This window comes from Sulfurihydrogenibium azorense Az-Fu1 (assembly GCF_000021545.1).
GTDB lineage: Bacteria > Aquificota > Aquificia > Aquificales > Hydrogenothermaceae > Sulfurihydrogenibium > Sulfurihydrogenibium azorense.
This window is the reverse complement of record NC_012438.1, coordinates 685239-742909: the sequence shown is the minus strand read 5'-3', so window position 1 is coordinate 742909 and position 57671 is coordinate 685239. Positions and strand designations below refer to the sequence as shown.

58 protein-coding genes and 6 tRNA genes (1 of these 64 only partly in view) are annotated in these 57671 nt (G+C 32.5%); 19 read left to right on the top strand and 45 right to left on the bottom strand.

The annotated features are described in order from the left end of the window. Together SULAZ_RS03985 and SULAZ_RS03980 are read right to left on the bottom strand one after the other, a co-directional pair. Window positions 1-53, bottom strand: the beginning of a protein-coding gene (locus tag SULAZ_RS03985) for a UDP-N-acetylmuramoyl-L-alanyl-D-glutamate--2,6-diaminopimelate ligase (RefSeq protein WP_012674888.1). 1420 nt of this gene lie to the left of the window's left edge; the window shows 53 of its 1473 coding nt (coding positions 1-53); its start codon is at window positions 51-53; the stop codon falls past the left edge of the window. Next, entirely contained in the window at window positions 54-974 is a 921-nt protein-coding gene (locus SULAZ_RS03980; RefSeq protein ID WP_012674463.1) for a histone deacetylase family protein, read from the bottom strand. Window positions 975-1110: 136 nt separating this feature from the next. Between SULAZ_RS03980 and SULAZ_RS03975 the strand changes: the two genes are divergently transcribed. The 4 genes from SULAZ_RS03975 to pyrE all read left to right on the top strand — a co-directional run bounded on the left by SULAZ_RS03975 (window position 1111) and on the right by pyrE (window position 4506). Next, window positions 1111-1743, top strand: a complete 633-nt coding sequence (locus SULAZ_RS03975; RefSeq protein WP_012673488.1) for an IS200/IS605 family accessory protein TnpB-related protein — start codon at window positions 1111-1113, stop codon at window positions 1741-1743. A gap of 79 nt (window positions 1744-1822) precedes the next feature. Next, entirely contained in the window at window positions 1823-3154 is a 1332-nt protein-coding gene (gene der, locus SULAZ_RS03970; protein WP_012674900.1) for a ribosome biogenesis GTPase Der, read from the top strand. A gap of 52 nt (window positions 3155-3206) precedes the next feature. Next, complete coding sequence (locus SULAZ_RS03965; RefSeq protein WP_228357491.1) at window positions 3207-3953, top strand: nitrilase-related carbon-nitrogen hydrolase; 747 nt, start codon at window positions 3207-3209, stop codon at window positions 3951-3953. A gap of 1 nt (window position 3954) precedes the next feature. Continuing rightward, window positions 3955-4506: an orotate phosphoribosyltransferase gene (gene pyrE / locus SULAZ_RS03960; RefSeq protein ID WP_012673873.1), complete on the top strand. Its 552-nt coding sequence runs from the start codon at window positions 3955-3957 to the stop codon at window positions 4504-4506. Here the strand turns inward: pyrE and ccsA are convergent. The 15 genes from ccsA to SULAZ_RS03885 all read right to left on the bottom strand — a co-directional run bounded on the left by ccsA (window position 4496) and on the right by SULAZ_RS03885 (window position 18877). After that, window positions 4496-5296 carry a cytochrome c biogenesis protein CcsA gene (gene ccsA / locus SULAZ_RS03955; protein ID WP_012673765.1) on the bottom strand — a complete coding sequence of 267 codons (801 nt, stop codon included), beginning with the start codon at window positions 5294-5296 and terminating at the stop codon, window positions 4496-4498. The genes pyrE and ccsA overlap by 11 nt on opposite strands. Before the next feature lie 124 nt (window positions 5297-5420). Continuing rightward, window positions 5421-6872, bottom strand: a complete 1452-nt coding sequence (gene gltA / locus SULAZ_RS03950) for an NADPH-dependent glutamate synthase (protein WP_012673550.1) — start codon at window positions 6870-6872, stop codon at window positions 5421-5423. Between the two features lie 12 nt (window positions 6873-6884). Next, complete coding sequence (argF, locus tag SULAZ_RS03945; RefSeq protein ID WP_012674443.1) at window positions 6885-7796, bottom strand: ornithine carbamoyltransferase; 912 nt, start codon at window positions 7794-7796, stop codon at window positions 6885-6887. A 43-nt stretch (window positions 7797-7839) separates the two neighbouring features. After that, window positions 7840-8745 carry an aspartate carbamoyltransferase catalytic subunit gene (locus tag SULAZ_RS03940; RefSeq protein ID WP_012674077.1) on the bottom strand — a complete coding sequence of 302 codons (906 nt, stop codon included), beginning with the start codon at window positions 8743-8745 and terminating at the stop codon, window positions 7840-7842. A 3-nt stretch (window positions 8746-8748) separates the two neighbouring features. After that, window positions 8749-9306 (bottom strand): DedA family protein, encoded by a 558-nt coding sequence (locus SULAZ_RS03935; RefSeq protein ID WP_012674302.1) that lies wholly within the window; start codon window positions 9304-9306, stop codon window positions 8749-8751. A 21-nt stretch (window positions 9307-9327) separates the two neighbouring features. Beyond that, a tRNA-Arg gene (locus SULAZ_RS03930) sits at window positions 9328-9401 on the bottom strand. A 1-nt stretch (window position 9402) separates the two neighbouring features. Further along, the gene (locus tag SULAZ_RS03925; RefSeq protein ID WP_041675816.1) at window positions 9403-10707 is read right to left on the bottom strand and encodes a M16 family metallopeptidase; all 1305 of its coding nucleotides are present in this window, start codon (window positions 10705-10707) and stop codon (window positions 9403-9405) included. Further along, on the bottom strand, window positions 10700-11581 hold the full coding sequence (locus SULAZ_RS03920; RefSeq protein WP_012673489.1) for a Tim44 domain-containing protein: 882 nt from the start codon (window positions 11579-11581) through the stop codon (window positions 10700-10702). Before SULAZ_RS03920 ends, SULAZ_RS03925 begins: the two co-directional genes overlap by 8 nt. Window positions 11582-11631: 50 nt before the next feature. Further along, entirely contained in the window at window positions 11632-12930 is a 1299-nt protein-coding gene (locus tag SULAZ_RS03915; protein ID WP_012675109.1) for an arsenic transporter, read from the bottom strand. 4 nt (window positions 12931-12934) lie between these two features. Further along, window positions 12935-13357, bottom strand: coding sequence for an arsenate reductase ArsC (locus SULAZ_RS03910; RefSeq protein ID WP_012674138.1), 423 nt, complete (start codon window positions 13355-13357; stop codon window positions 12935-12937). Next, window positions 13350-13667 carry an ArsR/SmtB family transcription factor gene (locus SULAZ_RS03905; RefSeq protein WP_012674154.1) on the bottom strand — a complete coding sequence of 106 codons (318 nt, stop codon included), beginning with the start codon at window positions 13665-13667 and terminating at the stop codon, window positions 13350-13352. Before SULAZ_RS03905 ends, SULAZ_RS03910 begins: the two co-directional genes overlap by 8 nt. Then, entirely contained in the window at window positions 13664-13948 is a 285-nt protein-coding gene (locus SULAZ_RS03900) for a hypothetical protein (protein ID WP_012674915.1), read from the bottom strand. Before SULAZ_RS03900 ends, SULAZ_RS03905 begins: the two co-directional genes overlap by 4 nt. Before the next feature lie 112 nt (window positions 13949-14060). Next, on the bottom strand, window positions 14061-14852 hold the full coding sequence (locus SULAZ_RS03895; protein ID WP_041675814.1) for a TIGR04219 family outer membrane beta-barrel protein: 792 nt from the start codon (window positions 14850-14852) through the stop codon (window positions 14061-14063). Between the two features lie 32 nt (window positions 14853-14884). After that, the gene (gene metE / locus SULAZ_RS03890) at window positions 14885-17170 is read right to left on the bottom strand and encodes a 5-methyltetrahydropteroyltriglutamate--homocysteine S-methyltransferase (RefSeq protein ID WP_012673697.1); all 2286 of its coding nucleotides are present in this window, start codon (window positions 17168-17170) and stop codon (window positions 14885-14887) included. A 30-nt stretch (window positions 17171-17200) separates the two neighbouring features. Next, window positions 17201-18877, bottom strand: coding sequence for an IS200/IS605 family accessory protein TnpB-related protein (locus tag SULAZ_RS03885; protein ID WP_012673554.1), 1677 nt, complete (start codon window positions 18875-18877; stop codon window positions 17201-17203). Between the two features lie 135 nt (window positions 18878-19012). Between SULAZ_RS03885 and SULAZ_RS03880 the strand changes: the two genes are divergently transcribed. Then, window positions 19013-19516, top strand: a complete 504-nt coding sequence (locus SULAZ_RS03880; RefSeq protein ID WP_228357470.1) for a Fur family transcriptional regulator — start codon at window positions 19013-19015, stop codon at window positions 19514-19516. Here SULAZ_RS03880 and SULAZ_RS03875 read toward each other — a convergent pair. Then, on the bottom strand, window positions 19479-20036 hold the full coding sequence (locus tag SULAZ_RS03875) for a hypothetical protein (protein WP_012674305.1): 558 nt from the start codon (window positions 20034-20036) through the stop codon (window positions 19479-19481). The two genes, SULAZ_RS03880 and SULAZ_RS03875, sit on opposite strands and share 38 nt — an antisense overlap. A gap of 3 nt (window positions 20037-20039) precedes the next feature. Next, the gene (locus SULAZ_RS03870) at window positions 20040-21839 is read right to left on the bottom strand and encodes a TonB-dependent receptor plug domain-containing protein (protein ID WP_012674260.1); all 1800 of its coding nucleotides are present in this window, start codon (window positions 21837-21839) and stop codon (window positions 20040-20042) included. A 97-nt stretch (window positions 21840-21936) separates the two neighbouring features. Between SULAZ_RS03870 and SULAZ_RS03865 the strand changes: the two genes are divergently transcribed. After that, the gene (locus tag SULAZ_RS03865; protein WP_012673464.1) at window positions 21937-22998 is read left to right on the top strand and encodes a PHP domain-containing protein; all 1062 of its coding nucleotides are present in this window, start codon (window positions 21937-21939) and stop codon (window positions 22996-22998) included. Then, window positions 22995-23516: a phosphatase PAP2 family protein gene (locus SULAZ_RS03860; RefSeq protein WP_012674595.1), complete on the top strand. Its 522-nt coding sequence runs from the start codon at window positions 22995-22997 to the stop codon at window positions 23514-23516. The genes SULAZ_RS03865 and SULAZ_RS03860 overlap by 4 nt, the downstream gene beginning before the upstream one ends. On the opposite strand, the gene SULAZ_RS03855 is transcribed toward SULAZ_RS03860, so the two are convergent. The 4 genes from SULAZ_RS03855 to SULAZ_RS03840 are packed head-to-tail and all read right to left on the bottom strand — an operon-like array spanning window position 23484 to window position 29495. After that, entirely contained in the window at window positions 23484-26552 is a 3069-nt protein-coding gene (locus SULAZ_RS03855; protein ID WP_012673439.1) for an efflux RND transporter permease subunit, read from the bottom strand. The genes SULAZ_RS03860 and SULAZ_RS03855 overlap by 33 nt on opposite strands. A gap of 1 nt (window position 26553) precedes the next feature. Next, window positions 26554-26982: a nitrous oxide reductase accessory protein NosL gene (locus tag SULAZ_RS03850; RefSeq protein ID WP_012673828.1), complete on the bottom strand. Its 429-nt coding sequence runs from the start codon at window positions 26980-26982 to the stop codon at window positions 26554-26556. Window positions 26983-26994: 12 nt separating this feature from the next. Further along, window positions 26995-28314 carry a FixH family protein gene (locus SULAZ_RS03845; RefSeq protein ID WP_012674816.1) on the bottom strand — a complete coding sequence of 440 codons (1320 nt, stop codon included), beginning with the start codon at window positions 28312-28314 and terminating at the stop codon, window positions 26995-26997. Continuing rightward, window positions 28311-29495, bottom strand: a complete 1185-nt coding sequence (locus tag SULAZ_RS03840; protein WP_012673509.1) for a TolC family protein — start codon at window positions 29493-29495, stop codon at window positions 28311-28313. Before SULAZ_RS03840 ends, SULAZ_RS03845 begins: the two co-directional genes overlap by 4 nt. Before the next feature lie 125 nt (window positions 29496-29620). Between SULAZ_RS03840 and pgsA the strand changes: the two genes are divergently transcribed. Then, entirely contained in the window at window positions 29621-30181 is a 561-nt protein-coding gene (gene pgsA / locus SULAZ_RS03835; protein WP_012673664.1) for a CDP-diacylglycerol--glycerol-3-phosphate 3-phosphatidyltransferase, read from the top strand. Here the strand turns inward: pgsA and dapE are convergent. The 11 genes from dapE to metF form a co-directional block, all read right to left on the bottom strand. Continuing rightward, the gene (gene dapE / locus SULAZ_RS03830) at window positions 30162-31217 is read right to left on the bottom strand and encodes a succinyl-diaminopimelate desuccinylase (protein ID WP_012674145.1); all 1056 of its coding nucleotides are present in this window, start codon (window positions 31215-31217) and stop codon (window positions 30162-30164) included. The genes pgsA and dapE overlap by 20 nt on opposite strands. Beyond that, the gene (locus tag SULAZ_RS03825; protein ID WP_012673902.1) at window positions 31214-32008 is read right to left on the bottom strand and encodes an IclR family transcriptional regulator; all 795 of its coding nucleotides are present in this window, start codon (window positions 32006-32008) and stop codon (window positions 31214-31216) included. The genes dapE and SULAZ_RS03825 overlap by 4 nt, the downstream gene beginning before the upstream one ends. Window positions 32009-32038: 30 nt before the next feature. After that, window positions 32039-32114 (bottom strand) — tRNA-Asp (locus SULAZ_RS03820). 15 nt (window positions 32115-32129) lie between these two features. Beyond that, window positions 32130-32203 (bottom strand) — tRNA-Val (locus SULAZ_RS03815). A 43-nt stretch (window positions 32204-32246) separates the two neighbouring features. Beyond that, window positions 32247-33251 (bottom strand): endolytic transglycosylase MltG, encoded by a 1005-nt coding sequence (gene mltG, locus SULAZ_RS03810; protein WP_012673797.1) that lies wholly within the window; start codon window positions 33249-33251, stop codon window positions 32247-32249. Continuing rightward, the gene (gene ruvX / locus SULAZ_RS03805; protein ID WP_012674522.1) at window positions 33248-33664 is read right to left on the bottom strand and encodes a Holliday junction resolvase RuvX; all 417 of its coding nucleotides are present in this window, start codon (window positions 33662-33664) and stop codon (window positions 33248-33250) included. The genes mltG and ruvX overlap by 4 nt, the downstream gene beginning before the upstream one ends. Beyond that, a complete protein-coding gene (locus SULAZ_RS03800) occupies window positions 33661-33852 on the bottom strand; it encodes a YgaP family membrane protein (RefSeq protein ID WP_012674520.1) in 192 nt (63 codons plus the stop codon). The genes ruvX and SULAZ_RS03800 overlap by 4 nt, the downstream gene beginning before the upstream one ends. Before the next feature lie 13 nt (window positions 33853-33865). After that, window positions 33866-35161 carry a 3-isopropylmalate dehydratase large subunit gene (gene leuC / locus SULAZ_RS03795; RefSeq protein ID WP_012673803.1) on the bottom strand — a complete coding sequence of 432 codons (1296 nt, stop codon included), beginning with the start codon at window positions 35159-35161 and terminating at the stop codon, window positions 33866-33868. A gap of 28 nt (window positions 35162-35189) precedes the next feature. Next, a complete protein-coding gene (locus SULAZ_RS03790; protein WP_012673909.1) occupies window positions 35190-36872 on the bottom strand; it encodes an IS200/IS605 family accessory protein TnpB-related protein in 1683 nt (560 codons plus the stop codon). 178 nt (window positions 36873-37050) lie between these two features. After that, entirely contained in the window at window positions 37051-37887 is an 837-nt protein-coding gene (locus SULAZ_RS03785; protein WP_012674896.1) for a hypothetical protein, read from the bottom strand. A gap of 113 nt (window positions 37888-38000) precedes the next feature. Next, entirely contained in the window at window positions 38001-38876 is an 876-nt protein-coding gene (gene metF / locus SULAZ_RS03780) for a methylenetetrahydrofolate reductase [NAD(P)H] (protein ID WP_012674867.1), read from the bottom strand. A gap of 88 nt (window positions 38877-38964) precedes the next feature. Between metF and SULAZ_RS03775 the strand changes: the two genes are divergently transcribed. The 3 genes from SULAZ_RS03775 to SULAZ_RS03765 all read left to right on the top strand — a co-directional run bounded on the left by SULAZ_RS03775 (window position 38965) and on the right by SULAZ_RS03765 (window position 39237). Then, window positions 38965-39037 (top strand) — tRNA-Lys (locus SULAZ_RS03775). A 15-nt stretch (window positions 39038-39052) separates the two neighbouring features. Beyond that, window positions 39053-39127 (top strand) — tRNA-Glu (locus SULAZ_RS03770). 37 nt (window positions 39128-39164) lie between these two features. Further along, window positions 39165-39237 (top strand) — tRNA-Val (locus tag SULAZ_RS03765). A 255-nt stretch (window positions 39238-39492) separates the two neighbouring features. On the opposite strand, the gene SULAZ_RS03760 is transcribed toward SULAZ_RS03765, so the two are convergent. Both SULAZ_RS03760 and SULAZ_RS03755 read right to left on the bottom strand, forming a co-directional pair. After that, window positions 39493-39717, bottom strand: a complete 225-nt coding sequence (locus SULAZ_RS03760) for a Sec-independent protein translocase subunit TatA/TatB (RefSeq protein WP_012673893.1) — start codon at window positions 39715-39717, stop codon at window positions 39493-39495. A gap of 14 nt (window positions 39718-39731) precedes the next feature. Beyond that, window positions 39732-40199 (bottom strand): peroxiredoxin, encoded by a 468-nt coding sequence (locus SULAZ_RS03755; protein ID WP_012673753.1) that lies wholly within the window; start codon window positions 40197-40199, stop codon window positions 39732-39734. Between the two features lie 134 nt (window positions 40200-40333). On the opposite strand from SULAZ_RS03755, the gene SULAZ_RS03750 reads away from it, so the two are divergent. The 5 genes from SULAZ_RS03750 (at window position 40334) to dnaA (ending at window position 45593) form a co-directional block, all read left to right on the top strand. Further along, entirely contained in the window at window positions 40334-41884 is a 1551-nt protein-coding gene (locus SULAZ_RS03750) for a 2-isopropylmalate synthase (protein WP_012674346.1), read from the top strand. Continuing rightward, window positions 41885-43180: a M23 family metallopeptidase gene (locus SULAZ_RS03745; RefSeq protein WP_012674742.1), complete on the top strand. Its 1296-nt coding sequence runs from the start codon at window positions 41885-41887 to the stop codon at window positions 43178-43180. Then, complete coding sequence (gene fsa / locus SULAZ_RS03740) at window positions 43181-43837, top strand: fructose-6-phosphate aldolase (protein WP_012674127.1); 657 nt, start codon at window positions 43181-43183, stop codon at window positions 43835-43837. Between the two features lie 2 nt (window positions 43838-43839). Further along, window positions 43840-44127 (top strand): DUF2103 domain-containing protein, encoded by a 288-nt coding sequence (locus SULAZ_RS03735; RefSeq protein WP_012674955.1) that lies wholly within the window; start codon window positions 43840-43842, stop codon window positions 44125-44127. 137 nt (window positions 44128-44264) lie between these two features. Then, the gene (gene dnaA, locus SULAZ_RS03730) at window positions 44265-45593 is read left to right on the top strand and encodes a chromosomal replication initiator protein DnaA (RefSeq protein ID WP_012674858.1); all 1329 of its coding nucleotides are present in this window, start codon (window positions 44265-44267) and stop codon (window positions 45591-45593) included. Here dnaA and SULAZ_RS03725 read toward each other — a convergent pair. The 3 genes from SULAZ_RS03725 to SULAZ_RS03715 are packed head-to-tail and all read right to left on the bottom strand — an operon-like array spanning window position 45580 to window position 47908. Further along, window positions 45580-46428: a hypothetical protein gene (locus tag SULAZ_RS03725; RefSeq protein WP_012674158.1), complete on the bottom strand. Its 849-nt coding sequence runs from the start codon at window positions 46426-46428 to the stop codon at window positions 45580-45582. The genes dnaA and SULAZ_RS03725 overlap by 14 nt on opposite strands. Further along, window positions 46425-47003 carry a hypothetical protein gene (locus SULAZ_RS03720; RefSeq protein ID WP_012673726.1) on the bottom strand — a complete coding sequence of 193 codons (579 nt, stop codon included), beginning with the start codon at window positions 47001-47003 and terminating at the stop codon, window positions 46425-46427. Before SULAZ_RS03720 ends, SULAZ_RS03725 begins: the two co-directional genes overlap by 4 nt. After that, window positions 47000-47908, bottom strand: a complete 909-nt coding sequence (locus SULAZ_RS03715) for a branched-chain amino acid transaminase (protein ID WP_012674541.1) — start codon at window positions 47906-47908, stop codon at window positions 47000-47002. Before SULAZ_RS03715 ends, SULAZ_RS03720 begins: the two co-directional genes overlap by 4 nt. Window positions 47909-48025: 117 nt before the next feature. Between SULAZ_RS03715 and rpsU the strand changes: the two genes are divergently transcribed. Genes rpsU through SULAZ_RS03700 form a run of 3 tightly spaced genes read left to right on the top strand, consistent with a single transcriptional unit; the run spans window position 48026 to window position 49126 of the window. Next, a complete protein-coding gene (gene rpsU, locus SULAZ_RS03710; RefSeq protein ID WP_012673621.1) occupies window positions 48026-48220 on the top strand; it encodes a 30S ribosomal protein S21 in 195 nt (64 codons plus the stop codon). After that, window positions 48221-48667: a GatB/YqeY domain-containing protein gene (locus SULAZ_RS03705; RefSeq protein ID WP_012674366.1), complete on the top strand. Its 447-nt coding sequence runs from the start codon at window positions 48221-48223 to the stop codon at window positions 48665-48667. Between the two features lie 15 nt (window positions 48668-48682). Continuing rightward, the gene (locus SULAZ_RS03700) at window positions 48683-49126 is read left to right on the top strand and encodes a CvpA family protein (RefSeq protein WP_012673978.1); all 444 of its coding nucleotides are present in this window, start codon (window positions 48683-48685) and stop codon (window positions 49124-49126) included. Here SULAZ_RS03700 and hypF read toward each other — a convergent pair. From hypF to SULAZ_RS03670, 6 genes are all read right to left on the bottom strand, one after another. Then, a complete protein-coding gene (hypF, locus tag SULAZ_RS03695; protein WP_012674316.1) occupies window positions 49114-51357 on the bottom strand; it encodes a carbamoyltransferase HypF in 2244 nt (747 codons plus the stop codon). The genes SULAZ_RS03700 and hypF overlap by 13 nt on opposite strands. Continuing rightward, window positions 51350-53326, bottom strand: a complete 1977-nt coding sequence (locus SULAZ_RS03690; protein WP_012674547.1) for a Kae1-like domain-containing protein — start codon at window positions 53324-53326, stop codon at window positions 51350-51352. Before SULAZ_RS03690 ends, hypF begins: the two co-directional genes overlap by 8 nt. Continuing rightward, window positions 53327-53869, bottom strand: a complete 543-nt coding sequence (locus SULAZ_RS03685) for a HyaD/HybD family hydrogenase maturation endopeptidase (protein WP_012674267.1) — start codon at window positions 53867-53869, stop codon at window positions 53327-53329. Between the two features lie 65 nt (window positions 53870-53934). Beyond that, window positions 53935-54636 carry a cytochrome b/b6 domain-containing protein gene (locus SULAZ_RS03680; RefSeq protein ID WP_012674801.1) on the bottom strand — a complete coding sequence of 234 codons (702 nt, stop codon included), beginning with the start codon at window positions 54634-54636 and terminating at the stop codon, window positions 53935-53937. After that, entirely contained in the window at window positions 54629-56365 is a 1737-nt protein-coding gene (locus tag SULAZ_RS03675; protein ID WP_012674350.1) for a nickel-dependent hydrogenase large subunit, read from the bottom strand. Before SULAZ_RS03675 ends, SULAZ_RS03680 begins: the two co-directional genes overlap by 8 nt. A 1-nt stretch (window position 56366) precedes the next feature. After that, window positions 56367-57617 carry a hydrogenase small subunit gene (locus SULAZ_RS03670; protein WP_012673624.1) on the bottom strand — a complete coding sequence of 417 codons (1251 nt, stop codon included), beginning with the start codon at window positions 57615-57617 and terminating at the stop codon, window positions 56367-56369. Window positions 57618-57671 lie beyond the last annotated feature (54 nt).

The following is a 57671-nucleotide window of genomic DNA, read 5'->3' as shown; positions in this document are numbered from 1 at the left end:
TTTCCTAAATTTACTACTTTCTCGCCTGTAAGTAAGTCTTGAAGCTCTTTCATCTAAACCTCTAACATCTTTTCTATTGTAAGTTTTACACTTTCTCCTATGGCATCTAAGTTATAACCACCCTCTAACATAAATATGTAAGGCACGTCTTTTAGCTGTAGTATGCTTTCTACAATTTTCCCTATACCTTCTGTACTTACTTCTAAGTATGTAAGAGGGTCATCTTCGTGTAGGTCGTATCCTGCTGATACAAGTATTATATCAGGATCAAAGGATTTTACCAAAGGTGGTAGTTCTTCTTGGTAGATTTGTAAGTAAACATCATCTCCTGTTCCTGCTGGTAGTGGTACGTTGTAAGTGTAGCCGTAGCCTTTTCCTACTCCTTTTTCATCTTTTGAGCCTGTTCCCGGGTAAAAGGGGTACTCATGGGTTGAAAAGTAAAAAACTGTATCATCATCGTAAAAGGCTTTCTGGGTTCCATTTCCATGGTGAGCATCAAAATCTATTATAAAAACTTTTTTAAAACCTTTACTTTGAGCGTACCTTGCAGTGATTGCTATATTGTTAAAAATACAAAATCCCATGGCTTTGTCCTTTTCGGCGTGGTGGCCTGGGGGTCTAACTGCACAAAAAACCCTTTCTACCTCATTTGATAGTATCTTATCTACAGCTTGTAAACCTGCACCAACAGCCATAACAGCTGCATCGTAAGAGTGAATACCTACATGGGTGTCCGGGTCTAAGTAGCCTCCTCCTGCAGAGCAAAAATCCATAATCTCCTGAGGATAGTAAGTATCGTGTATCAGGGTTATCTCTTTTACAGTTGCCCTTCTTGGACTGATATGGACAAGTTTATCTTTTAAAGGCTCTAGGTATCTATTTATATAGACCAATCTCTGGGGTGATTCTGGATGACCTATACCTGTATCGTGTTTTAAGTAAATATCATCGTAAATATAACCTACTCTTTTCATTAAACTTTCCTCCTTGTTAAAACTTTATCTTCAACTATTTTATATAACTAAAATTTTTTAGCAACTCTTGACAAAATGTAGTCAAATGATTACTTTAATCGTATGAAACCACAAGAAAAAAATCACTGAACTTGAATTGAAGAAAAAAATTTTATCCGCACACAGGAAGAGATGGCTTGATAACAACTTTCACAAAATAGCAAGGAAACTGGTTGATTTACTCCATGAAACAGGACATAAAACCATCTACATAGGAAAAAATGCAATTGAAAGTAAAAACGGTATAGACTTAGGAAAAAAAACTAATCAAGATTTTGTATCTATTCCTTTTAGAAGGTTAATAAAGTTAATAGAATACAAAGCTTATGAGTATGGAATGGAAGTTATAGAGGTTGATGAGAGTTATACATCTAAAACATCACCGTTAGCTAATATATTTGAAGTAAAAGAGACAAAAAATAAAGAAGTATGTCAAGGAAAAAGGGATGGAGATATATTTAAAGATAAAGTTTTAAATAAAGTATTTCACGCAGATTTAGTGGGAGCAGTAAATATTATTAGAGTAGGAGCCAAGCTCCTGAGACTTAGGTTTTACGAAAATCTTAAAACTTTCTTTATAAAGCTTTGCAATCCTGTAAAGCTTAAGTTGATTGATTTGTTTTACAAAGTATCTCCTGAGTCCTTACGGATAGGGAGTAGTAGGTGGGGAGCATCATTCCCTGCAGGGTGGATGGAAAAATCAGGTTATTTGAATACATTTGGAACTTAAAACCTAATTTTTCTATACCTCACAATTCTGTTAAAATAGATAACTATAAATATAGTTCAAGATATCTAAGGAGTAAAGAATGTTCAGAGTTGCAATAGTGGGAAGACCTAACGTAGGAAAATCTTCTCTTTTTAACAGGTTAATAGGTAAGAGAAAAGCTATAGTTGAAGATATACCCGGAGTTACAAGAGATAGGATAATATCTCAGACTGAGTGGAGAGGTGTAAAATTTGAAGTAGTAGACACAGGTGGTTATATAACCTCAGATGAAGATAAATTTGCACCCTATATAAGAAAACAAGTAGAAAAGGAGCTCCAAGAGGCAGACCTTTTAGTTTTTGTAGTAGATGGAAAGCAAGGTTTAACGCCGTTAGATAAAGAGATTGCAACACTTCTCCATAGGACGGAAAAACCTGTTATAGTAGCTGTAAACAAAATAGACGACCCGGAAAAAGAAAAACTTGCTTACGAGTTTTATGAGCTTGGTTTTCAAGATGTAATCCCTATATCAACAATACAAAAGTTAGGAATAGCTGACCTTTTAGATAAGATTTACGAGTATATCCCAGACTATGAAAAAGAAGTAGAATATGAAGAAGAGGAAGAAGAAAAAGATTATATAAAAGTAGCAATCGTAGGAAAACCAAACGCTGGAAAGTCTTCTCTTTTAAATGCCATACTTAACGAAGAAAGAGTTTTAGTCTCAGATATTCCCGGAACAACGAGAGATACGGTAGATACTCTTTTTGAAAAAGATAGTCAAAGATTTTTATTCTTAGATACGGCAGGAATAAGAAAGAGATCTAAAGTAGAATATGGAGTAGAGTTTTTCTCAGTTGGAAGGTCTATAGAGGCAATAGAGAAAGCAGATGTGGTAGTACTTGTTATAGATGCTATTATTGGTGCTACAGAACAAGACCAAAAAATAGCTGGATTGATACAAAGAAGATATAAACCAGCTGTTATAGTTATAAACAAGATAGATATGTTGAAAGAGAAAGATATAGAAAAAGTTATAAGACAGGTTAAAGAAAAACTTTACTTTTTAGACTATGCACCGATAGTTTTAACATCTGCATATAAAAAAATAGGTATAGAAGAACTTTTAAACCAAATAGTTAAAGTTTACAATCAAGTATGGAAGAGAGTTTCAACAGGTCAGTTAAACAGAGCATTAAAACAGATAACTTCATTAAGGCAACCACCTTCTTACCAAGGAAAACCATTGAAAATATACTACGCAACACAGTTAGAAGGAAAACCACCTGCGTTTTTACTCTTTGTGAACAAAGCCGAAGGCTTTAAAGAAAATTACGTAAAATTTTTAGAAAATAACTTACGAAAACTCCTTGGTTTAGAAAACTCACCGATAAAATTAATCTTTAGAGGAAAGGAAGAAAAAGCAGACTGATGCTATGGTAAAATATACACCTTCAAAAATCTAAGGGGTTTAAGTATTGTTAGTGTATAGCTTACAGCTGAACTTGGAACTTGGAAATGTAGATTCTAATATGAAAAAGATATACGATATACTTAACTCTAGGAAAATAAAATCAGACTCGTTAGTGCTACTTCCTGAAATGTTTAGCTGTGGATTTGACAACGATAATCTAATAGAACACTCTAAAAAAACTCCAAAAATATACAGAGAGCTTCAAGAAATATCAAAAGAGAAAAAGTTAGTAATAGCTGGAACACTTCCAGAAAGGAAGAAAAATGAAGTATACAACATGGGATTTGTAATAGACAACGGAGAGATAACTGCAAAAAGACCAAAAGTAAAACTGTTTACACCTACAAACGAACACAAGTACTTTAAAGCAGGAAAAAATATACATATAGACATAACTGAGAGCTCAGCTGGAAACCTTGGATTTATGATATGTTTTGAGCTTAGATTTCCAAACATATCTTATCATTTAAGGAAAAAAGATGTAGAAATAATCCTTGTCCCAGCCCAGTGGGGAAAAGAGAGAGTAGAACACCTAAAAATCTTATCAAGGGCAAGGGCAGTAGAGACTCAATCTTTTGTAGTTGTAAGTAATACAGTTGGAAAGATAGGAGAGGTAGAGTATGCCGGACACTCAGGTATATACTCACCTTGGGGAGATATCCTTGATATAGAAAGAAACGATGAAGGTGTCCTTTGGGCAGATGTAGACTTAGATGAAGTTTATAAAGTGAGAAATAAAATAAAGATGGAGTTGTGAGATGGATTACAAAAAAAGGTTGGAAGAACTAATAAAAGAAAGAGCTTTAAAAGTAGCAGACGAGCCTATATTTAAGCTATCTTCTGGTAAGATGAGCAACTACTATCTTGACCTTAGGACTATAACATTGGACCCAGAAGGTGGATACGTAATTGGAAATCTTGTCTACCAAATGGTAAAAGATAAAAATCCCGATGCAGTAGGAGGTTTAACTCTTGGAGCTGACCCTATAGCCTATGCCACTTCCCTTGTCTCATACCTTAACAACAACCCTATAAAACCTTTTGTTGTAAGGAAAGAGCCAAAAGGGCATGGAACTGGAAAACAGATAGAAGGAAACGTAAAACCAGGAGATAATGTTTACATATTAGAGGATGTTGTAACGACAGCAGGGTCCTCCTTAAAAGCCTGTAAAGTGGCAAAAGAGTTTGGTTTAAACATACTTGGAGTAATAGCTATAGTTGACAGGGAAGAAGGTGGTGAAGAGAATTTAAGGAAAGAAGGATTTGAGCTTATACCTATATTTAAAGTTTCACACTTTCTTAAAAAGTAGGGTGTCCTACAAGCCAAAAAACGATAAATGCAAATAAACTTCCTACAAGGGTCAAGTAAGACCCTTTTCTTCCTTTTATATGTTTAATCATTCTTGTATGAAGAATAAAACCATAGAAAATCCATAATAAAAACAGTAAAACTTGCTTAACATCCCATATCCAATGTTTTCCAATATAGACAGCACTCCATACAGAAGATGCTATCAAACCTACACTTAAAAAGATAAACGCTAAAATTGTAGATTTATACTCAAGATTTTGAATCAAAGATAAAGAGGAAGAAAACTTAACAACAAAAAAAGAGTTTACCTTTTTTCTTTTTAAATCTCTGTCTGTTAGAATGTATATAACAGCTGCAATAGAAGAAAAAACAATCAAACCGTAGGCAATTACTAAAGACCCAACATGAAGGTAAAACCAAAAGTTGTTGTAAAGGTTTTGACTACTTTGGGACAAGGGTATAGAAAAGGCAAGTAAAAACATTATAAAAGGAGCTATTAAAGACCCAAACTCTATAAGTTGTTTTCTATAAACAAAAGAAAATCCATAGAAAATAGAAGCAAGAATAAGACCAAGAAAAACTAAAATTTCTTCTAAAGAGTGGAGAGGAAGGGATTTATTTTTTACAGTGTTTAAAAGAAATAGTACAAGTTGAAAAGTAAAACCCAGTCCAAAAAAAGAATGTCCCAGTTTTTGAACTTTACTGTTTCTTGTAAATAAGTATATCCAAAAACTAAGCGATGATAAAAAGTAAAACAGTATAGGCATAAGTAAAAAAAGCTTACTCATTTTATAGAATCTCCAAAAAATATCTTTTAAGGATTATTTTACACGAAAATAAGATATAAGTTAATGGCTAATGTCAGATTATTATAAGAAAAAACTCCCTGCTTAAACAGGGAGATGTATATTATCAATCTTCCCCGTACTTCCACTCTTTAGTCATTAAATACTCATGAATACTTTCTGCCGCATCTCTACCGTGTCTTATGGCTACTACTACAGTATCCCCGCCGTTTACAACGTCTCCACCTGCAAATATGCCTTCAACGTTTGTTCTAAACTTTTTGTCTACGGTAGATAAATTGTTCCATTTATCTATATTTAATCCTTCTACATCTTTATAAGCAAGAGGGTTATCTCCCTGACCTACAGCCATAATAACTGCATCACACTCAATTATATGTTCTGACCCGGGGACTTCTACAGGTTTTGGTCTTCCACCTTTCTCATCTGGAACAAGCTCCATTTTTATACATTTTAAACCTACTACTTCTCCTTTCTCATTTCCTATAACTTCTATAGGTTGTGTTAACCAATGTAAAATAGCTCCTTCCTCTGCTAAGTGATCCCATTCCTCTTGCCTTGCAGAAGATGTATCCCTTGTTCTTCTATAGACTAAGTGTGTTTCATTGCCAAGTCTTATTGATGTGTACATACAGTCAGCTGCAGTAAATCCACCACCAATAACAGCAACTTTTTTATTTCTTGGAAGTTCTATATCTACATCTGGAGCAAGCATATCGTCCACATAGTCAACATTCGCTTTCATCAAGAAAGATATAGCAGTATAAACACTTTTTAAATCTTCACCAGGAATACCCATCTTTTTACCTCTTCCAGAACCAACACCTATAAACACAGCATCAAACTGTTTTCTTAATTCATTTAAAGATATATCTTTTCCAACTTTGATTCCTGTTTTTATCTCAACTCCTAATTTCTCTATTAAAGAAATTTCCCAGTCTAAAACTTCTCTATCTAACCTTGCTGTAGGAATACCGTACCTCATTACTCCACCAGTAAACGGCAAAGCCTCAAACACTACGACTGAATGACCTTTCTTAGCTAAGAAGTAAGCTGCTGATAATCCAGCAGGTCCAGCACCAACTACTGCAACCTTTTTACCTGTTGGTGGGTCTTGAGGGTCTTTCCACTGTATTCCGGACATTCTGATAGAATCTCCTACAAACCTTTCTAATCCACCTATGTTTACAGCCTGACCATTGTCTTTAAATGTAAGAACACAGGTACTTTCACAAAGTCTATCTTGAGGACAAACCCTTCCACATACTGATGGGAATGGATTTTTTGCCCTAAGAATTTTCATTGCTTCAATAAGGTTGTTATTTTGGATTTGCTCCATCCACAGATTTATATCACCGTAAACAGGACATCCGTACTTACCCTGATGCTCCTGACAAGGTGGCTTTTTACACAGTATACATCTGTTTGCTTCATCTTTTGCAGCTGTATGTCCTAAACCTAAAGCATACTCTTTAAATGTATTTTTTCTTATTTCTGGTGGTAAAAGTGGAATAGGGTTTCTGTCGTGTCTTCTATATACAACTTTTTTTTTCTCCATCCAAAACCTCTTTTAATTTTTAAATAAGTAGCTCATTAGAGATTTTTGAACATGAAGTCTATTTTCAGCTTGGTTAAAGATAACATCTGCATACTGCTCAAATACATCTTCAGATATTTCTTCTCCTTTATGGGCTGGAAGGCAGTGCATAACGATTGCGTTTGGCTTTGCCAGTACCACTAAATCTTTATTGATAGTAAAGCCTTCAAATGCTTTTTTCTTTTCTTTTTCTCCTTCTTGACCCATACTAACCCATACGTCAGTGTAAATTACATCTGCATCTAAAACAGCTTCTTTTGGATTGTTGGTTAACTCTACTTTTGAACCTGTCTCTTTAGCTATATTTACAGCTTCTAAGATTGCTTTTGCGTTTGGCTCGTAGTTTGGTGGTGTTGCAACTGAGATATCCATTCCCATAACAGCACAGGCAAGTAAGAGAGTGTTTGCCATATTGTTTCCATCTCCTACGTAAGCTACCTTCTTTCCTTCTAAAGAACCAAAGACCTCTGTTATTGTCATCAAATCCGCTAAAACTTGGCAAGGATGTTGATAGTCTGTTAGTGCGTTTATAACTGGAATACCACTGTACTTTGCAAGGTCTTCAACTTCTTGATGGGAAAAGGTCCTTATAACTATACCGTCTAAGTATCTTGCCATAACTCTTGCTGTATCTTTTATATCTTCACCTCTTGCAAGCTGTGTAGAGGACCCTGATATATAGATAGGTTGACCACCCATCTGGTAAACACCAACTTCAAAAGAGAGTCTCGTCCTTGTTGACTGTTTCATAAAAATAAGACCTATAGATTTACCTTTTAAAGATTGGTCTAAAAATTTATTCTTTTTTAGCTTTTTCCCATACTCTATAATATTTAAGACCTCTTCTTTATTAAGGTCTGTAAAAGAAACAAAACTCCTTACCATTTTAAAACCTCCGTAAAAAATATAACATTGCTTTATTTTTAAGTCAACTTAAAAGGTACTTATATACCGCCATTCTTATAAAAAGACCATTTTCTACTTGATTTAATATTAGACTTTTACTTGAATATACAAGTTCACTTTGAATTTCTACTCCTCTGTTAACAGGTCCCGGATGCATTATAACAGTATCAGGTTTTAAAATTTTTAGTAGTTCTTGATTTAATCCGTACTTTATAGAATACTCTCTAAGTGTAGAGAAAAAAGGTTTATCTTGTCTTTCAAGTTGTATTCTAAGGAATATAACAACATCTTTATTTTTTACCGCTTCTTTAATATCTGTTGTAATGTAATCTGCTCCTAGGGCTTCATAGTGTCTGGGTAGCATTGTCATAGGACCACACAACGTAACTTCAGCTCCTAACTTTTTAAACAGTTTAATATCGGACCTTGCAACTCTGCTGTGTAATATATCTCCTACAATGGCTATCTTAAGACCTTCTAAACTTCCTTTTTTCTCTAAAATAGTAAATCCATCTAGTAAAGCCTGAGTAGGGTGTTCATTCGTTCCATCTCCTGCATTTACAACATGACTTTTCACACTGTTTGCTACTATTTTTGCAGCTCCTGACATATTATGTCTTATCACTATAAAGTCTGAGTTTAAAGCTTCCAAGGTTTTTACCGTATCGTAAAGAGTCTCTCCTTTTTTTACGGAACTTGAAGATGCTGATATGTTTATAGTGTCAGCTCCTAAAATCTTACCTGCAAGCTCAAAAGAAGTCCTTGTTCTTGTAGAATTTTCAAAAAACACAAGTAAGATAGAGCACCTTCTTAAATCGTTAAACTTTTTTTCTCCTTTTAAGAATCTTTCTTTATACTCTTTTGCTAACTGGAAAATCTTCTGGATATCCTCTTTTTCAAGTTGGTTTACAGAGTATAAATCTTTCATTGTTTAACCTCTCAATAATTTATAAAGCATATAAAAGATTAATCCTCCTATTACAACAGACAAGCCAAAAATAAAGTAGTAATGTTTCAAATCTCCCAGTATCATATAAGCTGTATGACCAAGGATGTATCCAAGTGTTAAAAATATTGAAGCCCAAATTATCAAAGATAAAACGTTAAAAAAAAGAAATTTATAAATATTAAACCCTGTAGCTCCCATAAGCATCATAGGGACAACTCTCATCCCATACAAAAATCTAATGATAAACAAAGAGTATATCCCATACTTTTCTACCAACCTTTTAGCTTTTCTGTACCTTTTTTTAGTGTACTTGTTACCAAGTAAAATATGTCTTCCTTTCCATCGTCCCAAGAAAAAGTATATAAGTTCATGGGTTAGAGCTCCTAAAATTGAAAATACGAAAGTTGGTATAGGCTGTAAAAAGCCATGCTTTATAAAAAACCCTGCTACCAGTAAAAATAACTCTCCCTCAATAAACGTTCCTACAAAAACAGCAAAATAACCGTACGAAGATAGAAAACTTTCTAAATTTTCAACCATTAACAAATTCTCCATAAATAGTGTCCCTGGGCGGACTTGAACCGCCGACCTCCGGATTAGGAATCCAGTGCTCTGTCCTACTGAGCTACAGGGACACTACTTTTTTTCTGGTAGTAGTCTTACTTCTGTGTAGTTGTTATCTTTTAAAGTTTTTAAATAGTTTTCTACTTCTTCTTTTTTAACTTTTTTAATTCTTTGTATAAACTCTAAATCGTACTTTATATCTCCCGTTACAGTAACTGCATATCCTGCCGATTCTGCATCGTTGTCAACTTCTTCCCTTGCGAATACTTCTCTGTTTATAATTCTTTTCTTTGCGTTTTCAATAACTTCTTTGGGTATACCATTTTCTTGATAACTTTTTATTATTTCAAAAAGTCTGGCTTTAGCAGTTTCTACTTTTTCTGGGTCTGTAATGAAATAGAATAAAAACTGACTTGTTCCAACGTGAGCCATATATCCACCCATTATAGACTGGACATAGCCTTTCTCTTTCAACTCTTGATACATTACAGAGCTTTTTCCATTTAATAAAATCTCTTCTAAAACGGTTAAAGCTACAGAGGTTTTATCCCTTATGGAAGGAGCTTGCCATCCAATTGCTACATATGCCCTTGTTATCTGAGGTTTATAAATATCTTCCCTTCTCACTTCTGTTTGAGGGTCTTCTAACTCTACTTTCGGCGGTTTATAATACTGTCCTTTTACAGTTCCAAATGTGTTGTTTATCTCTTTTAAAACTTCATCAGTATTAACATTACCTACAACAACAACGACCGTGTTTGAAGGAGTGTAATGGGAATAAAAGTAGTCTCTTACTAACTGTGGAGTGTAGTTCTCAATAGTTTCTCTATAACCGATAACAGGATGTTTGTAGTTTGTCTTTTTATAGGCAAGTTTGTAGTAAGTATCCCAAAGATAACTTTTAGGATTATCCAAATGTCTGTTTAACTCTTCTAAAACAATAGGTTTTTCTTTGGCAACCATTTCATCAGATAAAGAAGGCTGAGTTGTCATATAGTAAAGGTATTTTAAAGCATCTTTCCAGAATAGATTACCTATCTCTATATGGTAGTAAGTAAAATCAAAGCTTGTAGCTGCGTTTATACTACCACCTTTTTTCTCTACTTCAAACTCTATCTCTCCGGGTTTTGTATACTTTGTACCGTTAAACAACATATGCTCTAAAAAGTGGGATAAACCTCTTTCGTTGTCTTTTTCATAAATAGACCCAACACCAAACCAAACTTGAACTGCTACAGCCTGTGTATCCTTTCTCTCTTTTACTATAACAGATACACCGTTTTTTAACTTTTTAATAGTAATGTTTTCTTTACTTTCTGCTTTTGCTACAGTTAACGCCATTATTAAACTCCATAGAATTAATATTTTTTTATACATCTTGAACCTGTCTTATATCGTCAAGTTTCCAGTTTAAAGCCTTTCCTACAAATGCCCAGTACTCTTTAAACACTACTGGATTGTCTTTATCCCCTTCTACAACATTTCCATTACTGTCAACTGTGTAGTCTTTTGCCTGTGCTTCAATTTCTACTATTACAACTTTGTTATCTCCTTCTTCTTCAACGTGGACTATCTCTGCGTTTAGAATCTTTACATCTTCAATAATGTTTCTTAAACCTTTTGATTTTAAGTCTTGTAGTTGGGAGTTAAGGTAAAGGTACATTCTATCTGTTAAAAAGTTTCTAACAGATGACAGATTTCCTTCACTCCAAGCTTTTTGAATGTCTATAAATGCATTTTTAGCAAGATTTAGTATAAGCTCTTCATTGATGTATGAAGCTGTTGATAAGGTAGAATCACTATAATAATCAGGTTGATTTGGCACATTAGAGCTTGTAGGCGTAGCGTAAACTGGCTCTTGCTGACTCTTTCTTGAAAAAATCTTGAATATTAAGTACACAATACCGATAATAAGTAAAATCTCAAGTAGTCCCGGCATTCCAAACTGAAAACCATGACCCATCAGTAAAGACAGCAGAGCTCCAAAAATCATTCCACCGATTAACCATTTAAATACAGGACTTGAAAAGAATGATGGTTTAGGTTGAGGTTGTTGGTATGCAGGATTTTGTGTATTTTGTTTTTGTTGGTAAACTGAAGGTTGGTTTATGTCTTTACTTGGTTTGTTAAACTGCTGAGATTTGTAAGTTCTAAAACCAGAAGAGCTTCCTTTTCCTGCTCTTGCAAATGAATCATCTATTAATAGCATTGTTAAAGCTATCGACACTAAAATGGCTAAAATTTTTTTCATAAAAAAGCCTCCAACTTAATCTTAAAGATTATTATATATACAACTTGTGTTTATATCAACCTTGTAAGAATAAGTCCAATAAGTGTGATTAAAAGAGTAGGTATTGTTAACACGACACCAACTTTAAAGTAGTATCCCCAAGAGATATTTATACCTTTTTGATTTAAGACGTAAAGCCAAAGCAAAGTTGCTAGAGAACCTATAGGTGTAATTTTAGGCCCTAAATCACAACCTATAACATTTGCATAAGCAAGATACTTCATAGTTTGTATATCAAACCCAGTATCTAAAATAGACAGATTTACTACCATAACAGAAGGTAAATTGTTCATAACAGAAGACAAAAGCGCAGCTAAAAATCCAGTTGCTAGTATTCCTAAATCTAAAGATATCGATGTTGTTTGCTTTATGATGTAAGTAATAAAATCGGTAAACCCTGTATTCTTTAAACTATAAACAACTACGTACATTCCAATGGAGAAAATAACTATTTTCCAAGGAGTTTCTTTTAAAACAAGGGTTTTCATATCTACTATCTCTTCTTTGTAGGTGGCTACACCTAAAATAAAGGCACCTATACCTATTACCATAGAGATAGGAATGTGATAATGCTCTGCCACAAAAAAACCTACTAGTAGTATTAAAAATACAAACCAGCTTAACTTAAAAAGAAATCTATCCTTTATAGCGTACTTTGGCGGTTTATCTTCAATAGCCTCTAAATCTACCCTTTTTAAAAGGTCTTTTCTAAAGTAAAGGTAAAGAACCACGATAGTTGCAACTAAAGAGAAAAAGTTAACAAAAACCATCACAGAAGCATACTCAAAAAAGCCTATTTTAAAAATGTCAGCTGTAAGGATGTTTACTAAATTAGATATAATCAGAGGAAGGCTTGTTGTATCTGCTACGAAGCCACTACCCATAATGTAAGGAAGCATATACCTTTGACTTAGTCCAAGGTGTTTTATCTTTTGATACACGATAGGGGTAAGGATTAAAGCTGCACCGTCATTTGCAAAGAAAGCAGATATTCCTGCACCTAAGAGTATCAAGTATAAGAAAAGTTTTACTCCATCACCTTTAGAAAAGTGTATTATGTGAAGAGCTGCCCATTCAAAAAAACCAATTTTATCAAGAATTAAAGATATAAAAATTATACCTATAAACGCAAGTGTAGGATCCCAAACTATCTCAACTACTTTGTAAACATCATCTATAGACACAACTCCAAATAAAAGGGAAAGAATAGCTCCAAAAGTAGCGCTCCAACCTATATCTACACCTTTTGGTTTTTTTATAACTAAAAATAGGGTTAAAATAAAGACAGATAAAGCGGTTAATTTTTCCACTATTTTACAAGTTTTTAATAAGTTGTTCTACACGTTTTTTAATTTCATCTCTAACGTTTCTAAAAGCATTTAGTTTTGCATCTTCAGTTGGTCCTATTACCCTTGCTGGGTCTGGTAAGTTCCAATGTTGAGTGTTTGCCCCAGGTACAACTGGACAGTTTTCTGCAGCATCACCACAGAGTGTAATTACATAATCTACTTGATTTATAGGTATTTCGCTGATATGTTTTGAATATTGGTCAGATATATCTATTCCGTCTTCTTTCATCACTTGGATAGCCTTTGGATGAACATAACCAGATGGGTTAGACCCTGCCGAGTAAACTTCAACTTCTTTTCCATACTTTTTTACAAAAAATTTAGCATAACCTTCAGCCATCTGACTTCTTGCAGAGTTTCCAGTACAGATGAAAGCTATCTTAACCATCTTTTACCTCACACAAGATTTTATTAAAGTCATCTTTTACAACCTTATCAATAAGAGGAAGTATCTTATTAAGAGCTTCGTTATCTTTATTTAAAGAGTAGTGAACCCATCTTCCTTCTTTTCTTGAGTTAAAAATTTTAGCCTCTCTTAAGATTCTAAGGTGAAAGGATATCCTTGGCTGAGATAGGTTAAAATGGTCTAAAAAGTTGCATACACACAAATCTCCATGTTTTAGAACCATTTTAACCATCTTTAGCCTTATAGGGTCTGATAAAGCATGAAATAGAAGCTGAAGTTCTTTTTCTGTCATTTTACATCTAAATACTTTTGAGATTTCTCCAGAGCTTGCCTAATATCTTCCTCTTTTACATCTCCTTTTATTTCTATAACAGGTTTTCCATTCTCTACTCTAAAATCCATAAAACTAACTTTTGCTTTAACTTCTTGGGACATACAATCACACTTTCCTGTTTTACAGTTATCTACTATCTCTTTTATACCTTCAAGATTCACACTTTCCTTAACTTCTATCTTGACACCTTCTTGGGTTTCAACTACTTGACTTACATCTTTTAATCTTTTCTTTTCCATATATTACTTTACCTCCAGAATTTTGATATACAAAAATATAAAAAAATTTTTATATATAAACCATAATAAAAATCATAAAAAAACCACCTGATAAACAGGTGGCTTACAACTATTAAAAACTTAGACCAACTAAAGCGTATCCGCCTTTTATCTTAAGGTCGGTTTTAACATCACTTTCATCTATTTTTAGCTTTTCGTACCTGTAACCAGCTTCAATGAAAGGTTTCAAAGTTCCCAAAGGTAGTAAACTTCCTGCGTATAACCTTGCACCAGCAGTGTAATCGTAGTAAGTATCTTTGTTATAACTTATGTAGTTTAAAGACCCTACAGCTGAAAAGTAAGGTATAGGTTTGATTTCTGTAGCTAAGTGTAGCATAGGAACTGGCAAGGTGATAGATTTACTTTCACTAACTTTTTGACCTGTGGTTTTATCAGTACCGTTTAACTTTCCGTCAAAGAAAACAGTTCTTATGTTAAGTCCGTACTCAATGTCTAAAACACCGTTAGTCAAAGTTTTAACAAGAGGAGCGTTAAAGTATAGTGTAGTATCAAGTCTATCAAGCTTAACTGATAGGTTAAAGTCTGCATTTGCTTGATATGTATAGTTACCCCATTTTATATCTCTTGTTAATGTTCCATTTCCGTCAAACTTCATAGGCATGTAGCTAAGTTTTATGTTTGGAATTAAAGGTATAGGGTGCTCTAACTTTAATCTTACCCATGGTTTTGTCTTGTCTGATATGTGGGCATCATTTTTTACGTCTATTTTGTCATTATCACTTACAGGTTTGTAAGAGACATAACCGCTTGGTTTTTGCTGTAGAGCTCCCACAGAAAATTCAAGCTCCAACGCGTTAGCCATAAAAGGAACAAAAAATCCAGCTGCAACTAATAACTTTTTCATCTTTCCTCCTCCATTTAAAATAAAGTTCACACCTATTTTAACTCTTCTCTTAGCTTCTTTGCAACGCTTACCATATTTTTTAAGGATTTTACAGTCTCATCCCAATCTCTTGTCTTTAAACCACAGTCTGGATTAATCCAGATAAGGTTTTTATCGATGTACCTTAAAGCTCTTCTTACAATCTCTTCTATCTCTTCTTCTCTTGGAACTCTCGGAGAGTGAATATCATAAACACCTATACCTATACCGTGGTCGTAGTTAAACTTTTCAAATGCTCCAAGTATCTCTCCTTTACTTCTTGAAGCTTCTATTGATATTACATCTGCATCCATCTTGTAGATGTACTCTATAATCTCGTTAAATTCTGAGTAGCACATATGAGTATGTATCTGGGTTTCATCTTTTACTGTATCGTGGGAGAGTTTAAAGGCATTTACAGCCCAGTTTAGGTAATGTTCCTGTTTTGACTTTTTAAGTGGAAGTCCTTCTCTAAACGCTGGCTCATCTATCTGGATTATCTTTATCCCAGCTTTTTCTAAGTCTATCACCTCTTGTCTTAAAGCCAGAGCTATCTGGTAAGCAATATCCTCTTTAGGTATATCTTTTCTGTAAAAGGACCAGTTGAGAATAGTTACAGGCCCTGTTAACATTCCTTTTACAGGTCTGTTTGTTAAAGATTGGGCGTATGTAATCTCTTCTAAGGTCATTGGGTTTGGTCTTGATACATCACCGTAGATGATAGGTGGCCTTACACATCTTGTTCCGTAAGACTGAACCCATCCGTTTTTAGTGAATGCAAAACCTTCCAACTTTTCACCGAAAAACTCAACCATATCTGTTCTTTCAAACTCACCGTGTACCAAAACATCTAAATCAAGTTCTTCCTGTAATTTTATAACGTTTGCTATTTGAGACTTTATAAACTCTTTATACTCTTTTTCTGTTATTCTACCTGCTTTGTAGTCAGCTCTAACTTTTCTAACTTCTTGGGTTTGTGGGAAGCTCCCTATAGTTGTAGTAGGAAATAGTGGTAGCTTTAAGATATCCATCTGTTTTTTGTATCTTTCTTTAAATGGAGTTTTTCTTCCAACTTCTTGATTTTTATAAAAGCTTACTAACTTTCTAACTTCTTCATTTTTGTACCTATCTCTTATATTTTGTAGATTTTGGTCAGGAAGGTCTATTCCTTCTGTAAAATGTTGCTTTAACAGTTTAAGTTCTTCTAACCTTTCATCTGCGAAGGATAAAAGGTTTATCAAGTCTTCACTTAAATGTCCTACTTCCGGTTTTAGACTAACAGGAAGGTGGAATAAAGGAGATGCATTTGAAAGTATGATGTTTTCTTGAGGTATGTAGTCAAATAAAGATTTTATAAACTCTGCTGCCTGTTTTAAGTCTGTTTTCCAAGGGTCTCTTCCTGATACAACACCTGCAACTAACAACTTATCTTTTGGAAATCCGTACCTTTTAATGTTTTCAAAGTTTTCTGTGTTTGACACAAAGTCAAGTCCTATACCTTTTACAGGTAGATTAATAAGTTTTTCATAAGAAGATAAACTTTCATAGTAAGTTTGAACGATTACATCTAATTTATCAATACCTTCAACTGCTTTTTGATACGTTCTTAATGCAAGGTCTACTTCTTTGTCTGATAAATCAAGAACAAATGCAGGCTCGTCAAGTTGAACTACTTTAACCCCTTCATCTTGGAGTTGTCTTAAAACTTGGTTGTAAAGGTCAGCAAAGTAATCTAAAAAGTACTCAAACTTTTCACTTTCCGGAGCTTTAACCATCTCCATTAAGATAGAGCCTTCCTGCCTTCGATACACTTTTGATAGGTAAACAAATGTAAAAGGCCCTACTATTACAGGTTTTGTTTCCAGTGAGAGATTTTCTTTTATCTTTTTATAAGATTCAAGAGGTCTGTTTTTTACAAGTTTTATATCTCCTGCAAGTTCAGGAACGACGTAGTGGTAGTTAGTGTCAAACCATTTGGTCATTTCACAGGCAATAGCATCATCACTTCCCCTTGCCATTGCAAAGTAAAGGTCAAGAGAATCTTCAATTTTTTTAAACCTTTCAGGTATAACGTTAAACATAGTAGCTGTATCAAGGACAAAGTCGTAAAGTGAAAAGTCGTTAGAAGGAACTATATCTATTCCAGCTTCCAAGACTTTCTTGACTCTGTTTAGGTTTATCTCTTGAGCTTTTTCAAGGAGCTGACTTTTTGTAATCTCCCCTTTCCAGTAAGACTCTACCACCTTTTTTAACTCTCTATTTTCACCTATCTTGGGATAACCATAAACAGTTGTTTTCATTCTTTACCTGGTTGACCAAAGTGTATAAAACTAACTACACTCTGGGCTGGGGTATTTGTATTCCGCCTTATTCAGATGCAAGCTATCCCCAGCTGGCGGTATTTTGCTTGCATCATAGCCCCTACCCCAAGAAGTAGGAACTATCCCTAAATCGTGTTTCAAATCTTCTATTGCCTCTTTGGTTTTGAAACACGATTTATTTACTACCCTATCCCAATCCCCTTCTACCAGTATTGGCTTCAAAGGTGATAAGTCCCTGCTAATAGACTTACCTAGAATAGGGATAGTAAGGGCTACCTTTACAACTTGCCACAGTTTATAGCTTGTCCAATACAAGCCCCTCATCTGTTCCTTCCTCTGGTTTACAGCCTCTTGGGTCTGTGGCTCACTGTAAAGGCTTTGGATTATTTTTAGGTTCTTATTTAACTCTTTTAGTTTCTTTTCTATTGGTTTTCTTTTATACTGATTGTTTTCTGTTTTTAACTTTTTTTGTGTTTTTTGTTTTTCTTCTTGTAGTCTATCTTGTGCAAAGTTTAAATACTCTCTGTCTGTTATAAGTTTCTCGTAATTCTTAGGTAGTTTTTCTTTAAATCCTAATGCTTTTCTTCCTATTACAAATGCTCCTGCTATGTCTTTGTCTAAATTATACTGTGGTGCATACTTTAATGACCCTACTATTGATGTATATGCTGGATTTACTTGTATTACTTGTATTCTCTTTCTTTTGGCAAGTATTTTTATCTTGTCTAACAAGCCTTTGTATATCCATTGTTGTTTTATTTTTCTCAGTTTCTTACTCCCATCTCCTTTACTGCCTTTTGGTATGTCTTTTAAGTTTTCTATTGCTATTGCCTTATTTCTTTCTTTAGCAATGTCTGTTATTTGGTGTGCTATTTGCCAAGATATGTATTCTCTTTGGTTTTTTGTCTTGTTTAAAAGATTGTGTAAATATAATTTCTCTATACTTTCTAAATTGCCATCTTTTTTTACAAAAGCCATTGCTATGTGAAATGGATTTGCGTTTATGTCTATCCCTATTACTCCGTTGTCTTTTGTTATTATTGGTTCTTCTGTCTTTATCTCTTCGTAGCTTATAAATGCGTAGAAATCATTGTTTATCTTTCTTATCTCTACTGAGTATGGGAAATACTGGTTTGTTTGGTTTGCTTGTATTAGGTCTGCTATGAAGTTAGTCCATTTATCGTTTTGTCTGTTTACTGCTCTTTTTATGTTTGCTTTTATCCAGTTTCTTTCTCCTGTGTTTATTCTTAATATTATTTTATCTTTCTCAAATTCTATTCTTGTATTTAGGTTTCCTTTTTTAGATTTATCTCCTCTTGAGTATAGGCAGTGTTTTCTTCTATCTTGCCATTTTTGTTTTAGTTTTTCTCTGTATTTTCCGTTTATGTGTTTGTTTTTAAGGAGTTGAAATAGTCTTTTACCTCCAAATATAACTTTTTTAGGATTTTGTTCTCTTTCTATACAGCTGTTTATTAGCCACTTTGCTTTGAATATTGCATCGTCTACGTATCTTGAGTTTATGTTAAACATTTTTTGTAAATCTTTTTTAAGGTCTTTTCTTGAGTGTCCTTCAAGTAGTCTGTTGTATGAGTATTTAAAGCAAGAAGAGAATTTTCTCATTAATTCTATCAATGTTTGTTTGTCTTTTTCGTTTTCAAAAGTTAGTTTGCAGTGAAGTGTTATCATTGCTTCTGTTCCATCATAATATTAGTATATACTTTTCAATAGTTTTCTCAACTGTTTTTAGCCTCTTTCAAATGCAAATTATTTGCAAAAATTATAACACAACTTAAATTCAAATGCAAATCATTTGCAAAAATCTTGAAAAAGCTTTTAAATGGTATAATATTTACTCACTTTAGATATCTTAAATATGGAGACGTAATGAAAAAGTTAGCAATACCACAAGGTTATAAAACAACAAAACAAAGAAAAGCAATACTGGAAGTTTTAGAAGAGAATATTACACCTATGCACGCAGAAGATATATACTTTAAACTCAAAGAAAAAGGAATAGATATAAGCCTTTCAACTATATACAGAAATCTTGATATGCTTCAAAAACAGGGTTTAGTTATTAAAGCTTACATGTTAAATGAAGACAAAGCAAGGTTTGGACTTTCTTCAAAAAAGAACTATCTAATCTGTCAGGAGTGTAAAAAGATAGTGATAATAGATAACTGTCCCTTTGAAAAATTCAAAGAGGAGCTGATAGAAGTCCACGGATTTGATATTTTAGGACACAGTATAGAAGTCTACGGAATTTGTCCTGAATGTAAAGAAAAAATCAAAAACGACGAAAAGCCTTCACAAGAAAATAAATAACTAAAGATTCTAAAACAATCAGTAGGTAATGAAGATAGTAAACTTGCTGCTGATTTTGAGTAATGTTAAAAAAGTATTCTAAAGATTTATAAAAAATAAAGGAAACTCCAAGACCTAAAAGGTATCCCGACTGTTTGTACACATCAAGTATAGATAAAAGTTTTTTCTTTTTTAAGATAATCGTCTCAGTCCTTACAAGATAAGAACCAAATACAAAGGTTATTTGATAACCTGAATAGATAAACAAGGCCGTAGAGTAAGAAAAAGGCTTTAATAAAAAAGCTGTTATTACAAAAAGCATAACAACCTCTACAAAGAGAGATATTAAAAAAAATAACTTAACATTCATCAGTTTTTCATAAAACTTTGCCACTATCAACATTCCTAATGCAAGTAAAATACCTCCGATAGAAAATACAGAAGGTTGTAAAGGAGAGTAAATAGAAAAGACAGAGCCGATAGACAGCCCTGCAAACAGAGAGTTTAAAAATTTGTATCTGATATAACTTTTAACATCCATCTTTTAAAAACTTCCGTTTAATCCTACATAAACAGACCTTCCAAAAGACGCATAACCATAAACTGTTTGATAGTACTTATCTGTGATGTTATCAATCTTTAAGTAAGCAGATAAGTACTTATTTAACTTAACATTTAAAGTCGTGTTAAGTATAGTGTAGTAGCCAGTTTGAACATTGTTAGTGTCTTTTCTCTTTCCTATATACTGCCCGTTGAAATTTATAGAAATACTATCTACAGGAAAAGTTGTTATACTAAAATCTATCTTTTCTTTAGGTCTTCTTGGTAGGTCATTATCATTACTGTCCTTTGCAGAAAGGTTTGTATATCCTAAGTAAACATCTGTGTTTAAATTTTTAAACATATACTTGTAAGACATTTCATAACCTTTTATCTTTGACTCACCAGATATATTAGCATATTTAAATGTATTAAAGTCAAAGCCTATCATATCAGTAATTTTGTAGTGAAAGTAATCAAATGAAAAACCTTTATAAAAAAAACCTAAATCGTAGCTTTTTGTACTCTCTGGTTTTAAGTTAGGGTTTCCGTAAGGACTGAAAAGTTGGTTAAGAGTTGGAACGTTGTAAGCTGTACCGTAGTTTACAAGAATATAAAAATCTTTATCAAAAAAGTACTTTCCACCAAACTTATAAGTGATTTTATCAGAAAATTTACTGTAGTTATCTGACCTGACAGACTGGGATAAAACCAAATCTTTTACTTTTAAAATGTTAGTAATAAAGTATCCTGTGTTATGGTATCTGTTATCAAGGTTTGAATCATTTTCTATAAAGTCTTGCCTTACAAAACCTAAATTTAAAAATGAGTTTTTAGCATAATCTAACCTATACTTAAATCCCAACTCTTTTACTCTACCTTCGTAGCCATAGCTCTTTATCCAACCTTTAGGCTCGTTATACTGCCTGTAAAAATCTGATTGATTGTAATAAAACTGTAATTGATGATTTTTTATTGTTTTTGTGTATCTAAAAGTGTAAAATTTTTCATTTATGTGGGCTTTATTCTCTGCATCTACAGGTTCAAATGTTATAGAATCGAATCCATCGTAGTTAACTACTGCGTCAATAAATCTCATAGTAGACTCTACATTATCATTTTCAGTTATATTTAGACCTATTTTTAGGTTTACAGTATCATTTTTGTAAGGGTCTGGTTCCATTTTTAAATCTTTCCACTTTTTCCTGTAAGGTTCTACAGCCGAGATTGATTGAGAGTCTAACCTATGTAATCCAAAAAGTAGATATATTTTATCGTTTGCGAGAGAAAAAGTTGTTCCGTATCTTCGTGTTATATAACTACCGTATTCAAAGTAAGCATTTGAAGAAAAACCTTTCTTTGGTTTTTTTGTGATTATGTTTATAACTCCTGCCGTTGCATCAGCTCCCCACACACCAGACTGAGTTCCTTTTACGATTTCTATCTGTTGAATATCTGTTGCGAGAACATGTTCAAGCATAGCACCGTTTAAACCAGTTATATCGTTTAACCTTACACCGTCTAATAGGACTAAAGTTCTTTTTGGTTCAAAACCCCTTAAGTAAATAGAAGTAGTTTGTCCATACCCACCGTTTGATGAAAAGGAGATGTCTGATATTTTCGTTATAACCTCTGTTAGAGTTTTTGGCTTGTTTTCCTGAATCTCCTCTTGTGTGATAATGTTTACGGGAGAAGTTGTCTGACTTAAAGATGAGTCTGTTCCATAAGAAGACTGGATATTTACTTCCTGCTGTGCCATTACAAACTTTGAAGTTAGTAAAGTCATAAGTATTAATCTTCTCAAAATCTCCTCCTTATGCAAATGCAAATTATTTGCAATTATTATAACATATATGTTTTATGCTATAATCTTTTTGTTTAATTTCATCTTTAGGAGAAGAATGGAATTACTCTTACTGCTATTATTTTTATACATACTCTATTTTGAATTTAGAGCAGTTAGAATTGTAAATCTTGATAAGATTTCTAAAAAAGAATTTAGAGAAGTAAATCTTTATAAGTACAATGTTGTAGCCCACGTTCACACTCAGTTTTCTTTTGATTCTTTAGGCAAACCTTCTGATATAAAAAAAGCTATGGAAGAAAACAGTATAGACTTTGTTTTTATAACAGACCACGACAATACAGACTACAGACTATTTGAGGATGATAGAGTATTTTCTGGAGTAGAAAAAAACACTCCAGATGGAAGGTTGCTACTTCTTGGTAATACACTTCCAGTTATATCCCACCCTCATAACTTTGATTTTGAACACTACCGATGGAAAGGGGATTTTAAAGAAGGATACCTCTACGAGTTTATAGACATTAAAGATATAGTTGTATGGAACAAGTTTATAACTGGATTAGCACTTGTAAAAAATATAATTATCTACCCACTTACACGAAACATAGTCCATAAATGGAACAGTCTTATACCTATAGACAAGTGGAGAAAGCTTTACTGGGATAGAGCTAAACATCTAAACATAATAGGTGGACTTGACCTTCACGTAAAGGTTGTTTATCAAGAGAGAACTCACGGACTTTTAATCCCTTCTTACAGAGCTGGATTTAAATGGCTGATAAACAAAGTTTACTCAAAACAACCAATAAGGACAAAACAAGAAGTCTTAAAAGCTCTGGAAAAAGGAAACCTCTATCTATCTATCAACCAAAAATTCATAGATATATACGGGGAAGACAAAGAAGGAGTTAAAATATTAGGAGAAAGTTTAAAGTTAGGGGGTAATATAAACATAAAGTCCTTAAAAAAAGGTATCACATTTATCTACCACAACTGTAATCCGATTGTAAAAACAGATATTCAAGAGTTTTCTTTTAAGGTTGATAAAGAGGGAGACTACCACGTAGAAGTTTATGAGTATGATTTTAAAATCTTTAATCTATACTTTGGATTTAGACCAGTAGTGATAACAAACAAGTTTAAGGTGATAGATTGAGAAGGGATTGGGAAGTAGCAATAAAGTGGAACATAGAGCTGTTTTATTTGATAAACCATAGAAGGTTTAAATTTTTAGATAGGTTTTACAGATACTTTTTTTATATGGGAAAGACTTACTCTTTACCTATCTACTTTTTACTTTTTTACATCTTTACAGGAACATCTGCCTTTAAACATCTTATTGTAAGTCTGATAATAACAGGGATACTTATGCCTACCTTAAAATATATATTTAGACACAAAAGACCTTCTTCACTACTTGAAAACGTTTATCTACTTGAACCTGTAAGCTTAAAAAGTTTCCCTTCAGCTGACAGTGGATACGTTGCCACTATATTTGCTGTGTCTTTATTTTACGGAAGTTTACCTTTGTCTATAATACTTTTTATTTTAATGATTTTAGTTGGCTATGGTAGAGTTTACATGGGAGCTCACTTCCCATTAGATGTAATCACCGGTTATCTTTTCGGAGTTTTTTCAGGATTAATAGGACTTTATTTCCTTTCCTACTTTTAAACTGTATAAAGCAGGAATTAAGAAAAGGGAAGTTATAAAAGAAGTTAATATTCCTCCCAACATAGGAAGTGCAACCACAGATATAATCTCAGAACTTGGTCCTTTTAGTAAAACTGCAGGGATTAAACTTGCTAAAATTGTTATCAAAGTCATAGTTTTTGGTCTAACTCTTTTAACCGACCCAAAGTATACTTTATTTATAAATTCTTCTTTACTGACGATTTTGGATTCCTTTAATGCGTTAACTATATAAATAATCATTACTATTGACATTTCAACAGCTACCCCAAGAAGTGCTAAAAAACCTGTAATACTTGCAATACTTAGCTTGTATCCCAATATATACATTACCAAAAATCCTCCAAATACAGATACAGGCAAAGTGACTATAACTAAAACTGTTTCAAACACTCTTTCAAAACTTAAATAAACTAAAACAAAAATTGTTATCAAAACTAAAGGAATTATCAATTTTAAATCGTTTAAAGCTTCTTGCCAGTATTCAAACTGGCCACTAAATTGATAGTAGTAGCCTGCTGGGAAATTTACTTCTTTATTAATCCTTTCTGTAGCCGTTTGTACTATCTTAGTAATATCTGCATCTTGTTTTGGTGTTATGTAAACGTATGACACAAATAGACCATTTTCCGACTTAATTTCAGCTGTAGATGATACTCTCTTAACTTCTGCAACTGCTTTTAACGGAATAAATTTATCGTTTAACGGTAGTATAACCTCCTCTGGAAACTGTCTCAAATCCCTTGGAATACCAATTGTTATGTTATACCTTTCTCTACCAGATATGTATACTGAAACAGGAATATTACCAAATAAATACTCAATAGTTTTTGCTACATCTTCTACTCTTAAACCATAAAGTGCTAACTTCTCTCTATCTGGAACTATATCTAAATATGTAGCGTAAGATGTTCTTTCTGCAAAGACACTCATAATACCATCTATACCCGTTAAAGACATCTCTATGTTTTTTGCTAATTCAAGGGTTTGGTTTATGTCAGACCCATAAACTTTTATTCCAAGTGGAGTTCTTATACCAGTAGATATCATATCAATTCTACCTCTAATCGGCATAGTCCAGCTGTTTACAACTCCAGGTAGTTGCAACTGTCTATCTAACTGTGAAATTAAATTTTCGTAAGTCATTCCATCACGCCACTTATCAATAGGTTTAAGAGTAATAATAGTTTCTATCATAGATAAAGGTGCTGGGTCTGTTGCTGTATCAGCTCTTCCTGCTTTACCAAAAACAGTCTCAACTTCTGGAAATTTTTTTATTATTTTATCTTGTAAAGTCAGTAATCTTTGAGCTTCTTGAATAGATATACCTGCTGATGTAATAGGCATATACATTATTACACCTTCATTCAGCTGTGGTATAAACTCTTTTTGTAAATTTTTATAGATTAGATAGTTTCCTACAATAGATATAGGTATAAGTATTAGTACTATGTATCTGTACCTTACCGCCAGAAAAAACAAAGGAGTATAAATTTTTATAAAAAACCTAACTAAAGGATGCTTTTCTTCTGGAATAAACTTTCCTCTGCCTAAGTAGTAGATTAAAACTGGAACAACAACCAAAGATAAAACAGAAGCTACAAGCATTGAGAAAGTTTTTGTTAAGATAAGAGGATGAAACAACTTTCCAGCCTGACCTTTTAAAGCTAATAAAGGGATAAAAGAAACAGCAACAATCAGTAAAGCTAAAAATATAGGTTTTCCTACTTCAGAAAAAGATTCTTTAAGTGCATCTACTACTGATTTACCTTCTTCTTTCCTTTTAACAAAGGACTCTATTAAGACTATTGATGCATCTACCATCGTACCTATTGCAATGGCTATTCCACCTAAAGACATTATATTTGAGTTTATGTTAAATAAGTTCATAAGAATAAAAGTAGTTAAAACAGACAAAACTAAAAAAATTACAACAACAATACCCAAGGTAATACTGAGTAAAAATAATCCTATTACAACTACCACAACAAAGGATTCTTCAATTAAAACTTTTTTTAAGTGATTTATAGAGTCTTCTATGAGTTTTGACCTATCATAAACAGGTATAATTTCTATATCTGATGGTAAACCAGCTTTAAGACTATTTAATTTTTCCTTTACTTGTTTAATTGTTTCATAAGCATTTGCATTTGACCTCATTATAACAACTGCACCAACAGTATTTCCAAGACCGTTAAAATCAGCTGTTGCCATTCTAAAAGCTGGAGTTTCCACAACCTTAGCAAAATCTCCAATTTTTATTGGAACTGAATTTTGTACTTTTACCACAGTATTTTTTATATCATCTATAGCCGATATATATCCTTTAGACCTAACGATAAACTCTCTAGAGTTATACTCTATATACTTCCCACCTGTTTCTTTATTAGTCTCTTTTAAAGCCTTTACAACATCTTCTAAAGATATATTAAATTGAAAACATTTTTTTGGGTCTAAAATAACCCTAAACTCTCTTTCAAAACCACCAATTGATACAACATCTGCAACATTTTCAACAGATAGTAGTCCATACTTTAGGTAAAAGTTTTGAATAGACCAAAGCTCGTCTAAAGACCTATTTTTTGAAACGAGCACGTACTGGTATATCCATCCTACACCTGTAGCATCTGGAGAGAGTTCTACACTAGCTTGAGGCGGTAAACTATCTTGTATGGAAGATATCTTCTCTAAAACTCTACTTCTTGCCCAGTATAAGTCAACGCCATCTTGAAAAATTACATAAATAATAGAGTAATTAGGCATAGAATAACCTCTAACAGATTTAACCTTTGCAAGTCCCATTAAGTTTGAAACAATAGGATAAGTAATCTGGTTTTCTATCACTGAAGGCGATTGACCTATCCATTTTGAGTATACTATAACCTGTGTATCTGTTAAATCTGGAATTGCGTCTAAAGGCGTTTTTTTAATAGAGTATAACCCGTAAAAGAATATAAATACACAGAAAGATAAAACTACAAACCTATATTTAATTAAAATATTTACTAATTTATCCATTTTAGTGAGTGTGTATATCTAACTTTTCAATTAACTCTTTAGTTAAATCTTTGAAAGAGTATACCTTTTCTTTCTTAGCAAATTTTGTAGCTGAAAGTTTTGTAGAGAATGGAGCCAAATCAGGTCCCATAGGTCCATCTTCAATAATTACATAATAAGCCAATTTTCCGTCAATCCACTTTCCAGTACTGTAATCCTTTACCCAAATTTCTAATACTTTATCTTGATTTAAAAAGTAAAATTTTAAAGCATGTTTTGGACTTTCAAAAAATTTGTAAGAACCATCTCTTAACTTTAGCTGAGAAAGAAGTTTATCTTTAGGACTTACACTCATACCACATATAGGACATCTTTCTTCCTTTTGTAGCTCCTTTGGTTGTCCAAAGGAAGTAGTAATAACAAGTAAAATAACAGCTAAAATCAATCTCATGGTGATACCTCCTTAATAAATATTTCTAATTTGAGCTTCTGAATCTAGTAAAAAGTTTCCTTCTACTACAACTTTATCTCCCTCTTTAAGTCCGTCTAAAACTTGACAGTAACCTTGAACACATTTTCCAATTTTTACTTTTTTAGGAATATAATTACCTTCAGATATCTCTAAAAATACAATCTGTTTATCTCCAGTATCAATAACTGCAGATTCAGGAACAGCTAAAACCTTTCCTAAAGGTTTTTCTATTAAAACATCTACCAATTGATTTATCTTTAAGTTTTTAGGATTCACAAGCTTTATCCTAGCTTTAAAAGTCTTGGATTCTTTATCTCCTTGAGGAAAAATGTAATCTATCTTTCCAGTTATACTATCTTCAGACCCAACAGATAATATTAAAACTTCCATATTTTTCTTCACAGAAGATAGATAAATATATGGAATTTCTGCTACAATCCATAAAGTAGAAGTATCAACTATTTCATAGGCAACTTCTCCTGACTTTACAAATCCACCATCGTAAACTGCCTTTTTAGTTATTACACCACTAACTGGAGAAACTACTACCTCTCCTTTTCCCAGATACTTTAACTTTTCTAAAACGGCTCTTTCTAAATCTTCCCTGTTTAAACTTTTAGCAAGTTTTAACTCTTCTTTTGCTATCTCTAAATCAGGATTAAGAATTTTTAAAAGTGGAGCTCCCTTTTTTATCTCCTCTCCTTCAAATCTTTCAAAGGTATCTAACACCCAGCCATCAGACCTTAATGTTATAACTTTTGCTTTTGATAAATCGTAAGATACATAACCAACAACGTTAAAACTCTCTGTCAATTCTTTATAACCGACATCTGCCACTTCAAGTCCTATATACTCCTTTTTTTGAGTATCTAACTGTAAGCTATTATTTTGAGCTTGTTTTTCACCGTCTGGATAAAATGGAATATTAAGGTTATAGCTTAACTTTTTATCATCTAAAACAAAAATTACCTGCCAACCACCTGCCATAGATATGTTTACTGTAGCTTCATAAATATCATCTCCTGTCTTTTTAAGCTGTGCATCTTCCCTCATCTCACCCATTCCTGGCATAGGAGGCATATAAAAGTAAACTTCTTTTATGTTTTTGTTAGATTTTATAAAAATCTTGTTTAAACCAACATCTAACGATTTTTTAACACCGTATACAGTAATCTCTGTTTCTCTATCTCTTATAGAAAAAAGATAATTTTCATTGTTCTCTGTTTTTAAATTCTGCTTTTTGTAAAAAAGATTGTATGCCAAAGCACCAATTAACACAAGTAAAAAACTAATAATCAAGTACTTTCTCATAAAATTTCCTCTAACTTAAATCTTAATTTTAAATTCTCTAACTTTAAATCTAAAACCATCAATTTAATCTGAAAAATCTCTTCAAGAGTTTTTAAAATTTCATCTGGCTCTGCCTTTCCATACTTTAAAGACAGCTCTATCGCCTTTATCTGATTTTCCTTTTCTCGAAGTATTTTTTCGTATATTTCAATAAGCTGTTTGTTTTTGTTGTATGTTATGTTTACAGTATGAAAAAGATTTTTAATCCTAAGTTTCTCATTTTCTAGTTGAAGTTGTTTTATTAATTTTTCTTCTTTCTTTTGAATCTCAATCAAATCTTCTTTTTTTGATTTAAAAACAGGTAAAGTTATACTAATTTTAAAAGTAAACATATCAGGTAAACCTTTTCTGTACATATACTCTCCCGTAAACTCTAAATTTGGTAGATATTCAACTTTAGACCTTTGTATTTCTTTTTCTGTTTTTTCTATATCTATTTCAATCTGTTTTATATACACACTATCATCTACATCAGATTTTTCCGAAAAATCTTCTATATAGAACGTTTTATCATCATTTAAGGGATAATCTCCTCCTATTAGATAAAAAATCTGATTTTTAACAATCTCTTTTTCCTTGCTTATCTCTTCTAAAATCTTTTGAGTTTCTAACACTTTTACATCTAAACTTAGAATATCTTTAAGCTGAACTTTTCCATATTTGTAATTCTCTTCAAAAATTTTTTTATACTTTTTATACAAATCTAACTGCTGGTTTATAACCTCTTCTTTTCTAAAAGAGAAAATAAAATCTGCGTAATTTTCTTTTATCTGTCTTTTTAACTGTCTTTCCAAAATAGTTCTATTTAAATCTATCAGTTCATTTTCCTTTGAAACTATTTGACTGTCAAGATATCTTTTAATAGGCAATGGATACTCTTGGGATAATCCTATCAAAAAACTACCCATAGGATTGTTAGAAGATAAGTAAGGTTTATTAATCTCAAAATTACTAAATCCAACATACAACTTCGGATTAGGTAAAGATAAGATGTATGATTGTTTTAAAGAGTTTATATTTTTTTGGTGATTAAACTCTTTTAACTTTGGAGAGTTTTTTTCAGCAAAACTAATTAGGTCATCTAACTGACTGGCAAAACATACCTTATAAAAAAGCAGAAATATAGTTAAATATTTTTTCATAATTTTAATTATGCAAACTTTGTATGTTAATTACAACGATTTTATTTAACTGTTTTTTTCACCAAAAAATTAAACGGTGTGTAATAATATTATTAACATTATGTTTTTAGAGGTTTTTAAAGTAGTTGATTAAAAGTAATCTTGCAAACATGCTAACTTTGATAAGGCTTTTACTTGTTCCTGTTTTTATAATTGCTCTATGGTATCAAAAACCTTTTATTGCTCTTGTTGTATTTACCGTAGCAGGATTGACAGATGCCATTGATGGATATATAGCAAGGAAGTTTAATCAAGTATCACAGTTTGGAAAAATCGTAGACCCTATAGCAGACAAAACTCTACTTGTGTCTGCATTTATTTTTATATTTAACTCCCAATTACCTATAAAGTTTCCCTTTTGGTTTGTTGTTTTAGTTATATCAAGAGATTTATACATATTAGCTGGAAGTCTTTTAATTTACTTTATAAAAGGTTATTTAAAAGTAAATCCTTCAGTTTTTGGTAAAGCTACAACCTTTTTCCAAATTACAACAGTTATATACACTCTCTTATCAAATGTAAATATTAACTTTTACAGTGAACTACTTTACGATACTTTAATAGGCATTACACTTTTATTTATGGTATTATCAACTTTGACTTACACTTACGATGGATTTAGACAGCTTAACATGACAAAAAGTTAGAGAAGATTTCAAAGTTTTTCTCAAGATTTTCAATGGGGATATACTCATTCTTTTGGTGTGCTTGGGCTGTGTCTCCAGGACCAAAGTTTACAGCGTCTATCCCATACATGCTTAATCTTCCAACGTCAGTCCAAGCCTGTTTTGCCTCTACTTCTAAATTGTACTTACTTATCATCTCTTTTAAAATAGGGTTGTCTTTACAGACTTTTCCTGCTGGAGATACATCTGTAAACTCTACTTCTGCCTGACCTTCTACAAAGTCTATAAGTTCTTTTTTTGCTTGATCTATTGTTTTTCCCGGAGCAAACCTGTAGTTTAGATTTATTTTAAACTCATCAGGAATAATGTTCCTACCACCACTATACTCAACCATCGTTGCGTTTAAAACTTCAAAGTATTTTAAACCTTCAAAATCATACTCTTTTCTACCAAAGTTATACAGTTTTTCTAAAAGTTTATAAGCTTTGTGTATTGCGTTTTCCCCTTCCCAAGGTCTTGCAGAGTGTGCCCTCTTTCCTTTAAACTTAACCCAAGCGTGCATTGTACCAAGGCAACCCATCTGTATCTTATTGTTTGTAGGTTCTAAGGCAAAGGCAAGGTCAGATTGTTGAACAATGTTATAATTCTTTAAAAGTGGTTCTAAACCGTTTGTCTCGTAGGGGCCTTCTTCTTTTTCGTAAAACACGTATATAAGGTTATATCTACTCTCTGTTTTTGAGAAAAGTTCAGCCAGTGCCATCATAACAGCAAGGCCACCTTTCATATCACTTGCACCAAGTCCGTATATCTTGCCGTCAATAACCTTACCTGTAAACTCGTTTATTCCAGGGACTGTATCTAAATGTCCCAGTAGAGTTATAGTTTTTTTGTTAGGGTCTAAATCGTTGTAGGCAATTATAGAGTTGTTGTATCTTATGATGTTTTTCAAAATTTTTTTCAAAAAACTTTCTACAAAGTCTGCTATCTCTTTTTCATTACCTATTACAGACGGAATGTTAACAAGGTCTATGGTATATTTTATGACTTTTTCTTTCATAGTTGAATTTCTTTTGAGTACCCTAACTTTTCTGAGAGTTCTTCACTTGCTTTTAAAAAGCTATCTTTCATCTTACCATGTAAAAGATTAAAAGAAAGTCTAAAGGCTGGAGCTGATAATGTCAAAGCGGCAACAACATCTCCAGTGTAATCTCTAACTGGAACGGATAAACATCTTACTTCTTTTTCCCACTCTTCGTTGTCAATTGCATAACCTTTTTTCCTAACTTCTTCTAACTCTTTTAAAAGTAAGTTTTTATCAGTTATCGTATTTTCTGTAAATCTCTCTAACTTTACTTCTCTAAAAAATTCTTCAATCTCTTCTTTTTCCATAAAGGCAAGATGCACTTTCCCAGAGGCAGAGGCATACATTGGAAGTAATCTTCCTACCCTTGATTTAACAACAACATTTCTTTCTACTTCGTAAACGTCTATGTAAACTATCTCAAATCCACTTCGTGTAGCAAGGTAGACATTTTCTTGAAACTCTTCAGAAAGTTTTTGTAGAAACGGTCTTGCTTGTCTTCTTATCTCTGAGTGGGATAAGTAAGAATGACCAAGTTCAAAGTTTTTTATTCCAAGGGTATACAGTTTTTTTCTTTTATTAAAATCTAAGTATCCTCTGATAACGAGAGTTTCTAATATCTTTTCTAAGGTTGTAGGGGAAACGTTAAATTTTTCTTCTAAATCTTTAGTTTTTACAGATTGTTTTCTTGCGATGTAAAAAAGAATATCAAAAGCCAAATCTACATTATGTACTATGTAATCAGATTTTTCTCTTTTACGATGCATTTTTTACTCTAAGATTTTATTTTTATTAAGCGGAGCCGACGGGATTCGAACCCGCGACCTCCTGCGTGACAGGCAGGCGTTCTAGGCCGAGCTGAACTACGGCTCCGTCTTATTCACTTAGTGGGCGGTAGAGGATTCGAACCTCTGACCCCCTCCTTGTAAGGGAGGTGCTCTGGCCAGCTGAGCTAACCGCCCAAGCAATAACAGGTAAATATAATACTACATTTTATCCTTACTGTCAATAGCTTTTTATATTTTCCTTAACATTTTTCAAGTGGTCTTGATAATTATCTGAAAATATATGTCTTTTTCTATCTTTTGATAAAACGTAGTAAAAGTAATTAGTTTTTGCAGGGTTAAGTACGGCTTCCAGTGAGGATAGGCTAAAACTGCATATAGGAGTAGGTGGTAAACCTTTATACTTATATGTGTTAAAAGGTGAGTCAATTCTCATATTTTCCTTTGTTAGATTACCAGAGTAAAGATTTTTTAATCTTAAAGCGTATATAACTGTTGGGTCTATGTCTAACTTCATATTGGCTTTTAAACGATTAAAAATCACAGAAGCTATGATAGGTTTTTCTTCAGGTATATAGGTTTCCTTTTCTATTAAAGAAGCTATTATCATAGCCTCGTAAAATGTTATTCTTTTTTTGTAAAACTGTGAGTAATCTTTTGATTCAATTTTTTCTTTATAAGGTAGATACCTTTTTTTAAATAGTTCTAAAAATTTAGCAATAAGTGTTTCTACAGTTTCTTTTTCATCTAAAGCATAACTTTCTGGAGGGAAGTAGCCTTCAAAGGATTCACCTACAAGTCCATACTTTTTAACGTTTTCTTTGTTAAATACAAACTTTATAAAATCTTCCTTTTTAAGGATGTTTTCTTTTTCTAACTTTTCTGCAATGTCAAGAAGGTTATCTCCAGGCACTATAGTAAAGAGCCTGAGCTTTACTTCTCCTTTTGCTAATTTTTCGTAAATATCTTTTAATGAGTAATTTCCTTTAAACTGGTAAGTTCCAGCCTTTATAGTTTCATCTTTATGAATTTTAGTGTATATAATAAATATGTACTTATTGATAATTACTCCTTCCTTTTCTAAAATCTCTCCTATCTCAAAGGTAGATGAACCTTTGGGAATTGTTATCTCTTTATCTATATACATTTTTTTGTTTATAAGGATTAATGATAGTAAAATAAAAGCAGTTAAAATTGTAAAAGCTGTAAATAGAAACCTTTTCATCTACCAAAAGAAAGGCTGTCTAAGTAAGTTTGAAGTATGAAAACAGCTGACAAACTGTCTATATAATCTTTTATATTTTTTTTCTTCTTAGTTTGGGAGAGATGTTTTTCTGCTAATGATGTTGTAAATCTCTCGTCTATAAAAACTATGTTTATATGTGGAATGTAGTGCTTTAATTTTTCTGCAAACTCTTTTGTATACTCTACCTGCTGACCTTGTAAACCTTTTAGAGTTATAGGAAGTCCAATAACTACAGTTGACACATTTTGACTTTCTATTAGAGATTTTATATTTTGAAAAACATTATCGTCATTCTTAATGTAATCTAAAGGCTTGGCAGTTATACCAAGGGGGTCACTTACAGCAACCCCAATTCTTTTTGTTCCTATATCTAAAGCTAAGATTCTACTCAAGATGCTGTAGTTTCTTCCTTTGAGGATATTCCAGCTATTTTATAAAGTGGACAAAAACCTGTAATTGCAGTAAGTAGTAAAACTACACCTACAAAAGTAGAAACAACAAAAACTCCTCCTTTTTCTACACCAAGGTATACTAACATTGTTCCTACTAAAATTCTTACTAAAACATCCCATAAAGCCATTGTTTATCCCCCTTTATAAAGTGATTAAAGTTTCAACATCTTCATACTTTGCTACTTCATCAGGATGGGCAATTCTTCCAAGAACTGCAGAAGCAGCTGCTACCGCAGGGCTTGAGAGGTAAACTTGACTTTTTGGATGACCCATTCTTCCTACAAAGTTTCTATTTGAAGTAGATAAACATACTTCTCCTTCTGCAAGTATTCCCATATGGCCTCCAAGACAAGGACCACAGGTAGAAGTACTTATTAAGCATCCTGCATCTGCAAGAATTTCTATTATACCTTCGTGAAGCGCTTGCTTGTATATTTGGTCGGATGCAGGTATAACTATACATCTAACTTCTGGATGAACCTTTTTACCTTTTAGTATAGCTGCTGCAATTCTCAAATCTGAAAGTCTTCCGTTTGTACAAGATCCAATAAATACTTGATCTATATGTGTTCCTGCTACCTCACTAACAGGTTTTACATTAGAAGGTAGGTTAGGACAAGCTACAACTGGCTCTATTTTATTTGCGTCAAATTCGTACTCACAACAGTACTTTGCATCTGGGTCTGACTTGTATATTTTAAATTCTCTGTTTGTTCTTTTTCTAACCCATTCTATAGTTTTTTCGTCTGCTTCTATTACTGCATTTTTTCCACCAGCTTCTATAGCCATATTGGCAATAGTAAGTCTATTATCAATGTCTAAAGCTTTTATAGCTTCCCCGTGGTATTCCATAGCTTTATATAATGCTCCATCAACACCAATCTTTCCAATAACAGTAAGGACAAAATCTTTACCACCAACCCATTTTTGTGGTTTTCCATAAAAGGTAAATTTCATAGTTTCTGGAACTCTTAGCCAAGTTTCTCCAGTAGCCCATATGTAAGCTATATCTGTAGAACCTACCCCTGTAGAAAAGGCACCTATTCCACCGTAAGTACATGTATGAGAGTCAGCTCCTATTACAAGGTCTCCCGGAACGACAAAGCCTTTCTCAGGAAGTAAAGTGTGCATTACTCCACTGTCTTGACCTTCAAAGTAATTTTTTATTCCCATCTTTTTAGCAAAATCTCTTGATATTTTGATCTGCTGAGCAGATAAGATATCTTTTGGTGGAAAGAAGTGATCCATAACTAAAGCTATTTTATTTGGATCGTGAACTTTATCTATACCATACTTTTCAAGTTGTTTTATGGCAAGTGGAGCTGTGATATCGTTTGCAATTGCTAAGTCTACTTTTACTGTTACTAACTCTCCCGGCTCTACATAATCTTTTCCTGCGTGAGCTGCTATTATCTTTTCGGTTATTGTCATTCCCATATTTAATTACCTGGTAAACCAAAGTGTTTTATAGATTCATACACTCTGGGCTGGGGTATTTGTATTCCGCCTTATTCAGATGCAAGCTATCCCCAGCTGGCGGTATTTCGCTTGCATCATAGCCCCTACCCCAAGAAGTAGGAACTATCCCTAAATCGTGTTTCAAATCTTCTATTGCCTCTTTGGTTTTGAAACACGATTTATTTACTACCCTATCCCAATCCCCTTCTACCAGTATTGGCTTTAAGGGTGATAAGTCTCTACTTAAAGACTTACCCAGAATAGGGATAGTAAGGGCTACCTTTACAACTTGCCACAGTTTATAACTTGTCCAATACAAGCCCCTCATCTGTTCCTTCCTTAGGTTGACAGTATCTTGGGTCTGTGGCTCACTGTAAAGGCTTTGGATTATCCTTATCTGTTTACTTAAATCGTTTATATTTTTTATTATTGGTTTTCTTTTATACTGATTGTTTTCTGTTTTTAACTTCTCTTGTGTTTTTTGTTTTTCTTCTTGTAGTCTTTCTATTGCAAAGTTTAAATACTCTCTGTCTGTTATTAGTTTTTCGTAATTCTTAGGTAGTTTTTCTTTAAATCCTAATGCTTTTCTTCCTATTACAAATGCTCCTGCTATATCTTTGTCTAAACTATACTGTGGTGCATACTTTAATGACCCTACTATTGATGTATATGCTGGATTTACTTGTATTACTTGTATTCTCTTTCTTTTGGTAAGTATTTTTATCTTGTCTAACAAGCCTTTGTATATCCATTGTTGTTTTATTTTTCTCAGTTTCTTACTCCCATCTCCTTTACTACCTTTTGGTATGTCTTTTAAGTTTTCTATTGCTATTGCCTTATTTCTTTCTTTAGCAATGTCTGTTATTTGGTGTGCTATTTGCCAAGATATGTATTCTCTTTGGTTTTTTGTCTTGTTTAAAAGATTGTGTAAATATAATTTCTCTATATTTTCTAAATTGCCATCTTTCTTTACAAAAGCCATTGCTATGTGAAATGGATTTGCGTTTATGTCTATCCCTATTACTCCGTTGTCTTTTGTTATTATTGGTTCTTCTGTCTTTATTTCTTCGTAGCTTATAAATGCGTAGAAATCGTTGTTTATCTTTCTAATCTCTACTGAGTATGGGAAGTACTGTTTTGTTTGGTTTGCTTGTATTAGGTCTGCTATGAAGTTAGTCCATTTATCGTTTTGTCTGTATACTGTTCTTTTTATGTTTGCTTTTATCCAGTTTCTTTCTCCTGTGTTTATTCTTAATATTATTTTATCTTTCTCAAATTCTATTCTTGTATTTAGGTTTCCTTTTTTAGATTTATCTCCTCTTGAGTATAGGCAGTGCTTTCTTCTATCTTGCCATTTTTGTTTTAGTTTTTCTCTGTATTTTCCGTTTATGTGTTTGTTTTTAAGGAGTTGAAATAGTCTTTTACCTCCAAATATAACTTTTTTAGGATTTTGTTCTCTTTCTATACAGCTGTTTATTAGCCACTTTGCTTTGAATATTGCATCGTCTATATATCTTGAGTTTATGTTAAACATTTTTTGTAAATCTTTTTTAAGGTCTTTTCTTGAGTGTCCTTCAAGTAGTCTGTTGTATGAGTATTTAAAGCAGGAAGAGAATTTTCTCATTAGGTCTATCAATGTTTGTTTGTCTTTTTCGTTTTCAAAAGTTAGTTTACAGTGTAGTGTTATCATTTTCTTTTCCTGTAAACACCTTTTAAGTTTTTTATAGTTAAGAGTTTTGGTTTCATAATAATTACTATTATACTATTCTTTAATAGTTTCTGTTAACTGTTTTTAACCTCCTATATAAAAAGTATAAATAATTATAACAGAGCTTTTATATACGTTGAGTGAGAAATTAATGCCATAATTAAACCTCACAGTACCTGAAAAAGCTATAACCTATTGCATAAGCATACAAATATGAAAGAAGCGTTATACCTTTTCTCCATCTGCTAAGAGCGTTAAATTGTTTTAACCTTGAAAATACGCTCTCAATAATCTGCCTTTGAGCTTTATCCTCTTTTGTCTCACATACGATAACATTCTCACATCCTCTATAGCCTTTGTCTCCTATTACTTCAAAAAGGCTTATAAGTCTTTTAAACCAAATACTAGTTTTTGCTCTTAACCTAAAAGATTTAACTTCATGATAACTTGCTGGATGAAACCAAATGTCATAAACTCTTCCCTTTGTATCACAAATTATCATAACAAGCACTCCATAGTATATCTCTTCAAATTTTACTCTTTTTTTGTAGTGTTGACTGTATAGATTTCTTTTTCTTCTTACCCAAAACCTCTTTCCATTAAATCTCTTTATTCTCTGGGTTTTTGCTCTGTTTACATTAGCTACTGGAAGTATTGTACCATCTACTATAAGCCTTGGTTTTTTATTAGATACCAAAACTTCTATAATTACAGACAGTATTCTCATTTGTAGATATATTCTAAGCAGTTCGTATATTCTTTTAATTCTTGATTTTCTGAATATGTGATAAGACTTTATAGAGTCATCAATAAATTGTCTTGCTATTTTCAAAACAGGCATTCCAGTTATGTATGATAAGATGAAAACTGCTGCTATTTCTTCATCGGTAATTTTTGGTTTTCTACCAGCATTAGATTTAGCTGTATTCTTATAAAAAGAAACTTTAAATGATTGAAAATTTTTGAGAAGTATGTTATAAGACTTTTCCAGTTGCATTTTTTGACCTCCCAAAAGTAGTTTGGGTATATTATAACCCGAGCTACTTTTGGCTTTTTATTAGAAATAAAATTGAAAAAATGAATTTCTCACTCAAGGTAAAGTATAAATAATTATAACAGAGCTTTTATATTATTATAAATTTTGATAGTTGCATCTGACTTATTCAATGTGTAAAAATGTAAGCCCTTTACGCCATTTTTCAATAAGTCTTCACATTGTTTTGTAGCAAACTCTATACCTATTTTTTTAGTTTCTTCTGGATTGTCTGCATACTTTTCAAAGAGTTTTACCACATCTTCTGGTATGGTAGCACCACATAAAGATGCAAACTTTCTTATCTGATTGAAGTTTGTAATCGGCATAATACCAGGAATAATGGGAATATTTACGCCAGCTTTTGTACATCTATCTAAAAAATCATAAAAGTAAGAGTTGTCGAAAAACATCTGAGTAATAGAAAAATCAGCTCCAGCTTCTACTTTTTGTTTAAAGTAGTAAATATCCCTTTCAAGGTTTGGACTTTCTGGATGCCCTTCCGGATAAGATGCTACAGCTATACAAAAGTAGTCTCCGAAGTTATCTTTAATAAGAGATACTAACTCAAATGCATGTTTACAACCATCTAAAGGAATATCTTTTTTATCAAAAGACAGAGGTATATCTCCCCTAAGAGCTAATATATTTTCAATACCAATATTTTTGTAATCTTCTAAAATCTGTTTGATTTCTTGTTTTGAATGTCCTACACAGGTCAAATGTGCCATAACTGTAAGGTTTGTTTCTTCATGAATTTTTTTCACAATATCTCTTGTCTTTTCCCTTGTACTTCCTCCAGCTCCGTAAGTGACAGATACAAAAGTAGGGTTTATAGGTTTTAATTCCTCAATAGTTTTAAACAAAGAATCTTCTAACTCTTTTGTTTTTGGAGGAAAAAATTCAAAAGATATAGATACTTTCTCCTTTTTTAATTTATCTACGATTTTCATGTAATAACCTCACAAAAGTTTTCCATCTATTGTAATAAAACAGTTGCATAGAATCAACTAATGTGGTATATTATTGATCTGTAGTTGTGAGTCGCTAGCTCAGTCGGTAGAGCACCGGTCTTTTAAACCGGTGGTCCTGGGTTCGATTCCCAGGCGACTCACTTCAAAAAGAATATGGCCCCATCGTCTAGCCTGGCCTAGGACACCGGCCTTTCACGCCGGCGACACGGGTTCAAATCCCGTTGGGGTCATTTTTCAATCATATCCTTTCTTAATAATTCTTTTTTTGGTCGGTTAGCTCAGTTGGCAGAGCACCTGCTCGACACGCAGGGGGTCAGAGGTTCAAGTCCTCTACCGACCATTTTACTCATTAAAACTTTATTTTAAAATTAAAAATTCGCCCTTAGATATTTAGCTATATCTATCAAGAGTAGAAATTTTTAAAAGAGTGAGGAAGTTTTCTCTTTGTTCCAAATGAACTTTTCATCATTGATGATGATACATTATTTCAACATCTTTATCAAGTAAACTAGAAGAAAAATCTTTACCTTCAGCTTTTAAAGAAAAAGCCACTAAGAATAATAAAAATAAAATTATTGAATGATTAAAAACACTTTTAAGTTTTTTCTTCTACTTTTTCTTTTTTTACCACCTCAGCTTCTACTTCTTTTGGTTTAATCACTTTTTCTTCTTCTTTCTTTTCTTCACCTGAAAAAGCCTGCTTGAAACTTCTTATACCTTCGCCTAAACCTCTTCCTATCTCTGGAAGTTTTTTGGCTCCAAAGAGTAAAACAAGTATTCCAAATATAATAAGTAACTCTGGTAATCCTATTGAACCCATTTTAAACCTCCTAATTAAATTTTTTTAAGTTTTTTAATTTCTTCTATTATCTCATCAACAGACTCTTCTATTCTTTCTGGTTTCCAAATTTTTACTATATAACCCTTTTCATCAACAAGTATTCCTGTTCTTATTATCTTTTCTTTCTCTATTCCATTTACGTCAACTTTCTCATATGCTCCTAACCCTTTTATAACTGTTAAAGTTGGATCTGAGAGAAGCTCAAATGTTATATTGTAATCTGATTTAAATTTTCTATGGACTTCGATTGGGTCTTCACTTATTCCAACAACAATCACTCCTAAAGAGGCTATTTTTTCTAAGTTTTCTTTAAATGGGCATTCAGATCTGTTACATCTAAACTTTTCATCTGTTGGATATATGTATACGAAAATAGGTTTACCTTCCCCTAAAAGTTGATTTAAAGACACTTTCTTTTCTTCTGCATTAAATAGCTCAAAATTTTGGATTATTTTTGCCATATTTATTCTCCTTAGCTTACTTTACTGATAAAATTTTAACACAAAGACAGAGAAAAGCAAATTCCTTGATAAATAGTTTTTATGGTATCATATTTTTTCTTATTAAGAATTACTTTTAAATTGTGGAGGACACTATGGAAAAGTTAATTATATTTGATACAACTTTAAGAGATGGAGAGCAAGCTCCAGGGTTTTCTATGACTGTTGAAGAAAAAGTAAAGATGGCTTTACAACTTGAAAAGTTGGGAGTAGACGTTATTGAGGCAGGGTTTGCAGCTGCTTCAGAGGGAGACTTTGAAGCCGTAAAAAGAGTAGCAGAAGAAGTAAAAAACGCTATAGTTTGTTCATTAGCACGGGCATTACAATCTGATATAGATAAAGCTGGAGAAGCACTTTTAGCAGCTGAAAATAGAAGAATACATACATTTATAGCAACATCTCCAATTCATATGCAGTACAAATTGAAAATGACACCAGACGAAGTTGTAGAAAGAGCTGTTGCAGCTGTTAAATACGCTTTAAAATACACAGATGATGTTGAGTTTTCAGCAGAGGACGCTTTTAGGTCTGAGAGAGAGTTTTTATATAGGGTTTTTGAAGCTGTTATAAAAGCTGGAGCTAAAACTATAAATGTACCTGACACAGTAGGTTATGCCATTCCAGAAGAGTTTGGACAGCTTATAAAAGATATAAAAAATAATGTTCCAAATATAGATAAAGCTGTTATAAGTGTTCACTGTCATAACGACCTTGGTTTAGCAGTAGCAAACTCTTTGGCAGCTGTAAAAAATGGAGCAAGACAGGTTCACGCTACAGTTAACGGTATTGGAGAGAGAGCAGGAAACGCAGCTGTAGAAGAAGTAGTAATGGCTATAAAAGTTAGACACGATTACTTTAAAGGAATTTACACTACTATAAACACTAAAGAGATATACAAAACAAGTAGATTGCTCTGTAGAATTACAGGAAGTTTTGTCCAGCCAAACAAGGCAATCGTAGGGGACAACGCCTTTGCCCACGAAGCTGGAATACATCAACACGGAATATTAGCCCACAGAGAAACTTACGAAATAATGAGAGCTGAAGATGTAGGAGTACCTAAATCAAAAATAGTTCTTGGAAAACACTCAGGAAGACATGCATTTAAAACAAGACTTCAAGAGTTGGGATACACAAACCTATCAGATGCGGAGATAGACTCATTGTTTTTAAAGTTCAAAAAACTTGCAGACAAGAAAAAGGAAGTGTTTGATGAGGATATAGAAGCGTTGATATTAGAAGAGTTTTCATTCTTTGAAAACGAAGTTAAGGTTAGCTACTTCCATGTAGTAAGTGGAGACAACGTTATACCTTCTGCAACTGTAAAAATAGAAAAAGACGGAGAAGAGATAATATCTACAGCTTCGGGTGATGGGCCTATAGACAGCGTAATTAACGCTGTAGAAAAGGCAATAGGTATAAAAGGTAAACTCTTAGATTATACAATAAGATCTTTATCTTCTGGTAAAGATGCTATGGGAGAAGTTAGAGTGTTGGTTAAGTTTGATGATACAGATTACGTTGCTTCTGGAAAGGGAACATCAACAGACATTATAGAAGCAAGTTTAAAAGCTTACGTCGACGCTTACAATAAATACACTGCAAGAAAGGCATTTTTAGAAAAGAGGATATCTGAAGGAGTGTAGATGAGGAAGTTATTTGTAATCTTATTTTTTATAGTAGTCTTAGGTTTAGCTTACTTTAGCGGAATTATTAATTTTTCAAAACCGACAGTAGAATATAAAGGTTTAAATTCTATAGGTAGTGAAGGTATTGTTGATATTTATGTAAAAGATGAAAAACCGGGATTGAAAGATGTTGAAATCTTTTTAAAGCAAGGAAACAACGTCATAAAGATATACAGTAAAAATTTAGACGGTAAAAAAGAGGAAGAAATAAGATTAAAAGTAAATCCTAAAAGTTATGGTCTTTTTGAAGGAAAAGCAGTTTTGATGGTGCAAGCTGTAGATAAATCCTTACTTAAAAATAAAACTGTATTAGAAAGAGAGATTAACATTGACCTTACACCACCTGTTATCTCAATACTAAACTACACCCAAAATATGATTAACGGTGGAACTGGATTTGTTTTTCTCCAAGCAAACGAAGAACTAAAAAGTGTAAATGTTAACGTAGGTGATGTTAACTTTAAATGCTTAAAGATAAACCAAACATATGTCTGTCCTTTTAGTATTCCTTACCACTTTGAAAGTGTAAAACCTATAGTACTAAACGCATCAGACTACGCAGGAAACACTGTTAATCAAGGATTAAAAATAAATGTAAAATGGATTAACTATGCAAAATCTATCTTAGATATAGATGATAACTTTATACAAACAAAAGTAAAACCATTATCAGATAAAGACTTTAATAATCCAGTTGACCTTTTCAAATACGTAAACGTAGAAATTAGAAAAAGAAACGAAGATTTAATTCATAAAAAAGCATCAGAGTGTAAAAACTTAAAACCTACGTTTGAGGGAGAGTTTACATATTTAGAAAACTCGGCTAAACTTGGTGGTTTTGCTGATTATAGAAAGTATAGATACAACGGTCAGATAATAGAAGGAGCAGATGCATATCATAAAGGTTTTGACTTTGCTTCTGTAAAAAATGCAGACGTTAAAGCTTCTAATAATGGAGAAGTCGTTTTTGCAGGATTTTTAGGTATATATGGAAACAGCGTGATAATAGATCACGGTTTATGTGTCTATACTCTTTACTCCCACTTAAGCCAGATTAACGTTAAAGAGGGACAAAAAGTGGTAAAGGGACAACTTATAGGGAAAACAGGAGCTACTGGTTTAGCCGTAGGAGACCATTTACACTACGGAGTTTTGGTAAACGGTATAGAAGTAAACCCTGTAGAATGGTTTGATATAAAATGGTTAAACACAAGATTTTACGATGTATACAAAACAGTAGGAGGTGCAAGGTAGATGAAGTTTTTCATTGATACAGCAGACATAGAAGAGATAAGAAAGGCAAACAGTTTAGGATTTTTAGATGGAGTTACCACAAACCCTACATTGATAGCAAAAACGAAAAGACCATTTATGGAGGTTGTTAAAGAAATTTTAAGTGAAGTTCCCGATAAACCCGTAAGCCTTGAAGTTGCAAGTACAGACTATCAAGGAATGGTAAGGGAAGGTGAAAAGTTAGCAGAACTTGGAAAAAATGTAGTAATAAAAATACCTATGACCGTCGAAGGGTTAAAAGCTGTAAAATACTTTGAGAGTAAAGGTATTAAAACAAATGTAACACTTGTTTTCTCACCGGCACAAGCACTACTAGCTATGAAACTTGGAGCTTCTTACATATCACCTTTTGTAGGTCGTTTAGATGATATAAGCCATACAGGAATGGATTTAATAAGACAGATAAAGACAATAAAAGAAAATTACTGCTTCAAATCAGAGATAATTGTAGCATCTGTTAGAAATCCGATACATGTTCTTGAATCTGCAATAATAGGAGCAGATATAGCCACTATACCTTACAACGTAATATCTCAACTTGCAAAACATCCTTTAACTGATATAGGATTAGAGAGATTCTTAAAAGACTGGGAAAGTGTACCAGAAAAACCTTTTTAATAATGAAATACAGAAAAAAAGGTATTAAAAGAGAACATTCAATAATAGAAGATTTTGAAAAAGACCTACAGACCCTCGTTGAAGAGGGTCTTATAAAATCAGCAATTCCAGGTAGAATATACACAAGCCCAAAAGCACAAAGTGGTAAAAAGATAATAACTTACCAGTACGACACAGAAACAGGTGCAAAACTACTCATGAAGAAAGGTTCAACAGTTCAGGAAGTATTTGTAATTACAGAGAGAAGGCAAGAACTAAAAGAATATCTAAAGATCAACTATATTATATAAGTCATTGATATTAAGATGTTTTTTGTGTAATTAATTAATTTTACCACAAAATTTTCTATTGTCAAAAAATTTTTACTATTATCAATTAAAAATTTTTAATATAATTTAAACCCCAAAAATAAATTAAAAGGGATAAAATGGAAAGCAAGGAAATCTTTAAAAACAAAATATGGATGAATGTCCTTGCCGATTTAAAAGAGAAAGTAGATGAAAACACATATTCACTACTTTCCGGATTAGACTATGTAGAACTCAAAGAAAACAGCTTATATATATATACTCCAGACAATGTATACAAAACTTGGATTTTAGCAGATTTATTAGAGGATATAACTTTATCCGCCAAAAAAGTTATAGGACAAGACGTTAATATACAAGTTATTTCATTAAAAGAGATAAAAAAAGAAGAACAAAAACGAGAGGATGAAAACTTCTACGGATACTTAACTTTAAATCCAAAATTCACATTTAAAAACTTAGTTATAGGTAATCACAACAAAGTAGCATACCAGTCATGTATAGCTGTAGCAGAAAATCCTGGAAAAATATTTAACCCACTTTTTATTTATGGAGACGTTGGTCTTGGAAAAACTCATATGTTACATGCTACTGCGTACCATCTACTAAAAAGAAATCAAAACGCAAAGATAATATACACAACAGCAGACACTTTTGCATCTGAGATGTTTTCTTACATTCAAAAAGGAATGATTTTAGAGTTTAGAAAGAGATACAAGGACGTAGATTTACTACTAATGGACGATATTCAATTCTTAGTTGGTAAAGAAAGAACTCAGATAGAGTTCTATCACATATTTAACATACTCTACACCGCAGGAAAACAGATTATACTATCATCAGACCAACCGCCAAATAGCCTTAAAGGTATAGAAAAAAGATTAATAAGTAGGTTTAACAGTGGCTTAATTGTAGAAATAACAAAGCCAGATTTAGAAACAAAAGTGAATATAATAAATAAAAAAGCCAGTGAGTACGGCATAGAAATACCTAGAGAAGTTGCTATCTTCTTAGGTAAGATAGTCAATTCAAGTGTTAGGGAACTTGAAGGAGCTGTTAAAAGATTGAAAGCATACTGTGATATAATGGGTAAACCACTAAACCTTGAAGTGGCAAAAACAGTTTTAAAAGATGTTGTAGAACTTCAAGAGATTAAATCTATTTCTGTGGATAGTATTATAGATGAAGTTTGCAGCTACTTTAAAATTGATAAAAAAGACTTACTCAGTGATAAAAAAAACAAAAATCTTGTTATGGCAAGACAGATAGCTATGTATCTATCAAAAACACTAACAGAAGAACCTTTATCTTCACTGTCCACATACTTTAAAAAGAAAAACCACTCAACTATCATCAGTGCTTGTAATAAAGTAGAAGAGACAATGAATAAAGATAGAAAGTTTAAATTAATAGTTGATTTTCTAAAAGATAAACTTATTGCATCATAAGGTTAATTATTTCATCTTCTTCAAGGAGAAACTCTTTGTACATTACAAGTAAACGAAAATTATCAAACTTTTTACTAAAAATGTATCTAAAACCAAGTATTTTATTTATCTCTTCGTTTATATAAAGTCTGTCTTCACAAAGTCTTTCTTCTATAATACTACAGTCAATATCACAGCCGTACTTATAACATTCTTTATCTTCTTTATTGTATAAAACAACACCATCTGCATTTAATATATTGTATAAGAAGCTACCGAAAAACTCTGGAGAAATCTTACCTTTTTTAAAAAGTCTTAAAGTTGTAGAAACTTCATAGTATTTCTTATAAAACTCTGATTTAGTTTTACATCTTAAATACTCTAAATAATTTTCCTGAGCGATAGAAGTTTTCTCTTGAATTAACTTATTTAAACCTTTATAAAAATAAATATTTTTCAAGAGAAACAAATTTAATCCGACAACAAAGGATAGATAGAAAAAATCGTAAAAGTTTGTTTGGTAGAAATTATAAGCCACAACGGGTATAGATAATAAACTTAGGAAAAAACTTCCTTTTATGTTGTTCTCAGGAATTAAGAGAATATAGTAAAACAGTGAGAAATAAGCATTTCCTGTTGCATAAGAAAAGTAGGTAAGCATAACAAGGTCTAAAGTATAAACGAAAAATTTCCAAAACTTATGTTGTAAAAGTGGACTCAGTAAGAAAGATCCTACAACATATGCTAAAATCAAAGATAAAAGGGGGTATTTATAATCGTAATCAAAAAGATAAACATATCCAGCTAAAGTTAGGGATATTATTATTTTTAAAGCTAAATTTAATTTGTATATCATATTCTATTTATAAAATCCATTAAAAATGCTAAAGGTTTATTTATCAAGTAAGGAGTATAGTAAACTTTATCCATCTTATCTGTGAGTATATAACTATCATCTTTTAGAAAGAGTATAGTTTTTACATTTGGTTTATACTCGGTCTTAATATTTCTTATAATTACATCTACACCTGAACTTTTCGAAGAATTTACAACTTTTTTAAAATCTTCTTGTAAAAAGTTATATAACCCTATACAGTTGTATCCAGAACCAGCATTTTCTAAATCGATATTGTAAAGAATATCATCTAAATCTAAAGAAGAGTTATAAAAGTCAACAAAGAAATCTTTTTCCTTTTCAGAGTATATAAATACTCTTATCCTAAATCCTTTAGGCATTCTAACGTTAAAAAATCTATTTATCATCTCTTTAAGAAGTTGCAAGGAGGAATATTCAATAAGACTATCTGGATTTGATACAGGCATGGAGATAGTTGTGAATTTTTCTCCATATCCTATATCACTGTAATAGATACCTCTTCTAACTTCTTTAAATTTTAATATATTTTCTAAACCCTCTAAAACGTTATTCACTTTATCTCAACGACCCAATTTTTATATTTTTCTACTTTTCCTCTTACTGCGTCAAAGTAAATATCTTTTATCTTTTTGGTTATATCTCCTACAGTGCCGTTACCTATTTTTCTACCGTCTATCTCTATAACTGGTGATATTTGAGCTCCTGTCCCACAGAAGAATACCTCATCTGCTACGTAAAGCTCAGTTCTTGAAATACTTCTCTCTATTACAGGTATTCCTAAATCAGTTGCAATGTCCATAACAGCTTTTCTTGTTATACCTTCAAGAATATCATCGCTAACAGGAGGAGTTATAAGTTTTCCATCCCTTGCTATAAATATATTTTCTGCACTTCCTTCAGATACAAAACCATCTTTATTCAATACAATAGCTTCCTCTGCACCTGATAGTAAAGCTTCTGTTTTTGCAAGAGCACTGTTTACGTAAGCACCTGTAACTTTTAACCTTGGTGGAATCATATTATCGTTAAGTCTAACCCAAGATGAGACTTTTGCTTTAATACCTTTGTTTGTGTCTATGTAATCTCCAAGTGGAAGTGTGTATATAGCAATCTTTGCAGTATAACCGATTAACTTTGGACCTATTGCAAGGTCTGAAAAGTAAACGATTGGTCTGATATAAACATCTTCTTTATGGTTATTTCTTTTTACTAACTCCTTAGTTATCTCTACTAACTGGTCTATACTTTCTTCAATCTCCATATTTAGTATTCTCATATTTTTAAAAAGTCTTTCGTAATGCTCTTTAAAAAATAGACCGTACATGGTATCATTTTCTTTGTTGTAGTAAGCTCTTATTCCTTCAAATACAGCTGTTCCATAGTGAAAAGAGTTTGTTTTGATACTAATCTTTGCCTCTTCTTCTTCTACAAATTTATTTTCAAAGTAAACTATAGCCATACACTTCCTCCTGATTTTTGTTAAAAAATTTTATCATTTTAATATTTGTGTTGCAATTTGTTTTTAAAAAGGTTAAAATATTTTGTATTAATTACATTTTAGGAGGTATAAAGGTTAATGGCGACGGTTTTAGTAGAAGGAGATTTTGAAAAAGCATTAAAGAAGTTTAAAAAGATAGTTGAAAAAGAAGGTATTTTAACAGAGTATAAAAGAAAGGAGTTTTACGAAAAACCATCTGTTAAAAGAAAAAGAAAAGAAAGAGCTGCAAGAAAAAGATTAATAAAGGCACTAAAGAAAAAAGGGTTGCTATAAATGGCTGAACTTTTCAAGAAGCTCCAAGAAGAGATGAAAGCCGCAATGAAAAGTGGCGATAAAGATAGATTATCTACTATCCGAATGTTAATCTCTGAAATCAAAAAAGTTCAGATAGATTCAAAAAAAGAACTTTCTGATGAAGAGATTGTCTCAATTCTTCAAAAGTACGTAAAACAAAGAAAAGAAGCTTACCAACAGTACTTACAAGCTGGGAGAGAAGATTTAGCAAATAAAGAACTTAAAGAGATAGAAGTAGTACAAGAGTTTTTACCTCAACCTCTTTCAGAAGAAGAAATCAGTAAAATAGTTGAGGAAACAATCAAAGAAGTTGGTGTAACTTCTGTTAAAGATATGGGAAAAGTTATTAAAGCTGTGATGGAAAAAGTTAAAGGAAGAGCTGAAGGAGCTGTCGTAAGTAAAATAGTTAAAGAAAAGTTAAGTTAATTGCGAAAAATAATTATGCTCGACTTTATACTTGTTTTAGCTTTTTTATACTTTCTACTACTTGGCATTTACAGAGGATTTTTAAACCTTGTTTTTAAATTTGTTGGATTTTTTAGCGGTATCTTTATAGGTATTGCTTTTTACAAACCTTTTAGTAGTATACTTTCTTCAATTTTTTCTGCAAGTTCATCTGTAGTAAACTTTCTATCATTTTTACTGATTATCCTTGCTGTAGTAGGCTTTAGTTTAATAATTGAAAAAATGTTAAAAAGATTTATTTACAAGAAAAAGTATGTTAAGTTAGGAGATAGAGTTTTAGGTGGCGTTTTAGGGATTTTCGTTTTTATCACCTGTATTTTATTTTTAGCTAACTTAAAAGAGAAAAACGAAATTGCAAACACTCTTTTATCCAAATCTCAAATCGTTTCATTTATCTCTAAAAGTAATTATAAGAATTGATTATGTATAACTTGACCTAAAGATATTCCTCCATCGTTAGGAGGTACGTTTTTATGATAGAGAAATTTCTTCTTAATATCTTCTTCCATCAAAAGATTTAACAAAACTTTATTTTGAAAAACTCCCCCTGAAAATCCTACTGGCAGGTCAAACTCTTTTGAAACATCTAAAATAATCTTGATAAGTGTATTTATAAATCTTGAAACTTTTATAGGTACTTCACTTTTGTCGTATATTAAATCTACAAAAGTACTATCGTAATTTATTAATCCGTTCTCTATTTCGTATGAGTAATGGTCTTTTACAGTATAATCGTAAAACTTTTCCATTATCATACCAGTCTGTCCTTCGTAAGACAAAGTCTGGCGTATATTTAACAATGATGCCACAGCATCAAAAAGTCTTCCAACAGAGGAAGATAATGGGCTTTTTAATCCTTTTTCCCATATAGTGTAAAAGCTTTCTATCTGTTTTTCAGAAAATTCTTTTAAGGGTGGTAGTTTTAAACTTAAAGCATCTTTTCCAAAAATTTTAAACAGGATTGATAGTGCTACTCTTCGTGGTTCTTTTACTGCTATCTCTCCACCTAACAGTTTGAAGTAGTCAAAATGAAATACTCTATTAAACCCTGTGTAATCACAGACCAAGAACTCTCCTCCCCAGAGGTTGCCATCAGTCCCGTATCCTGTCCCATCCCAACAAATAGCAAGTATTTTCCCATTTTGAAAATGGTTATCAACCATGAGAGATAAAGCATGGGCATAATGGTGTTGAACTTGTAGTAGCTTTAAATTGTGTTTAGATGTAAATTCTTTTGCCCATTTTGTCGAGTAGTAAAAAGGATGTAAGTCCGACACTACAACACCGGGGAAAAAATCGTACAACTCAAAGAATCTACTTATAACCTCTTCAAAATTTTGCTGAGAAGATAATGTTTCTAAGTCACCTATATGTTGGGATATATAGGCTTTATCATCTATTCCTAAGGCTATAGTTACTTTTTGGTGTCCTCCTACTGCTAAAACTTTATTTTTAAGTCTAAAGGGCAATTTAACTGGAAGGGGTGCGTATCCTCTACTCCTACGTATAAAAAACATTTTATCTTTAACGGAAAAAACTACAGAATCATCTACTCTGTTTTTTATCTCTCTGTTGTGAATAAGAATGTAGTCCGTAAAATCTGAAAGTTTCTCAAAGGCTTCTTCGTTATCTTTTACAATAGGTTCATCAGAAAGATTTGCAGAAGTCATTACAAGAGGCTTACCTACGATTTTTAAAAGTAGATGATGGAGGGGAGAGTAAGGTAAAAAAACACCTATTCTATCTATACCAGGAGCAACTTTCTCTGATAAATCAGTATTTTCTTTCTTTTTTATTAAGACTATCGGTTTTTCTGCAGAATTTATTAAAATTTCATCAAAATTAGAAGGATCTCCGTATACTTTTACAGTTTCTAAATCTTTAAACATTACTGCAAATGGTTTTTCAAATCTTTTTTTTCTTTCTCTCAATGTAGAGACAGCTGTGTCATCTGTAGCATCACACACGAGATGGAATCCGCCTATACCTTTAACTGCAACTATTTTCCCTTCAAGGATTAAACTTCTTAGTATTTCTATAGCCTCTAACGACTTTGCTATAAGTTGCTTATCCTTTGTATAAAGGGAAATTTCAGGACCGCACACAGGACAGGCATTTGGTTGAGCGTGAAACCTTCTATTTGATGGGTCTGTGTACTCTTTTTCACATTCAGGACACATTTTAAACTTTTTCATTGTGGTGTTTTCTCTATCATAAGGGAGCTTTTCTATAATTGAAAATCTGGGACCACAGTTTGTACAGTTTATAAAAGGATACATGTATCTTCTATCTGATGGGTCGTACAATTCTCTTAAACATTCATCACACGTGGATATATCTGGAAGTATAAAAACGTTTTTTTCAGTATTAGAATTACTTTCTAAAATTTTAAAGTTTTCGTAATTTTTTAATTCTTCAAAAAATTCTACAGATTGGGAGAATATGTTGGCAAGTCTTGGTTTTTCATTATGTATAGAGAGAATAAAATCTTTTATAACCTTTTCCTCTCCTTCTACCTCAATAATTACACCTTTACCGTCATTCAGTATAAACCCCCTTAATCCATACCTTTTAGCCAAGTTGTAAACAAAAGGTCTAAAACCTACTCCTTGAACAGCTCCAGTAAGTTTTATAACAGCCCTCTTAATCAATAAACATTCCACCTAAAACAAAATTTTCATGACTAACAGGAAGCAATGTATTTGTAAATACATTGTATCTACTAAGGTGTTTTAAAATTCTACCTGTCAAAACTGTATTACTTAAGAAGTCTCCTGTAATAACTACATTATTGGTGTTAAACTTAGTAGATATCTTACTTACTTGATTTTCTATAAATTCTGAAAAACTTTCTATCATTGAAAAAGAGATTATTTTTTCGTTATCTCCTGCTAATCTATAAGACATTAAACTAGCCAATGCCTTTTGCCAGTCTATATAGAAAGACCCCTTATCTTCTCTAATTACAAAATCTACCATAAGCCCTCTTGAAATTTTAAAATCTAAAGCATTGCTTTCTATCGTATCCAAGTTACCTATATTAAGGATCTTTCCTATAATGTTAAAGATAGGTTCAAGACCATAAGAAAGTTCTAAATATTCATTTAAATAGTTTTTTTCTAAGTTAATTTTAAACTTTTCTGCATATCTTTTTACTAATCTATCATACTCTGGTAATAGATTTGATATTTCGGATAAAACTAAAGATACAGTTAGGTCTTCATTTTCTGATGATCTTAAAGGAAGTACTTTTATAAGAGGTTTTATATCTGTTTTTTTTACTGCTATTACACTTTCAAATCTTTTTGAAAGATATATACAAACAGCTTTCTCATCAAAAAGGTTATGTTCTGCTATAACAGACATTATAGCAAGTTTATAAGGATCATACTTATCCAGACCTTTTATTTCATCTTTTTCTTCTAGATTTTGAATTTTATCTACTTTATCTATAAGGTACTCATTTTTACCTACTTTTGTACAGCCCAAACCTTTATATTTAACTGTTTTTTCCACATCTTTATCTATCTTCAAAATACAAGGAAATAATCCTTTTTCTCCTTCTAAGACTAAAGTTTTACCTTGAACAATGGCTACTTTGAGTTCTTTTTGGGGATTTTCTATTTTTATATCAAAATCTATTCTACAATTTTCATGAGAATGACTTTCATCGTTTACAAAAACATAATCTATCCCTTTTTTCTTTAAAAAATTACTTAATGACACAATGAGAGGATCATCGGGAAATTTAAGGTACCAAAAGTTTAAATTAATATTCTCTTTCTTAGAAAATTCTTCCTTAAGCTGAAGTTTTACTGAAGGCTTTTCTATTGAAGCAAGTAATCTCACTTCTTTGTTAGAAAGGTATGCAATATCACTTATCTTTTCCGGATTTGTTATTAAGATGTAAGAATTTGGTTGAAAATGTTTACTAATTGATTTATAGCCATTCAAAGTTTTTAATAAGATATCTTTACCGTTTTCTATGTATTCTGCGACCTTTAGAAGTATATTCAAGTTTGATTGGGGATTTAAAGATAATACTTCTTCATTGTCCTCATAGAATGATACAGGTATAAAACATTCGTAACAAGATGTTAAAGGGTACTTGTATCTAAAACTAAATTTAGAATCATACTCTTGTTGACAATTATCACACATTTGGAAGTATTTAAAAATCGTATTTTTTCTATCAAAGGGATAATAAAAGAGGTAACTGTACTGAAAGCCACAAAAACTACAAGATATAAAAGGGTACAGGTATCTTTTACTATTTGGATTTAGAAGCTCCTGAGTGCAAGATGGACAAAGACCGTAATTTACTGGCAGTATATTCAAAGTTTCATTTTTAATAAAGAAATCTTCATTTGTAATTTCTTCTTCTGAAATTTCAACAGATGCATCACTCATAAAAAAAGATACGGGAAGTTTTGAACCTAACACTTCCATAAATGTTTTTACTTTATCTTCATTTGAAGATATTACAATCTTTATTCCTTCCAAAGTTCTTTCAACATAGCCCTTTATACCTTCCTTCTCTCCAATTCTTTTTATTAAAGGTAAAAATATATCGTTTTGATGTGGGTATGGTATTTTAATCTCTAAGGTAATTTCATCCATTTAAAAACTCCTTACGTCGTTATATGATCCTATAAAATCAATAACAACATCTTGAAGGGATTTACTGTTTATTTTTTCATACTTAACTCCAAGACTGTCAATTTCTTTAAGAACAAGGTTTATGAAAGACTCAAACACTTTTTCTAAAGATGAAGTTAATCCTATTTCTGTTTTTGTTATATCTTCTGGAACTATACCTAAAACAACTACTTTTGCAGATTTACCTCCTAATGCTGCAAGATCTATCATTTGAAGTACTTCAACCTCGTGGGCTGTTTGATGATAGGACGATAGACTTGCAAGGTTTTCTCCTTCTATCCTATAGATAGATCCTGCTTTATCGTTAACAGAGATAACATCAAGTAAAATCACATAATCGTAATCTTGAAAGTACTCAATAAGTTTAAAACCTCCTGTTCCTCCATCTATCAATTGTATTTCAGGATCGAACTTGTAATTCTGTTGCAGATATTTAACGGCAAAAACACCAAAACCTTCATCTTTAAAAAGTATGTTTCCTACTCCTAAAACTGCTATCTTCATGATTTACCTCAAAAATAAAAGGAAAGTAGGCCATTAATAAGCCTTACTTTCCTTTCTATGTATTTCTACTCCTTAACTCTCTTAAATTTATAACCGCCAAAAACTATAGCAATATCTCCTTCTTTCCAGAATATAGTTCTCCAAATCTGATAGTAGATATGGAACATTACCCAAGCAAGGATTAAATACATTGTAAAATGGTGAACCAATCTAACTCCGGCAAGTCCCCCAAATACCCATAAAGTCCAATCAGTTGCAATGTGAAGAAGCCATGGCCACCAACTACCTATAGAAGAAAGACCACTTTCTAAACCAGCAACGTACATCTGAAATCCTGTAAATAACATTAACACTAACATTAGATGTAAAACTGTAAACCAAACAACATTAAAGCTATCAGCATGAGAGCTATCAAAATTTTTTCTTCTGTTTAGAGTTATGAGATTTAGGAAAACTTCTTTAAATTCGTTAATATTTTGCCTATTTGGTATTAACTTATAAGCATACCTTTCAAAGTTACTTCTAAAATATAGGTATGCTATAACTATAGAAACAATATCCAATAAAAGAGCGGCCATAAAATGAAAAAATCTGTTATAAGCCATAACAAATTTATAAGCTGCTGGTTCTGATATTAAAGCCTGATAGTAAGGATTGGCTATGTAAAGACCTGTTATTACAGCTGTAATAATACAAAAAACATTAGTCCAGTGTATTATTCTCATTGTAACAGTCATTCTTTTTACAGGAACAATTTTTTCAGACATAACACATACCTCCAGACACTGGATCTATTTTATACTGTGCAATTTCTCTACCCTTTGTATCTATTACGTGCACAGCACATGCTATACAAGGGTCAAATGAGTGTACTGTTCTCAATATTTCTAATGGCTGATCCGGGTTAGAAAGCGTTATATTTGAAACTAAAGAGCTTTCGTAAGCACCCATTCTTCCTTTGTAATCTCTTGGTCCTGCATTCCAAGTAGAAGGTACAACTGCCTGATAGTTTGCAACTTTTCCATCGACAATTCTAACCCAGTGTCCCAACGCACCTCTTGGAGCCTCTGATAATCCATAACCTTTCAACTCTTTCCCTTTCGTTAATTTGTCATAATCAAACTTTGTCCATGTATCAAGATTTCCCTTTGCAGAATTAGATGCAAGCTGATCTATCCATTCTATCATTACATCGGATATCATCCATGTTTCTATAGCTCGGGCAGCGGTTCTTCCTACCGTTGAAAAGAGTGCTTGAAGAGGTAATCCAGCAGCTTTTAAAGCTTTATCTACATAGTTTTTAATTCTCTCATTTCCTGATGCGTATCCAACAATCATTCTTGCAAGTGGTCCAACCTCTACTCTTATATCATCGTATATAGGAGATTTTATCCAGGAATACTTTTCATTAACTTTTAATAAACCATTTTCATCAAACCCTGTATAATTAGGATTTGTTTGGCCATCAAAAGGATGTAATGGTTTGTCTGTATTTTCATACTTGTACCAACTGTGGGTGACATCTTCTGTAATCTTAGATTGATCGAAAGGAATAACTTTTGTTAAATCCTTATTGACTACAACTCCTGGTGAAAATAGAAGCTTAGCCTTATAGTGCGGATTATCGTCTAACGGAAAATCTCCATAAACAAGGTAGTTTCCAAGACCAGCTCCTACACCGTTTAAAGCCTCATCTTTGTAAACTTGACCAGCCATTATAATATCAGGTATATAAGCTCTCAAAACAAAGTCTCTTGATTTTAAAAGTAGTTCTTTAAATAACGATGCTCTTGCAGGGTTTTTAATATCTTGAACACACGTTACACCACCTACCACTATTGATTGTGGATGAGGGTTTTTACCACCATATATCGCCATCATTTGAGCCATCCATCTTTGAGCTTCCAAAGCTTCAAGATAGTGTGCAGTTGCTATCAGGTTCTGTTCAGGAGTGAACTTGTATGATTTGTTTCCCCAGTAGGCATTTGCAAAAGGTCCTAATCTTCCAGATTCTACAAACTTTTTAAGTCTTTCCTGTATAGCTTTATACTGAGTTGGTGAGTTGTACCAAGGATTTTCCGAGTAATTTTCTGCCTCTTTTGCTGCTTTGTAAGGGTCTGCTTTTAAAGCTGAAACGATATCTACCCAATCAAGGGCATGTAAATGATAAAAATGAACAACGTGATCGTGAAGATATAGTGAACCTGCTATTAGATTCCTAACCAATCTTGCATTTGTTGGAGGAGTTATACCTAATGCGTGTTCAACAGCTTTTATACTTGTCCAGTAATGTGCACCTGTACAAACACCACATATTCTCATAGCTATAAGTCCACAATCTCTTGCATCTCTACCTTTGAGAATCGTTTCTATTCCTCTCCACATAGTTGAAGAGCTGTAAGCATCTACAACTCTATTATTTTCATCTAAAACTACTTCTATTCTAAGATGTCCTTCAATCCTTGTAATTGGGTCTACTACTAATCTTTTAGACATCTTACTCCTCCTTGTTTGAAGTTATTGTTTCTTTTTTTCCTGCTAAGGCACTCATAACAGCATGTGCACCTATTCCAATGGCTGTAGCCGTTAAAATTGTTAATCCTACCTTATCTACTGTAGATTCAACTCCACCAATGGCAGGAGGTCTTATATCACTTGCAGCAACAGGTCTTTCTGTAGCGTATTTATCCCAAAAGTCTGGTTCTGAACAACCTATACAACCTCTACCAACCCCAATAGGCCAGTTAGTTCCATCGTTATATCTAACTATAGAACAGTTATTAAAAGTAAAAGGTCCTTTACATCCCATCTTATATAAACAGAAATTATTCTTTGCACCTTCATCCCCCCATTCTTCAACAAACTCCCCAGCATCAAAGTGGGCTCTTCTTTCACAATTATCGTGAATTCTGTATCCAAAAGCGAATTTAGGTCTCTTTAGTGAATCAAGTTCAGGTAATGAACCTGTAAGAACGTAATGCATAATAACTCCAACAATGTTTACCGGATTTGCCGGACAAGCTGGTATATTTACAACAGGAACACCACTAACAACATCCATCACTCCCACTGCTCCAGTAGGGTTAGGATAGGCAGCTGGAACTCCTCCAAAAGAGGCACACGCACCAACGGCTATAACAGCTTTAGCATCTTTAGCTAATCTTCTCACTCTTTGAACACCTGTTTCAGGATGTCTTCCAGTTGTAAATGCATACTCCATTTTTACTGGAATTGACCCTTCCACAAAAAGTAAATACTGACCCTTAAATGTCTTTACAGCATCTTCAAGACACTTTTCTGCTTGATCACCTGCCGCAGCCATAAGTGTTTCTTGATACTCTATAGAAAGGTAATCTAATATTAGTTCGTCAACTGTAGGAGCAGAAGATCTTATAAGGGCTTCTGTATTTCCATCACAGTCTTGAATGTTTATCCAGATAACAGGAACCCTATTCATAACTTCTGCAGCTTGAGCAACCAATGGTTCGAAGGACGGTGGAAGCATTAAAGTTGCCGTCATCATGGAAACCCATTTAAAAAAGTCTCTCCTTGATATATCCCACATTGAGAGGTATTCATCAAACTTTATATCGTCCTCTCTTACAGGTTTTTGTGATTTAAGCCAGTTTAACCTTTCCTCTGCTTTTTTGTAAAGTTGATCGTAATACTCTTTTCCTCTGTTTGTATTTATAAGGTTTGTTGGTTTTGTAAACATCTCTCTTAAAAAATCTCTTCTAAAAAACTCCATAGCTAAACCCCCAGATTAAGATTTTTTATTAAGTAGAAATCTTTACATCTTGTT

Bases quoted from the DNA above. Each gene is read 5' to 3' on its own strand.
- SULAZ_RS03690 (WP_012674547.1), bottom strand. From the start codon at position 53,326: ATGGATGAAATTACCTTAGAGATTAAAATACCATACCCACATCAAAAC.
- SULAZ_RS03885 (WP_012673554.1), bottom strand. From the start codon at position 18,877: ATGATAACACTTCACTGCAAACTAACTTTTGAAAACGAAAAAGACAAA.
- SULAZ_RS03790 (WP_012673909.1), bottom strand. From the start codon at position 36,872: ATGATAACACTACACTGTAAACTAACTTTTGAAAACGAAAAAGACAAA.
- SULAZ_RS03800 (WP_012674520.1), bottom strand. From the start codon at position 33,852: ATGGCTTTATGGGATGTTTTAGTAAGAATTTTAGTAGGAACAATGTTA.
- SULAZ_RS03675 (WP_012674350.1), bottom strand. From the start codon at position 56,365: ATGTCTAAAAGATTAGTAGTAGACCCAATTACAAGGATTGAAGGACAT.
- SULAZ_RS03875 (WP_012674305.1), bottom strand. From the start codon at position 20,036: ATGGATGTTAAAAGTTATATCAGATACAAATTTTTAAACTCTCTGTTT.
- argF (WP_012674443.1), bottom strand. From the start codon at position 7,796: ATGGTAAGGAGTTTTGTTTCTTTTACAGACCTTAATAAAGAAGAGGTC.
- SULAZ_RS03855 (WP_012673439.1), bottom strand. From the start codon at position 26,552: ATGGATAAATTAGTAAATATTTTAATTAAATATAGGTTTGTAGTTTTA.
- SULAZ_RS03755 (WP_012673753.1), bottom strand. From the start codon at position 40,199: ATGGCAAAAATAATCCAAAATTTTGAGCTATTTAATGCAGAAGAAAAG.
- SULAZ_RS03840 (WP_012673509.1), bottom strand. From the start codon at position 29,495: ATGAAAAAATATTTAACTATATTTCTGCTTTTTTATAAGGTATGTTTT.
- SULAZ_RS03745 (WP_012674742.1), top strand. From the start codon at position 41,885: ATGAGGAAGTTATTTGTAATCTTATTTTTTATAGTAGTCTTAGGTTTA.
- metE (WP_012673697.1), bottom strand. From the start codon at position 17,170: ATGAAAACAACTGTTTATGGTTATCCCAAGATAGGTGAAAATAGAGAG.
- fsa (WP_012674127.1), top strand. From the start codon at position 43,181: ATGAAGTTTTTCATTGATACAGCAGACATAGAAGAGATAAGAAAGGCA.
- rpsU (WP_012673621.1), top strand. From the start codon at position 48,026: ATGGCGACGGTTTTAGTAGAAGGAGATTTTGAAAAAGCATTAAAGAAG.
- SULAZ_RS03905 (WP_012674154.1), bottom strand. From the start codon at position 13,667: ATGACAGAAAAAGAACTTCAGCTTCTATTTCATGCTTTATCAGACCCT.
- SULAZ_RS03865 (WP_012673464.1), top strand. From the start codon at position 21,937: ATGGAATTACTCTTACTGCTATTATTTTTATACATACTCTATTTTGAA.
- SULAZ_RS03825 (WP_012673902.1), bottom strand. From the start codon at position 32,008: ATGCATCGTAAAAGAGAAAAATCTGATTACATAGTACATAATGTAGAT.
- SULAZ_RS03940 (WP_012674077.1), bottom strand. From the start codon at position 8,745: ATGAAAGATTTATACTCTGTAAACCAACTTGAAAAAGAGGATATCCAG.
- SULAZ_RS03900 (WP_012674915.1), bottom strand. From the start codon at position 13,948: ATGGAAAAGAAAAGATTAAAAGATGTAAGTCAAGTAGTTGAAACCCAA.
- SULAZ_RS03980 (WP_012674463.1), bottom strand. From the start codon at position 974: ATGAAAAGAGTAGGTTATATTTACGATGATATTTACTTAAAACACGAT.
- dnaA (WP_012674858.1), top strand. From the start codon at position 44,265: ATGGAAAGCAAGGAAATCTTTAAAAACAAAATATGGATGAATGTCCTT.
- der (WP_012674900.1), top strand. From the start codon at position 1,823: ATGTTCAGAGTTGCAATAGTGGGAAGACCTAACGTAGGAAAATCTTCT.
- SULAZ_RS03935 (WP_012674302.1), bottom strand. From the start codon at position 9,306: ATGGTTGAAAATTTAGAAAGTTTTCTATCTTCGTACGGTTATTTTGCT.
- SULAZ_RS03760 (WP_012673893.1), bottom strand. From the start codon at position 39,717: ATGGGTTCAATAGGATTACCAGAGTTACTTATTATATTTGGAATACTT.
- SULAZ_RS03670 (WP_012673624.1), bottom strand. From the start codon at position 57,617: ATGGAGTTTTTTAGAAGAGATTTTTTAAGAGAGATGTTTACAAAACCA.
- SULAZ_RS03680 (WP_012674801.1), bottom strand. From the start codon at position 54,636: ATGTCTGAAAAAATTGTTCCTGTAAAAAGAATGACTGTTACAATGAGA.
- dapE (WP_012674145.1), bottom strand. From the start codon at position 31,217: ATGAAAGAAAAAGTCATAAAATATACCATAGACCTTGTTAACATTCCG.
- pyrE (WP_012673873.1), top strand. From the start codon at position 3,955: ATGGATTACAAAAAAAGGTTGGAAGAACTAATAAAAGAAAGAGCTTTA.
- SULAZ_RS03725 (WP_012674158.1), bottom strand. From the start codon at position 46,428: ATGATATACAAATTAAATTTAGCTTTAAAAATAATAATATCCCTAACT.
- SULAZ_RS03785 (WP_012674896.1), bottom strand. From the start codon at position 37,887: ATGCAACTGGAAAAGTCTTATAACATACTTCTCAAAAATTTTCAATCA.
- SULAZ_RS03910 (WP_012674138.1), bottom strand. From the start codon at position 13,357: ATGGTTAAGATAGCTTTCATCTGTACTGGAAACTCTGCAAGAAGTCAG.
- SULAZ_RS03845 (WP_012674816.1), bottom strand. From the start codon at position 28,314: ATGAGAAAGTACTTGATTATTAGTTTTTTACTTGTGTTAATTGGTGCT.
- SULAZ_RS03895 (WP_041675814.1), bottom strand. From the start codon at position 14,852: ATGAAAAAGTTATTAGTTGCAGCTGGATTTTTTGTTCCTTTTATGGCT.
- SULAZ_RS03715 (WP_012674541.1), bottom strand. From the start codon at position 47,908: ATGGCTATAGTTTACTTTGAAAATAAATTTGTAGAAGAAGAAGAGGCA.
- leuC (WP_012673803.1), bottom strand. From the start codon at position 35,161: ATGGGAATGACAATAACCGAAAAGATAATAGCAGCTCACGCAGGAAAA.
- gltA (WP_012673550.1), bottom strand. From the start codon at position 6,872: ATGGAGAAAAAAAAAGTTGTATATAGAAGACACGACAGAAACCCTATT.
- SULAZ_RS03920 (WP_012673489.1), bottom strand. From the start codon at position 11,581: ATGAAAAAAATTTTAGCCATTTTAGTGTCGATAGCTTTAACAATGCTA.
- SULAZ_RS03735 (WP_012674955.1), top strand. From the start codon at position 43,840: ATGAAATACAGAAAAAAAGGTATTAAAAGAGAACATTCAATAATAGAA.
- SULAZ_RS03700 (WP_012673978.1), top strand. From the start codon at position 48,683: ATGCTCGACTTTATACTTGTTTTAGCTTTTTTATACTTTCTACTACTT.
- SULAZ_RS03850 (WP_012673828.1), bottom strand. From the start codon at position 26,982: ATGAGATTGATTTTAGCTGTTATTTTACTTGTTATTACTACTTCCTTT.
- SULAZ_RS03925 (WP_041675816.1), bottom strand. From the start codon at position 10,707: ATGTATAAAAAAATATTAATTCTATGGAGTTTAATAATGGCGTTAACT.
- ccsA (WP_012673765.1), bottom strand. From the start codon at position 5,296: ATGAGTAAGCTTTTTTTACTTATGCCTATACTGTTTTACTTTTTATCA.
- SULAZ_RS03685 (WP_012674267.1), bottom strand. From the start codon at position 53,869: ATGAAGATAGCAGTTTTAGGAGTAGGAAACATACTTTTTAAAGATGAA.
- metF (WP_012674867.1), bottom strand. From the start codon at position 38,876: ATGAAAATCGTAGATAAATTAAAAAAGGAGAAAGTATCTATATCTTTT.
- SULAZ_RS03705 (WP_012674366.1), top strand. From the start codon at position 48,221: ATGGCTGAACTTTTCAAGAAGCTCCAAGAAGAGATGAAAGCCGCAATG.
- mltG (WP_012673797.1), bottom strand. From the start codon at position 33,251: ATGAAAAGGTTTCTATTTACAGCTTTTACAATTTTAACTGCTTTTATT.
- SULAZ_RS03750 (WP_012674346.1), top strand. From the start codon at position 40,334: ATGGAAAAGTTAATTATATTTGATACAACTTTAAGAGATGGAGAGCAA.